Origin of the sequence: Pseudoalteromonas sp. P1-26, assembly GCF_001401795.1 — a bacterium.
Lineage (GTDB): Bacteria > Pseudomonadota > Gammaproteobacteria > Enterobacterales > Alteromonadaceae > Pseudoalteromonas.
Genome location: NZ_LKDX01000004.1, coordinates 1 through 57,671, shown reverse-complemented (window position 1 = coordinate 57,671; position 57,671 = coordinate 1). Strand labels below are relative to the sequence as shown.

The following is a 57,671-nucleotide window of genomic DNA, read 5'->3' as shown; positions in this document are numbered from 1 at the left end:
TAATGTAGATAACTACACCAACAGCAAGAAAACGCAGAGTTTGATCTGTTTTTATTACTGTTTCTTGCGCTTCACTTTTAATCTTTTGCAATTTTGCTAGGGATTGCTCTCTTAGTTTATCTGCAAGGGTACTGAACTCTATAGCATCGCCAGCCATAACAACATTAACCAAGCTTAAATAGTTTCGGTTAGCCTGCACGCCTCTCGAAAAAGCCTGTTTATATGTTTTAGCATGTTCACGGTTATTACTTAGATCAGTGTTGGTTTGTGACTGATTTGATAAAATAGCCAGCGCCTTATTAACCGCTGCTCTTTTAGAATAATCTTTTTTGGCAAGAAACAAAGAGGCATCACGATGTAATTCATGCCATACATTGAGATGTTCAGTGATAGCCAATTTGTTTTCATTGGTAGTCGCAGTTAATTTGAGGTTGGTTAATTCATTAATAGCTGCTAAATAGATTTGCGGTAACTCAACGTCAGTGAGCTCTGTTTTTATTTCATAACGCTTGGCAAGCACATCTAGATTTTCACCGTACCGAGAAATCAGCTGTGTCATTGAATTTAAATAAACTTGGCTTTCAAGTTCATCACTTTTCAAATCAACACTTTCTAAACGTGCTTTTATACTTTCAAAGTTCTCTATTATTTTACTAAATACGGTTTTACTACCTGAGAATCCATAAACTGAAATATCACGCTGCATTTCAACAATATCTTTATTTATACGAAGTATACCCACGGCATAATTACTAATGCGGCTTATATCGTTAAAAGATGTTTCAATTCTTTGTAATCGCTTGTTCAGGACAAAATAACTCGCCCCCATTACAAGTAAAACGAGTGTCAATGCCAATAACACTTTGGCTGCTAAAGACCTAGAAAAAATGGTTAGCAATGTAGCTCCTTATGAGTTCAACAACTCATACCATTTATCTAAACTATAATCATAATTCGGCATTACCGTATTCCAGACCGCTATATTCGAAAAACGCTTGATATAGCTTCCTCCATCACGAGCTTGACCCGCTAGAACAGATATTTTGCCGTCTGTTCCGCGTAAATCCATGGATGCTTCTTGCCCTTCATACCAATATTGCCATTCTGCTTTTGACATAAGAGGCTGACTCCGCTCAGGATTAGAAATGTAATAACCTTGTCTTGCGATAAATGCGCCTGGATAGCCAGAAAGCCACCAATTCATGTATTCATAAGCAGCATCTTTAACATGTCCCTGTGCATTAGCTGATAAGCACATAACCCCGTGCCAAGCACGATAACCTTCTTTGGGTGAAGCATAAACAACCGGGATACCTTGCCCTTTGCAGGCACTGACTCCGGGCGAAAACATACTTTGAATAGTGACGCGTTTCATTTTCATAAAGTCGACCGACTGCGGTACCGAAGTCCAAAAGCCAGCAAAATGACCTTGCCTTTTCTTTTGCAGTAAAATTGCAAATAGCTGGTCAATTTCGCTAATACTCATATTGCCCATATCTTTAAACTTCATCAGCCCCTGCGCTTCGGCAGCCAGAGCAGAATCAAAAATACCGATTGTTGGCGCATTAACAAGCGCAACCTTACCTTTATTCTTTTCATCGAGTAACCAAGACCAAGACTCAGTTTGATAAGGAATCCCCTTTTCTATGAACTGAGTGTTGTAACCAAACGAGTCGACATTATGCACGTAAGGCAAGAAACTAATTGCATCGCTTGGTGTAGTCGCAAGCGTTCCATCTGCTTGCACGTAAAGAAGTTTGTTGGGTGAGTCACCAGCGCCTAACTTGGCTTCAGGCACAATTTTACCTGTTTTAGAGAGTGGATTGATTTCATGCCAATAGGTTAACCGCTCAGTTTCTATAGGTTGAATGGCACCTGCTTGCCAAAGAATATTAATTGAATCTGACCATTGCTCGTATAAGTCAAAACTACTTGGGTCTGATGCTGCCTTTTGCAACACCGCAGCACTGCCCATTGGGGTAAATTCAATATTAATACCCAGCTCAAGCATGGCTTTTTGTCTGAGCTCTTCTTGTAAAGTTACGTGGGTCCCCATAACCCTAATTGTGGGAGTATTCTTAGCGAATACATAGGGAGCTTTAAAGGCAACTGTTGATGCTATGGCACCAACACCTAATGTTTTTAAAAAGTCTCGGCGGTTATCTGAGTAGCCCATTTAGTATTTCCAACATATTAAACCCGTTAAAAGTATAGGTTAAATTTGAAAATTGCCTAAAATAACTACTCATTTACCCAGCAATGATTTTTCTAAGCCGAGTATTCACAAACTACAATTATTTAGATTAAAAAATGCTCTTTAGCTGTCACAATTGCTTGCTCAATAGCCGTATTTTTAACAGGCTTTGAAACAAATAAATCCATTCCAGCTCGTTTGCAAGCTGCTTTATCATCTGCAGAAGTATTTGCTGTTAAAGCAATAATATAAGTTGTATCAGTTGGGCAAATTTGCTCATCTCTTAAAATACGTGTTGCTTCAATGCCATCCATTTCTGGCATTACGCAATCCATAAAAATCAGATTGTATTTGTTTTGCTTGCATTTATTTATCGCATCAATACCATCGCAGGCATAATCGGCCGTTAAGCCTAACTTTTCTAGGTGTGCTTTTAACACAAAGCGGTTAATTTGGTTGTCATCAACAACCAGTATCGATAAAGGTAAGGCTGAAAAGTCGATATCAGAGGCATGCAGCGTATCATGTGATTGTGGCTGTCCTAGTTTTAGAGGTAATTGAATATCAAAACAACTGCCTTTTTGGAATTCGCTACTGACCTTTATTATGCCTCCCATATAATCGATAAGTTCCTTCACTATTGCAAGGCCAAGCCCTGTACCCCCCTTTTTTCGGTCCTTATTTAGCTCTTGGGTAAATGGTGAAAAAAGTGACTTCATAAAGGTTTCCGTCATGCCTATACCCGTATCAGAAACTTGCAAATTCAAGATGACATCGTCATTTTGAACTCTAGCAGATACGTATAACTTAATAGTGCCTTGCTCAGTAAACTTTAATGCATTACTCAATAAATTAGACGCAATTTGGGTGAGTCGGGTGTTATCACAGTAAGTCCAACATTCTTCACTAATATCAATTTCGACGTCAAAATAAAGATTCTTTTCTTGATATAAAGGTAAATATAACGACGCTAAATCAACAAAAATTGTTTTTAATAAAAAGTGACTAGGCTCTAATTTCAGTTCACCATGATTTATTTTAGAAAAGTCGAGCACTTCGTTAATTATATTTAACAAAATATCTGCACTTCGTAATGCAACTTTGAGTTTTTCTTCTCGTTTTTGCTCTGACTTTTCATAGAGTAAAGTCGTTAGCATGCCTGTAATGCCATTTAACGGCGTGCGCAGTTCATGGCTAATCTTAGCCAGCAAGATACTTCGGTCTTCAAGAGTTCGCACAGCATCCGCTTTTTGCTTTTTAAGCTCCTCACGAAGTAGCACCTCTTTCGTTACATCTTGAAAAGTACCTATTAAACGAACACATTGCCCGTTTTCAAATTCCGCTTCGCCATAGGTTGAAACCCATACAGGATTCCCTTTCGCTGTAATAAGCTGAATTTCAATATTCCAATCTTTACCATGCTCAATTGCTTCTTGGACTACTTGTTGTATTGCATCACGACTTTCACCTTCTTTATAAAATTCAATAGCCGTTTCAAGGTTTGGAGAATAATCTGAAGGGACTTCATGGATTGCTTTAGTTTGTTTACTCCAGTAGAGCTTATTTTCTAGCAAGTCGAGTTCCCAAGACCCTATACGAGCAACTTCTTCGACTTGCGCGAGCATATAGTTCTTTTTAACTAATCTCTCAGATGAGGCATTACGTGCTAATTCGTTACCTAACCATTGAGCAAATAACTCTACATAATCGTGAGACTCTTCACTAAAAGGTTTTGATACTTTAGGCGCTGAGAAGTTAACTGTGCCGAAAACATTTTTGCCAACAAAAATAGGTGCGCCAATGTAAGATTCTAGTTGAAAGTTTACATAACAAGGGTGCTGTGCAATCCGACTATTTGAGGCATGATGAAATGAAAGCGCTTTATTAGCTTCTAAAGTGTGAGCACAATAGGTACCTTCCAGATCGAATTGCGTACCAACCGGGATTGCATTATCAGGCGCCACCACATGAATGACCGTATAGAGCTTGTCATCAACTTGACTCACAATCGCAAATTCGAGATCAAATACCTCTAAACCAAATTCTAGTAACTTGATTACTTTGTCGGAAAAATCAATTTCTTGATTAGATACTATATCGTGGAATTGGCGCAGAAAGTTCAACCTAGCTCCCTAGTTATTCGAATTTTATTTGGCTCTAAAGAAGCATACCAAGAATTTCAAATAACAACAGCAGTAATCATAATTTAAGATTGAATTTGTATTATTAGTAATGATTTTCACCTATTAAAAAAGCCCCTTAAAAAGGGGCTTTTATTAGCTATTTTAGTGTCTGTTTACTCGCCTTCTATAAACGAAAGGTAACAGAGCAATTAGAAAGACAAAAACGCCACCGCTACTAGATTCAGCTTTATCACCATTACTACTAGTAGTTACATTTTTGACAGTTACATCTATTGATTGTTCTGCAGTTCCCTCTCCGTCAGAAACTGCTACTTTGAATTTAAGCAATGAATCCTCAGAAACAGTTGGAGATTTAAATTTTAACGTTTGAGAATTCGATTGAAGAATATCAGCTTGAAGACCTTGTGTTTGGATCCAATTGTAAGTTAACGGCTGTGATTCTTTATCTGTCGCAGAAACAGTAATCACACCTTCTACATTCTCATTAACTGTATAACTATTAGCAAGTTCAATTGTTGGCAATTGGTTTACATGCAAGAATAAAACAGATTGCTCATGAACAAATTCCTCATAGCCATCGTTAATGGTTAAAGAAATTGTTCCCTGCTTCGACTCTAAAAGCTCAGACACTTTCAAGATTGCTATACTTTCATTCTGGTTTTCGATAGTAACTTCGGGTATTGATACAGACCAGTTATACGTTAACTCATCTGCATCGCTATCTGATGTTCCTGACGCATCTAAAACGAAGGTATGCAGCTCGTCTATTGTCTCAGGAATAATAAGAGATAATGTTGGTGCGCTATTAAGACTTTCTTGTGCCAGTTTAGCGACAACCTCAACAAAACCATTTTTCTCGCCGTCTAAGTCAAATTCACTACCATCCACAACCGTAAAGGCTGAACAATTACTGCACTCAGAACTAAAGTCGCTGCTTGCAATTATCTCTACCGATTTCCAACCACTTAAAGTTAGTACGCGTGCTTGTAACTCATCACTCAATAGAGAGTTTTCAAGTATTGGTAAAGCAAGGTCTACTGATTCTGTGCGCTGAGCAAGCTCTACATTGATGTTTATCAAATCACTTTTCAATTGGAAATGAGGATCTTCAACGTCCATATCCGTGAAGGCATCAAGCAACATCTCTTCAGAGATATTCATGTTTTCTATGAAATTATCACTTTGAGTGCGAATAACATCACCCGCGCTAATAACATGATAATCATTGTTCGTAAAAACATATGCTCCTGAAGCTAGAACTCCTTTCGAAGTGTTAGAAGAACTATCTAAGAAATCAACAATCCCATCACCATCGCTATCGCCTATCCACTCTGTACTATCAGGAATATTGTCACCATCTGTGTCCGCAGTTTCATTATCAAAGGTAACATTATCAATTAGTGACACAGTCTCAGTTTTCGTCATAACTGACTCACCATCTTTTAAGATGTCATAATTAAAGGTAATCTCTCCTTGCCAGTCATCTGCAAAATTAAAATCACCTCTCCATATAATTGAGTCATACGTATACACATAAACTTCATTTATGACTTGGTCATCAGATAATAATGTCATTTTAAGCTCTAAATCTTCATAATTTGAGAAGCCATACGCTTGTATTTCAACATGAGTACCATACCCTTTGACCAAACTCGCCATTCGCTTACCATTTTGTTTATAAGTGGCCGTGATACTGCGCGGTGCATCTTCATCTAAATGAATTATTTCAGATTTATTAAACTCTTCTGTGTAACCGCCGTCATATACTTCAAGCTCAATTGAATCAACTAACGAGTCAAGTATATTTCCTAATACTACATTTTTAGTCCCTTCATAGCTGTAGTCACTAATAGATTGAATATAATTGCCAGCAATCAAATTCAAACTAAAGTTATCATATAACGGTTTACCTCTCACATTAAGCGCAACAACGGGCAGAGCATCCCGATAAACATAGGTATAGGGTTGAATATCAATACGTGGATTTATATGCAGGTTAATAGTTCCAGCTGTAGTATTACCAGCATTATCGCTTGCCGTAATATCTAAAGAGTAACGTCCAGACTCAAATGCTATATCAATGTCTGATTCAATAGTTATTTCATTTATGCCTGATACTGCATCATAAACAACTGATCGGCTTAACAACTCCTCGAACAATTGCTCTTCTGTAAATCCACCATTCATAGCTACAGCATAGTCTTGAATGATAGGAGGGGTCGTATCAGTGACAAAGAATGTTTGCACAGCTCTTGCACTATTCCCTGCAATGTCTTCAGCTACCCAAGTTATTTGATTCTCGCCATAAACAAGCGTTCTAGACGAAGGGTATACATCGACAGCAACTCTATTGTTATCTGTTACCTCAGGATAAAGGCTTCTAGAAATGTATGTGTTTTCATAAATCCCTTCTATTGTCACAGGTGACAAATCTGAGAATACTGGCGGTAAATTTTCTCCTAAATTAGGATCATCTGGATGACTATCCTCACTATCAACCACACCATCTGAATCTGTATCTTCAACTGTTGGGTTAGAACCTATTTCAAATTCAGTTAAGTTAGCCAAACCATCTCTGTCTAAATCTTGACTTGCATCGAATGAGTCAAGAACATTCAGACCAAATTGATACTCCCAGAAATCAGCCATGCCGTCACTGTCGGTATCTAAACTAGTATCAACCTCTGAAGTCCACACAACTCTATCAATGAAAAATGAGTCGTAACGGTAAAAATCAGCACCATCTAGATTAAATTTAATTGTATTGAAGCCACTAGCTATAGGAATTAATAGTCGAGATTTTTCGTACTGAATTTCAATATCTTCATTATTAACTTGAACTTGTAAAAGCCTATATTTATTAATGTTGTAGTCAACAGTGATAAAGCCCTGCTCAAACAAACCAGCAATAGCAAAGCCTGCATTCACTTGTGTATAAGTTTCGCCACTAAAGTTAGGGTTAAAAGAAAGGCTATTCACTCCGTTAGAAGACCAACTATCACTTGAAATCCAGTCAACATTATTTGCTGCTAACACCGTGAAGCGGTTTGGTAACCCACCAGTTTCAAAGCTTTCGAAAAGGTTATTTATTGCTGAAGGCGTTGAAGCGTATTCTGTTGGCGAGCTTTGCGCATAATATTCTTGTACGTCTGTAAAACCATCTTCATCTCGATCAGAACCAGTAGCATTTGCGTTAATCGGTGAGGTCATAAGTACATTTACTTCGTAACCGTCAGGAAGTTCATCCCCATCACTATCCGAATGCCTAGGATCTGTCCCAAGAGCATACTCTTGCAGAGCAGTTAGTTCGTCATTATCGTAGTCAGAAGAAGCATCATTAGCATCAGTTAAATTAAGCCCATTTTCAACTTCCCAAAAATCTGGCAGGCCATCACTATCAGTATCAACATCGCTCGTATTAGGAATAAATTTAAAATTATCTAACCAAACAGCATCCTCTTCAGTAGAGATTGATCCATCTTTTGTATATGAGAACTCAATAACGTTAACACCTTCAGGGATTTTAACAGTTACCGACCCTTCTTTTGTTCCAGCAATCGACTTATTGTCACTATTTGAACCATTAATTTTTAGAACGAAAGAGTCGCAACATTCTTCAGACTCTATTTTATAGTCAAATATAAGGTATGCTTCCACGAAGACACCTGTAGCACTGAATGAGCTCATTTGACTATCTGAGATTTTACCAGAGCGAATGCTTTGCGAACCATCGGTAGCAAAACTATTATCAATGTACCAATCAGCATTGTTTTCTGATGAATGATTAAACCATTGAGGAAGTTGAGAATCTTCAAATGAACTAGTTAGATTCAATTGCTCTGGAAATGAATCTGCATCTTGTGGGTCTGTTTGTAACTGAAACTCGGTGTAGTTACTAAATCCATCATTATCACTATCAAGCATTGCATCAGTAGAGTCTGTTAAATTTAGACCATGCTCATATTCCCAGCCGTCTGGAATTTGGTCTCCATCTGTATCAAGGTTATTAGGATCGCCCTGATTTAAAAACTCATTAAGATTACTCAAACCGTCATTATCATTATCTAATGATGCATCATCTGGATTCGAAGGATCTAAGCCGTGCGCAACTTCCCAAGAATCTGGTATCGAATCACCGTCAGTATCAGCAAATTCATTACTGATGAAAATGTTATCAATGAAGACTGAATCTAAGCCTGATGATACAGAACTATCTTTTATGTAAGCGAATTTAAGTGTATTTAAGCCTGTAGGAATGACTTGCTCGAAAGAGCGCCAATCGGTAATACCAGAATCAATTACAACTAATTGCTCGTTTAGATACACATATAAATGATCAAAATCAGCTTCTGTAGATAATTTATAAACGAAGCTGAGGTACTTAGTCTGGTCTGTTACAAAGCTGTATTCAAAGCTCGTTGTTTGATTATCATCGATATCATTGTTAGTTAGAGAAAAGTTGTAGCTTTCATCTATTTGATATGTTTCCCATGGCATTGAGGGGTCTGTAAAATCAAAGCTTTCAGGAACAAGATTATCATTAAAATTAATAGCGATTGTTTCAGGAATTGAAGGTGTAGAATCTGCATCACTTGGGTCTGAGCCTAGTAAAAATTCAATTAGGTTTGTGAAGCTATCATTGTCTAAGTCACTCTCTGCATCTGCACTATCTAGAGGATCTAATGCGAAATTAACTTCCCAACCATCAGTCATTTTGTCGTTATCAGAATCAGGATTAGTTAAGCTTGTTTGATACTCATGATGTTCTTGATAATCAGTTAGGCTATCGCCATCAGTATCAGAATTATTTGGCAATGAATTTAATCTGTATTCTTCTAAGTTGGTCAATCCATCATCATCAAGATCACCTGCTGCATCTGTAGGGTCTGATGAGTCCAGTGAATATAACAACTCCCAATTGTCATCCATTCCATCGTTATCATTATCAATGAATTGGATGTTATTACATACAACACCTACCGTATTGAATGCATCGACAACATCATTTGTTTTATAGCCTAAATCAATGGCACTGTTGATTGCGCCACATGCTCCATCAATAAAGTCAGTTGAATTTACCCAATAATTTTGGTTTGCGTAAAGCATAATTTGAAAAGCTTTACGTGGGTCCCACTCTGGCTTATTTGCTAGTAAATAAAATGCTCTATTAAACACACCACTGCTGTAATGAACATCAATACCAGAATAAAACTCAGATGCATGGTCTATTGAAATACCATCATTAGACGGGGTTTCAAAATAACGCAATGCTGCTCTATTTTTTGTAATATCAGCACCTGTCAACCAATCTGTAGAACCTCTGACAAAGTATTCAGCGGTTTCACCAGCCATGTCTGAAAATGACTCGTTAATTCCTCCAGATTGGTCGTAATAAAATAAGTTGGAATTTTGCTCTGTAACACCATGACTCACTTCATGAGATACAATATCTAAAGATACTAGCGGGTAAAAACTATCGGCACCATCACCAAAACTCATCGCAGAGCCGTTCCATGTTGCGTTCTCCCAACCATCACCTTGGTGAACACGTAGCAATAACTTAAAGGTCAGTGGTGCCGTGTTATACCATTGCTCATACATATCAAACACCGAGGTTCCAAATGCATGTGCATCATTTAAAGGCGAATAGGCACCATTAACCTCTTTGTGAGTATTTCGATCACACGGAAATGAAAACGCAGATGAGGGTTCACTGCCTGACTCCATCGAAACAGTTTTTACTTTATCATTTTCTAGAAAGCATGTTTCTCCTACTTGAGAAACAGCAAATGCTGGATAATCTTCGCCATATTCATAACGGCCAACTTTCTCATTACCACCTGGCCCCATCGCCTGTGTGTGCTTGATATTATTCCACGCTTTAAACACTTCATAAGTTTTTTCATTGATGATAGCTGAAGGCTTTGACTCATGTTCAGCATTCAAAATTTCAAGCTCAATTAAATATGCGTAATGAGCTTGATCGTTTTTAACATAAATGTAACGTTCTGATTTTACGAGCTTATAAGAAGAATCTAGTGACAGTTTAGAAGCTTTAAGCACAGCTAAAACTGCAGCTTCTAAATCAAATTGACTGTTTGCTCTTAATTGTAATTTTGCATCATCGATATCGGTCGCAAAAAAGCCACTCATATGCTGTGACTTATCTTGAATACGAACTTGCTGCCCCCAGATAGGAACCCCAGAATAATATTGCTGTAGAATTTTGTTTGATGAATTTTTTCTTAGTACACCTTTAGAGTTATGGTGAGGCAAAATAACCTCTTCAAAATAAGAACCTTTTGTTTGATTTTTTTGAAGAGACTGATTTGTTAATAGCAGGTTTTGAAGTTGTGGCTTGTTAGAGGGACTTACCCTTTCTACTGTTGCAGCTTGAAGAGAGTATGCGCTGAACATACTAAAAACTGCAGCACCTGCAATTAATCCCTTATGCATAATAGTTCCTTAAATACTTTATTTACTTATTATCGGAACTAAAATACCAAAAATAAACACAATCTGCACCAATTTGTTAAGCCCACATTAATTATTTAACTAAAATTTCGAGTTCATATTTTAAAACCCAAACTGGAAAAACACCCAATATCAGTTAATACTTTATAACTAACAACTTAATTGGTCCCCCTACTCACCCTATGTCGCTGAGAGCTAAATTTATCCTTCTACTTTCCTCTATTTTTTTAGTGGTGGTAGCCAATACCTTCATTATCTATGTATTAGATAAGCAAGGTCAGGCTAAGCTTGAGGCGGTGATCCATACTCATGATGCTCTCGATGAATCTGAAAAGCTCTACAATCAAATAACGAACGCAGAAACTGGGCAACGTGGTTATTTATTAACTCAAGACCTCAACTATTTAGAACCCTACTACACAGCACTTGAACAAGTTAAACAACATTTTTTGACTATCAATAAGCTAACGCTAAATAACCCCGAACAACAAGACACTCTTACTGAAATTGATGAGCTGGTCGACAAAAAATTAGCAGAGTTAGCATTAACTGTCACACTTGTAATGCAAGGCACGCCATATGCCCTCGAAGAAGCTAAAGCGATTGTGTTAACGAATGAGGGTAAAAAGTATATGGACCAGATCCGCGAGCATATTTTACTGTTTCAAAATACTGAGCTTGCCAAGTTAGAACAGCAAAATGCTGACTACCAAAAAAACAGACTATTTATAACTCACTTCGTAACTTTGCAAATACCATTAATGCTCATCTTGTTAGTTTTTTGCGCTTTTTATATCAATGCAAAGCTTTTTAAACCTCTAAAGTTATTAATTCAAAACACTGATCAACTAGAAAAAGGCGAAAAACCAAAAACGTTGACGATTAGTAGCCATGATGAAATTGGCTATGTGTTAAAACGCTTTGCACGCATGAGTGACATCGTTTATGAGCGAACGAGTAAGTTAAATTTTCAAGCTAGTCATGATCATCTAACAGGCGTTTTAAATCGCACAGAGTTAAAGCCAGCATTGAAGCAAGCCATTACTACTTGCTCTGAAGACAATAAACTGGCTGTTATATTTATAGATATAAATAAATTTAAACAACTCAATGATGAATACGGCCATTTAATTGGTGACCAAGTTCTTATTGAAACCGCAAAACGGATTACGTCATCAGTTAGAGCCGATGATGATGTGTATCGTTATGGGGGAGATGAATTCGTCATAATTACACATAATATCGCTAAATACAGACACATTAATGCCATGATCACGCATCTATTGGCACGTTTTGATAACCCATTTGTATTTGAACAGCTCACATTAAATATTTCATTAAGTATTGGGGTAGCCCTTGCTCCAGATCACAGCCTAGATCACCAAGAATTGCTGAGATTAGCTGACCAAGCAATGTATCACGCTAAACATGAGTTAAAAAATAGCTATCATATTTACAACAACTACAACCAAGAAGACTAATCTAAATTACTGCTTTATACGTATATATTTGCAAAAATCACCATCACTATGTATAAAAAATACACACAGATATTAATTAAGGCAGCACTATGCATATTTTATTAACAGGTGGAACGGGCCTTATTGGTAGACATTTGTGCCCTTTTTTATTGAATCACCACAAGGTTACTGTGCTAACACGCAACCCTATTCAAGCCGCGGTCATACTGACTCATCAAGTACACACTGTTAAGTCACTCGATGAAGTCAACTTTGAAGAGGTTGACGCTGTCATTAATCTAGCTGGAGAGCCAATCGTCAACAAGCGCTGGAGCGAGTCGCAAAAACGAACTTTGCTGAATAGCCGGATCATTCTTACTTTACAGATATCTAAAGCAATTAGCCGTTGTGAATCGCCGCCTCATACCTTTATTTCTGGCAGTGCGATTGGCTTTTATGGCCGCCAAGAAAACCAGCCAATTGATGAAAGCTTTAATGATATTTACCCTGAGTTTAGCCATGTTCTTTGCCGTGATTGGGAGCATGCAGCGACGAAAGCACAATCTGACCAAACTCGAGTATGCCTACTTCGTACAGGTATCGTATTAGCTAAGCAAGGTGGTGCTTTAGGTAAAATGCTGCCTGCTTTTAAATTTGGCTTGGGTGGACCAGTAGGTCATGGTCAACAAGGAATGTCGTGGATCCACATTGACGACATGATCCAACTCATCCTTTTTGTGCTTTCACATCAAGAGATACACGGGCCTGTCAATGCCACTGCGCCAAACCCTGTTGATAATAATGAATTTAGTCAAACACTCGCGAGTGTGATTTCGCGACCTGCCATGCTACGTATGCCTAGCTGGGTTTTAAAATTGATGATGGGAGAAATGTCTGATCTTCTGCTTCATGGTCAATTTGTGCTTCCGAATAAACTACTTAGTCACAATTACCGCTTCCACTATCCAACATTGCAGCCGGCATTAGAAAGCCTGAAATTATAGTTACAATGTACGGGTTGCTAATACTCAACTAATACATAATAATTAAATAGATTTTAGTCGAGTGATTCTTCAGGGAAAGTCATGATGCATTTACCCACCATAATCAGCATATCAATTTTATTGAATGTGATTATTGGGTCGTTCTTATTGTCTTTGTATTTTTTAAGACAACAATCAAGTTATTTATATTGGGGTAGCTCGTGTCTCATATTTGTAGGCGCACAAATAGCAGCTTCTCTGCGTATTTTTATCAACCTTACTCTAATTACACATTATCTAGCTGATTTACTGATAATTTCAGCTCCCTTAGCAGCCATACTAGGTATTCATGCTTACAGTCAATCAGACAAAAAATGTCAAAATAAATGTGCATATGTGTTAGTTGCTGCTGCAGTAATATTACTCCTTGTTTATGATTCACCATGTAGCCAGTTATTCACAACAGCCATAATTGCAGCATGTTTTAGCTATGCAGCTTTCGCGCTAAGGAAGTTGCATGTTAAACGCATCATGCATTTAGTATTACTCAAGTTGTGTTTCGTCATTCACGCTTTGATTATGGTAACCCAGTTTTCACTACTACTTAGTGATTACCTAGGTTTGTTGCAAACAGACTTGAAACAAATATTAGCTGTTATTCTCATAAGCCATATTGTTATTACCACACTAACCGCCATGATCTGGCCATTAATGATGTTCTTAGAGCATGAGCAGGTACTGAGTGACCTTGCTAATCGTGATTCGCTAACAGGTCTATTGAATCGTCGAGCGTTTATTAGCGTTAGTAACAATTATTTAGAACAAGCAAACAACAACCTAACAAAACTTTGCGCTTTGATGATAGATATCGATTTTTTCAAGAGAGTTAATGATCAGCATGGCCACGAAACGGGTGATGAAGCACTTAAGTGGGTTGCTAAAAAGATTAAAAGCCAGCTACGTGAGCACGATCTAGTAGCTAGGATTGGCGGTGAAGAGTTTGCAGTAATACTACCCAATACTAGCCAAGCTCAAGGAGAAATCTTATCAGAGCGAATTCGTTTAGCCATTCATAATGATAGCTTTGTACACAATGACCATGAAATAAACCTGTCTATCAGTATCGGTATCATCACCCATAAGTCGGGCACCAATAATGTTAACGAATTACTGGCTGAGGCCGACAAAGGCTTATACAAAGCAAAATTAAATGGTCGTAATCAGGTTGTGACCATGGCATTTTAACGCAACAACTTGTTAGTTTAATTTAAGCTCTCATTTAGCTGGCTTAGCTCATTGGTCACCCACTGTTTATCTAAGCATTGTTCTAAGTTCAGTTGGGCAAATTTTAAAAAGTTGCGCGCCGCATGTGATAAATGGCGATCAGTGCGCACCACAAAATACCAATGGCTGGCCAAATTCACATCTTCAACATTTAGCATGCAAAAACTCGTATCGTGAGGTGGCAGTACATGGCGCGAAACCACCCCCAGCCCCATTCCTGAGCCAACAGCAACACGAATAGCCTCGTTACTCGCCATTTGCACTGTGTTGCTAAGGACAAAACCTCTGCTTTGCAGCTCGCTTTCAAATAGCATTCGCGTAGCTGAACCTGGCTCGCGAAGTAAAAAACGTTCACTCACTAAGTCATGTAAAGTTACATGACTTTTACTCGCAAGCTTATGGTTATTTGCCGCAATAAATACAAGAGGATTTTGTAAAAACCGGCCCGCTTTTGCGTGTTCTAACGAAGGGGGGTGACTAAATACATAAATATCGTCTTCGCCTCTTTCAAACCGGGCAAGCACCTCAGCACGATTACCAATTTCTAGTGGCAATTCAACATGCGGATGTAAATTACTATACGGGCCGAGTAACTTAGGCAAAATATATTGTGCGGTGTTAACCATGGCTATTTTACAGCGCCCGCGCTCCCCACCTCTAAGCTCAGCTAAGTAATCTTGATAATCATCAAAATGACCAAACACCTGCTGACATGTTTGAAACAACGCAAAACCTGCTTCTGTAACATGTATACGCTGCTGGTTAACCATCACTAATGGCTCATTAACTGTTTCTTGTAAGCGTTTAATTTGTTGCGAAACCGTTGGTTGCGTTAAGTGTAACTGCCTTGCTGTTTCACTGATAGAGCGCGTTTTTACCACACACATAAACACTTCTAGTAAGCGAAAAGAAATATGTCTTAAGTCCATAAAACCCAACCTATAGATTATTATCTATAAGATACTATCACTTATTTAATTATTTACTATGTGAATTTTTATCTAGAATAGCGGCGCTTTTAACCAAGAGGAGAACAAAGTGCCTGATATTGTTGTAATGTTTTTTGTTTTAGGACTCACAGCCGGATTACTTCGCTCTGACCTAAAAATTCCGCAAGCAACCTATGAAACTCTTAGCCTATTGTTGATGCTCACCATTGGCTTAAAAGGCGGCATGGTGCTACATGGCAATTTACATTGGCAACTCTTACCCGAAATGGGCGCTGTGTTACTGCTTGGCGGCTTAATACCTTTAATGCTTTACCCAGTTTTAAACAAACTGCTAAACCTCTCTGTTGCTAATAGCGCAAGTATTGCCGCCCACTATGGTTCAGTAAGTGCAGGTACATTCGCCGTTGCTTTAGCATATGCCGAATCGAACTCACTTAATGTGGGTGCTGAAGTCACGCTTTACTTAGTAATGCTTGAGTTACCTGCCATCATCGTTGGTTTGTTACTATTCCGCCGTCTGGGAAATGGGTCTGGGCAAAACCTATCACTCAAAGCGCTATGGCATGAAACACTGACTAACAAAAGCGTGATTCTGCTTGTAGGTGGTGTAATTATTGGCATGATGTACGGCACACAACAAGGCAGCCAAGTAACTAGCCTTTTAACAAACAGCTTTAAAGTTGTATTAGCGTTATTCTTGCTCGAAATGGGTTTAATGGCTGCACAAACACTGCGCCCTATTCCATGGCATCATTGGCGTTTAGCATTATTTGCACTTATAACACCTAACCTATTGGGTGCTATCGGCGTCTGTGTTGGTACTGCCCTTCAACTCGAACTGGGCTCGGTAGTAATATTAGCAAGCCTAGTTGCTAGTGCCTCTTATATTGCTGCTCCAGCGGCTATTAAAGCAGCGATTCCTGATGCTGATATAGGCTTAGCCATGTTATGTTCTTTAGGTATTACCTTTCCTTTCAATGTATTACTAGGAATTGGCTTGTATCATCAAATAGCATTGTATATGAATTAAAAGATTCGCTAACTATCACTTTATGCATGAGATTTTTTAAAAAGTCGTTTAATATAAATAAAAAAGCAGTGCAAGGACATGCTATGTTCAATCAAACGCTTAGCACTGAGCAACAGCATGTAAGTGATATTTTTATGCGCTTATGTACGCTTTGCCAGGTGCAAAATAATTTAGAATTAGAGCAACATTTATCATTACAACGTGGCTTTTGTGAGCAAAGCATAGAGCTTGCAACTGTTCCTTATGAGTTAATTGATAAAGTGACTAAAGCTTCTGAGGTTAGCTTTGATTCACTACTTAATGGTAATAACCAAACCACAGCTACACTCGATGGGCCGGTATTAGAAGCAGTGAGTAACGGTATTATCAAGAGTATAAAAAAGCTATCAATGGCGGGGTTAATTAAGGGTGAAAATCAAACGCAAGAAGCACTTAGTCAACTTGCAGATATTCAGCTAAAACAAATAGCAAAAGAGCTCAAAATACAAAGCCAGGTTAAATAACCTGGCTTTTTTACTAATTCTTACCTTTGTACATTTTCTCGTAAATGTCAGATATGTTGTTTTGCTTATCGTAGTATCGCTGCAGCTCTCCAAGCGATAACTCCTTTATTTTATCGCTATCAAGCCCAGTCGGTTCTGCTAATTTAAAATGTGCAGCGTGCGGTGAATTGCCCATTAAGGTTGCAATTTCGCTCTTTAGTTGTTCAGCTTTATTGAATAGTTTAATTGCTTTGCTGATATCTGTTTCATGCTCGGCTTGTAACGTGCACCAAACCACCTCAACAGACTTAGACCTTATTTGATCTTCAAAGATATTTTTGCGCGCAATCAACCATGTACTTGCAATCAGCAAGATGGCTAAAACGGCAATGGCTATGTAAATTAGTTCAAGCATTACGATCCCTCGGTAAACTAAATGTTACTATACACCCAAACTTGGTCCGTAATACATCAGGAAAAAGCATTATAAATGATAGTACAAGGCTGATATACAACACAATAAAGCTGTAAACGTAATGTATCTGCGGAAATTCTTGCTGCAAATCCAGAACAACAAATTTCACCCAAATTACAAAGTGGAATGCACTCAAGATTATGAACAGCTTAACTACAGCGAAAAAGAGTTTGGAAAAAACAAAACTAAAAACTAGGTGGGCCTTGTACATAAAATAGAGAGTAGCGAGATTTATTATAGTAACAACAAGATAAATATTTTGTGCACTTGCAGCCGAACTATGATTACTGACGTATGCTAATACATATTCCATTAGTAAAGCAGTAATCAAATAATTTGCACAAACAAAAGCAATGGTTACGAAATTACTAAAAAGCTCTTTGTTAGCTAAGGCTTTTCTCAGTGAGTTTATCAGAGCGATAATAAAAGCTGTTGCAATTACAGCTTGAGAGGAAAAAGCTGTTGTGTATGGTTGAATTACCATCCACTTTTCATACAGGTTTTCAAAAAATTCCACTTGGTCTAACCGTTTTTTTAGATTCTATGCTAAACCCAAAAAGGAAAAAAAACCAGCTTAAAGCTGGTTTCTTTAGATTAAATCAATTTTCTTTTTTCTTTGGATTCAAGATGATGATACCACCAGTATTATTTATAGTTTTCTTTTTTGGGTTTAGGATAATGATACCACCAGTATTTTTAAGCTGCTCAACTGAGTTAGTTGAAACTGGTGCTGCGTCGAATGCTAAAGTAGATAGTAATAAAGCTGATAAAGTCATTTTTTTGTTCCTTCATTGTTAAAGATAGTTTTCGTTAGCAAATACCGAGCCACTAAAATACAAATTTGGGTAAAAACTAACGACTAGACCCTATATAAGCATAAAATTAAACCGTTAGGCCATTTTTTATACTAACCGTGTATGCAAAACGTACGCTGAACGGCATCAAACCGTTTAGCTCTATAAACTAGCTAGGCTCTATGCCATAATTCTGTTAATTCAAAAAATAAGTCAAAGCGGTCCTACGCTTAGCAAGGTTTAATGCATGGCATATCCAGAACAACAGCAACCAACAATTTATTGGCACGACTACGAAACATTTGGCGCAAGCCCGCAAAAGGACCGCCCGAGTCAATTTGCAGGTATTCGTACCGATCTCGATTTGAATATTATTGGTGAGCCGTTAATTGAGTATTGCAAGCCAGCTGCCGATTACTTGCCCCACCCTGAAGCGTGTTTAATAACGGGTATTACCCCACAAGTTGCGATGCAAAAAGGCTTAGTCGAAGCTGAGTTTATGGCAAAGATCCATGCTGAATTTAGCCAACCTAATACCTGTGTTGCGGGCTATAACAGTATCCGTTTTGATGATGAAGTCACACGTTACAGCTTATATCGTAACTTTTATGACCCATACGAGCGTGAATACAAAAACAATAATAGCCGCTGGGATATTATTGATTTAGTGCGTGCCTGTTATGCACTACGCCCAGAAGGCATTGAGTGGCCGCTCAAAGAAGACGGGTCACCGAGCTTTAAGCTCGAGCATTTAACCGTTGCCAATGGCATTGAGCACGCTGCTGCTCACGATGCATTAAGTGATGTAACGGCAACCATAGCGTTGGCAAAATTAATAAAAGAAAAACAACCTAAGTTGTATCAGTTTTTCTTTAGCTTACGTTCTAAAAAAGCACTGGCTGATTTAGTTGATGTGTTTAACATGACACCATTGGTGCACACCTCATCACGAATTCCAGCAAGCCAAGGCTGCACCAGCTGGATTGCACCAATGAGCTTTCACCCAGTCAATAAAAACGCCATTATTTGCTTTAATTTAACTGAAGATCCGCAAGTCTTATTAGATTTATCAGTTGAAGAGCTACGAACGCGTCTTTACACAAAACACAGCGACCTTGGCGAAGACGAAGTACCGGTAGGCTTAAAACTCGTGCATTTAAATAAGTGCCCTATTCTCGCACCAGCAAAAACCTTGTTACCAGAGAACGCAGCCCGATTAGGTATTGACCGCGAAAAATGCTTACAAAATCTCGCTGTTTTAAAAGCCAATACTGAGCTTCGCGACAAAGTAACCGAAGTGTTTAACGAACAATGTGATTATGGCGAAACCACTAACCCTGACTATCAACTTTATGATGGTTTTACCAGCCATGCTGATAAAGCAAAATTTGCTATGATACGTGATGCAAGCCCTGAGCAATTAGCCTCAATGCAGCTTGATTTCGATGATAAAAAGTTTGCTACCTTGTTATTTAGATACCGCGCGCGAAACTGGCCACACACCCTTAGCCAAGATGAATTAGCCAGTTGGCGCCAATATTGCCAAAACAAGCTAATGCATGGTGAAGATAGCCCGTCAATCAGTGGGCAAGATTTCATGATCACCCTGGAAAATCTGGCTCATGAAAATGATGATAACGAGAAAAATCTGCATATTTTAAAAGCGTTGTACAATTACGCACAAAGCATGTAATAAAAAACGCGACAATAATTGTCGCGTTTTTTATGAATATTACTTTTTATGTAACGCTTCGATGCGCGCTAATAAACTAGAGGTGTCGAAACGGCCGCCGCCTAAAGCTTGTACATCGGCGTAATATTGATCAACTGTTGCCGTCATCGGCAAAGTTGCGCCGTTTGCCTTTGCCTCATCCAAAGCGATGCCTAAATCTTTGCGCATCCAATCAACAGCGAAACCAAACTCGTATTCGCCAGCCCACATTGTTTTGTAGCGGTTTTCCATTTGCCATGAGCCTGCAGCGCCTTTAGAGATAGTTTCAATTACTTTTTCACCATCAAGGCCAGCTTGTTTTGCAAAGTGTAAACCCTCAGCCAAGCCTTGTACCACACCAGCAATACAAATTTGATTTACCATTTTACAAAGTTGACCAGAACCTACTTCACCTAATAATTGGCTAAAACGGCTAAAAGCAGCCATGACAGGTTGAACAATATTAAAGTCAGCTTCGTCGCCACCAACCATCACAGTTAATACACCATTTTCTGCACCGGCTTGGCCGCCAGAAACTGGCGCATCTAAAAATGCGATGCCTTGTAATTTCGCTTGAGCACCCACTTCACGCGCCACTTCAGCTGATGTTGTAGTGTGGTCAACTAAATAGCTGCCCTCATGCATGCTTGCCAGCACACCATTTTCACCATAAACAACTGAACGTAAATCATCATCATTGCCTACACACATGAAAACGATATCAGCCCCTTTTGCGGCTTCACTTGGCGTTTCAGAGTATTCACCTTGATACTCTGATACCCACTTTTGCGCTTTAGCCGTTGTGCGGTTGTAAACTGTCACACTGTGACCTGCGTTGGCAAGGTGACCCGCCATTGGGTAACCCATTACACCTAATCCGATGAAGGCGACTTTCATTGACATAAAACTGACCTATTTGAGTGATAAATTAGTAACAATTGCATTATCTCAACCGAATAACTAAAAAGCGAATGAAAAAAAGTTCATTTAAACCGTTTAAAAACACACAGGTAAAACATGGATAGTATATATCGTTTCAATGCCCAGCTTGCATCTGGTGAAAACTTTAGCCTTGAATCGTTACAAGGAAAAACAGCGCTTATCGTCAATATTGCCAGCAAATGTAATTTTTCAGTTCAAATGGCAAGCCTTGAAAAGTTGTATCAAGAATATAAACAGCAAGGTTTTACCGTACTGGGTTTTGCCTGCAATCAATTTGGCCACAATGAGCCACTTGATGGCAATGAGCTTAAAGCCTTTTATCAGCAGCACTTTAATGTCAGTTTTCCTATTTTTAACAAGGTGTTAGTCAACGGCCCAGACGCCCACCCGTTATTTAATTATTTAAAGTGTCATACCCGTGGAATTGCACAAAACCGCGCAATTAAATGGAATTTCACCAAATTTCTTATAAACTCAGAGGGTCAACTCGTTGCGCGATATGCCCCGCGCACCAAACCCGAAACCCTCAAAATGGTGATAGAGAGTAATTTAAATGATGAAACTGGCCTTATTCAGTGCGCAAAAGTATGAGCAACCGTTTTTTGAAAGGAATCTAACTGAATACGCTGAGTCTGTTTCGCTCAGTTATTTTGAGCAATCCTTAAACAGCAATACCACGCCCCTCTGCCAAGGTTTCGATGCAGTGTGCGTGTTTGTAAACGATACGGTCGATAAACACGTCATTGCAGATATGGCGGCTGTTGGCATTAAAGCAATCTTATTGCGCTGTGCAGGCTTCAATAATGTAGACCTTGATGCTGCCAAAGAGCATAACATCAAGGTTTGCCGCGTCCCTGCATATAGCCCAGAAGCAGTAGCAGAGCATTGTATTGCCCTTATGCTAACGCTCAATCGAAAAACCCATAAAGCCTTTAACCGCGTACGTGAAGGTAACTTTGATTTAAACGGTTTACTTGGTTTTAATCTGTTTAAAAAAACTATTGGGATTATAGGCTGCGGCAAAATCGGTTTAGCGCTGGTAAATATATTAAATGGCTTTGGAGCTAAGGTACTCGTTTGCGACCCAATGGCTGGTGAAGGCCCTTATACCCTGTGCGATTTAGACACTTTACTCACACAAAGTGATGTCATCTCATTGCACTGCCCGCTCAACGAGCATACTCATCATTTAATTGATGCTAGCGCATTTGAGAAAATGAAAGATGGTGTCATGCTGATTAACACCTCTCGTGGTGCACTTCTTGATAGCCAAGCATGTATTCAGGCGCTTAAGTCTAAAAAGCTCGGACACCTAGGGCTTGATGTGTATGAGCAAGAGTCAGAGTTATTCTTTAAAGATCATCGTGAAGAAATCATGCAAGACGATATTTTTTCACGCCTTATTAGCTTTCCAAATGTGTTAGTGACAGGCCACCAAGGCTTCTTCACCCAAGAAGCACTTAGCGAAATAGCCTGCACCACATTACAAAGTGCTAATGAAATAAGCCAAGACTTACCACTAACTAACGAAGTTATTTAAAGCAAACGCACCTTAAATTAAAAAAAGGCGTGAGGTTTAAACCCCACGCCTTTTACTTTTTTCTTTCACCTTGAAACTAGAAACTTGTAACTCGCAACTCAAATCTCTATTTCAACAACGCCACATTGACAAATACCGCCGTCATTAATAACGGGCATACAAAGCGAATATACTGGGCAAACCAATAATGAGGACCGCTCGATACTTGATGCAATTTATTACCACGCTGCCATAACCAGCCAACAGTAATGAAATAGAACAGTCCCATTAAAGGTAATTGGTACTGTGTAAGCACCATAATGACTAAACCAAATAACCAGTCAAAGTTTAAGATAATCAGTGATGAGGCAATAAAAACGATTAACGTTACAAATAAGGTTGCTTTTTTACGCTCTACACTGTGGTTCTCAACTAAAAATGCTACTGGAATTTCGGTCGATGAGATGGTTGATGTCACTGAGGCAATCGACATTAAAACAAAGAATAATAAGCCAACGAGTAAACCCACTTGGCCCATAGTGCTAAACAGTTCAGGTAAAATCGCAAAAATTAACTGCCCTTCACCAACCAATTTACCGCCGCTAAATACCTCTACACCGTTATGTTGGGCAACAAAAATAGCCGGAATAATCAATAAACCCGCTAAAAAGGCTACACCGGTATCAAGCAGTGCCACAGTGCCGGTTAATTTAGGCAGGTTGGCATCTGGCTTTAAATAAGAGCCGTAAACCATCATACAACCTACACCTAACGACAGCGAAAAGAACGCTTGTCCCATTGCCGCAATAATTAAGTTTGCATCAAGAATTTGACTAAAATCTGGCACTAAATAGGCTGCAAAGCCATCCATAGCACCATCTAAGGTGGCGATATAAGCAATTAACGCCACTAATAACACTAGCAATAATGGCATTAAGCGGCGTGACCAAGTTTCGATACCTGATTTAACGCCTTTTAAAATAATACTCGCTGTAAGAATAAGCATCAGTGGCGTAAACACAAAATTACGTGCCATAGAGTCACTGTGTAAAAAGTTACTTAACTCAGTAAAACCAAAGAAGCTTGCGACTGGCTCGAGCGCATAAGCGAGCATCCACCCGGCAACTATCGAATAAAAGCTCAGCATTACAACCGCACCAAACAGGCCAATATAACCAGCTGCTGCCCCCACTTTAGGCGCTGTGTCTTGCCATGCGTTAGATAATGCTTTTACTGGATTCGCTTGCGCTTGGTGGCCTAAATACAGCTCAGTATAAAGAGCCGGAAGCGCCAATAAGAAGATAACAATGAAGTAAACAAGTAAAAATGCACCGCCGCCATGGTTTGCCGCTTGTGTTGGAAAGCCCCAAATATTACCTAAACCTACCGCCGCACCAGAAGCTGCTAAAACGAAACCTAATCGACTTTGAAAGCCGTCACGAACTTGTGCCATACATCTACAAATCTGTTATTATTTTTCATCATTAAACCATAATTACAGTCAACTGCGTAAACTATTTGCGTTTGTTCATGCCTATAAATGTGCATCTGCTGTAAAAATAAACAAAACTAAATACGAGCCTTCGTGTAAGCGTTAAACCATGAGCTGTGACTACTTTTCGAATACTCTTATCATCGAGCAACAAAGCCAAATAACGGTCAAAAAAATTATGCTGATGGATGCAACACATATTGATGTTGAAAGATTACCCCTTGATAAATTACTCAGTGAGTTTGAATTAAGCGTGCTTGAAAAACGCAAAGTTCCTAGCGCTAAGCAAGAGTACTTAGCGACTCGCCTAACGTTAAAGTATTTGTATCAACATGCTTACCCTAGTGATGATTTAGCTCTCAATGAAATATCAAGCCAGTTTAATGACAAAGACAGTAAGCTCAAATTACATACAAAACGCAGAGAACCTGTGTGGGCCTGTTTATCACATTCAAATGGTTTAATTGGCGCAGCCCTTAACCCCGAACAGCAGCGATTTGGTTTTGATATTGAACAAAGCAGTAAGCCTCGCCCTTTTATCAAACTCGCAAAGCATTTTTATCATCAAGATGAAGTTGACTTAATTAGCCGTTTTGACGCTCCCGATGAACAGGCACAGTGCTTTTTTAGAATTTGGACATTAAAAGAGTCGCTTGCCAAAGCAAGTGCTCAGCCAATTGCGAAACTACTTGCTCCTAATGTATTTGAAGAATTGAGCAAACATAATTTCAGCGCGAGTAGTAACTCTGTTGAAGGCTTTGATATAAGTGTTGTGGCACAAAAAAGCACTGACTGGCAGTGCTCTTTTATTAATTTTAACGACTTACGCCGCGACTTGGCTTTCTAATAGTCGGCTGTGAATAGCCTGCACGACTTCATCTGACTCACTTTGCTCAACTAAGAAGCACAGGTTATGTTTACTTGCACCGTGGCAAATTAAACGAATATTAAAATCACTCAATACCTGCATTAAGTTCATTTCTTGCTGACGTAATTGAATTTCAGAACCAATTAAAGCCACCAGCGTTAAGTTATTCTCAACCGACACATGACAAAACTCAGAAAGCTTATCTAAACAAGCTTGATCAAGCTCAGGGCGTGATGCATTTGGTGCGTTATCTAAAGTGATTGCAACACTGATCTCGGAGGTAGTAACCAAATCAACCGAAATATTAAACTCACTTAAAATGGTGAAAACACGCGCTAAGAAACCACTCGCTAGGAGCATTTCAGGGCTTTTAACCGTTAACAGAATTTGGTTTTTACGCTGTGTTACGGCACGAATACCTGGTTGCTGAGATTTTTCTTTTTCAATCCATGTACCACCTAACTGCGGTTCACGGCTTGAACCAACAAACACACTAATATGGCTACGGCTTGCAGGTAAAATGGTTGCCGGGTGCAGTACTTTTGCACCAAACGTTGCCATTTCTGCCGCTTCATCAAAGCTTAAGCGTGCAATTGGGCTTGCTTTAGCGCATAAACGCGGATCAGTACTGAAAATACCCACAACATCGGTCCAAATATGCACGCTTTTTGCGTTAATTGCTTCAGCGAGTAATGCAGCACTGTAATCTGAACCACCACGCCCTAAAGTGGTCGTTTGATTGTGCTCATTGCTTCCAATAAAACCTTGAGTTACCACAACATGGTCATCAAGTAATGGCACTAAATGCTCTTTAGCAGCCGCAGCGGTTGCTGCAACATTTGGGGTAGCTTTAGCAAATTGGCTATCTGTTTTTAGCACTTTACGTACATCAAAACGAACCGCATCAAGACCTTGCCCACGTAATACTTGAGTAAATAAATACGATGACAAACGCTCGCCAAAGCTCAGTAGTTCATCTTGATCTGCTACTGACTTAGCCCCGTCTGATGCTAGCTTTTGAAAAGCCTTAAGCGTTTCATTAAAGCCATGTGCTAAATCAGCATCCAGTGACAGCTCTGCCAAGATTGCTTCTTGAATGGCGACAACGCCAGTAATATGCTCATCACGTTCAGCCGCACTCAAATCAGCTTTACACAATGCAACTAAATGATTGGTCACGCCTGCACTGGCACTCACAGCAACAATACGTACTTGATTATCAGCACAAATAATTTCTGCACAGCGGCTCATAGCATCAAAGTTAGCTACACTGGTGCCACCAAATTTTGCAACAACGTAATCTGATTTTGTGTTGGCGGCTAATTGGGTATTCATGTCGTCTCCTTTTGTGGAAAACTATCCACAGTAATTCAAGAAGAACTCGGCAAGGGGGTGCTTTGAAAATAAAGAGTAGTCCATGCCAGAAGCTCTCCACCTAGTTTGGTGACAGTTTTGAGGATTCAGCCCCATAAACCGAAAAATAACCGTGACGTCCGGTTAATTTTCTCGGCGAGTACTTCCCTCATTAATGGTCATCGGCGTTCGTCACCTCACATTAATTACCTAAGTATCGCACCTCTTCTGAATGTTAAGTTAACACCTGGTTAAAATAACAAAGCCTGCTGTTAAAAGCAGGCTTCGAAAGTTAACGTTTAGACGTCTAGCTGTCAAGTTGTTTTATGAAATTAAACTGCCCGCTAAGTGCGAACCGTAATAACCAACGGTATAAGCAATTAATAAATAAACCGACATTTTAAGATAGCTCATAAAGGTCAGTGCCTTAACCTTACTCATGGCAATAATACCTGCCGCAGAGCCGATAATAAGCATTGAGCCACCTACCCCAGTTGCGTAAGTAAACGACAGCCATTGCTGAGGACTCATCACAATATCAGCTTTTAAAAGTGCTGCAGTTAGAGGTACGTTATCTACCGCCGCTGATAATAGCCCCATCAAGTAGTTGGCATATTCCGGTGCCATCAACTCATATAAGTGAGTAAATTTAGCAAGCATACCAACTTCTTTTAATGCGCCAACCAGCAATAACACACCAACGAAGAACAATAAGGTGTCGTATTCAATTTCACGAATATAATCGATGATTTTTTTGTTAACGTCTTTTTTGCGCATTAAGAATTGCGCAACCAAAAACATCAGAGATAAACCAAATAAAAAAGTTAATAACGGCGGCACACTATAAAGCACACTCAAAGTTAACGTAGCAATAATCGTCGAGAAGAAGATAACCGCAATGGTAATATCTGTCTTTTCGATACGACGGGCTGCTTGTTTTTCAAACACAACATTACCCGACATACCCACCGACAACATCGCCGCGAGCAGTGCAACACTTGTCAGTGCAGGGGCAATTAATAATAGTAGATTAGCAATCGTGACTTTTTCGTCTAAGAAAATCATCAGGGTTGTAACATCACCCGTGATCAACGACACCCCACCCGAATTAACACTAAATACAATTAAGGTCGCATATTTTATTAATTTTTTAGGATCTAACTTAAGTGACATCACCACCGCAAGCGAGATTAAAGTTGCAGTTATGTTGTCTGATATTGATGAAAATAGAAACGCAAACCCACCAATCAGAAACATCAGCTTTCGTTCACTGATTTGATTTGGCATAATTTTATGAACAATATTCTGGATAAAACCTTTAGAGTTTAAATACGCTACAAAGGTCATCGCAGCCATTAAGAACAGCCACAAAGTCGCGATTTCTAATATGTTGTGATCCAGTTGATGTTGTATTGTTTCTGGGCTTTGCCCATGAATTGGAGAGATAAATAAGATAATCCAGCATAAAGTGCCAAAAAAAAGCGTCGTTTTGGCCTTGTTTACATGGATAATATCCTCTATAACGATAAGCAAAAATGCCACCGCTATCAGGGTTAGGATAAGTGGGGTTACCATGGTGTTTGAACAACCTTTATAATAATGTAAAAATTGTAAGTCGAGTGTTTCGGCGCGGATTCTAGCAGCATAGAAAGCATAAAACTATTCTCAATTACATAATTTAATACTAATCGCTAACACCAAAGTCTGAATTTACTGGAGCCTTATGATCCCAGCTAAAAAGTTATTAAATACCCTTACTGAACATTGGGGGGTGTTAGAACTGCTATTTAAACGTTTTAAGATGGCTGATTTCAGCTTGAAAGACGTACAAAATGCGATAAAACAAAAACAACCTTCATGGTCAAATGAACGCATTTATAAAGAGACAAATCGTTTATTGAATCAAGATATTATCATTCCACTGGCAAAATCATCGCAGTTAGAAATCAACCGCGCGATCGCCGATTTTGCGACTTTCTTGCTACAAGAAGAACACTTAGGTCTTGCCCAAGAAATTAGTGTGCTTGTTGATGATTTAGCTCGCCTTGGTAATCGCCTTGCTAAAGCCGGTGAAATTGAAGATTACGACGAGCTTCGCCGCTTCAGCCGTATTATGGATGATCGGGTACGCAAAATAATGAAATTATTTGCCCACAATGAAAACGCAATTTTAAATATTGTTGAGCAAGCGAAAGCTGATAACGCGGTGCAATCACTGCAAAAACGCTATCAGGCTGTAATTGAAGCGTTCGATGAATACATCGAGCCTATGCTTGAAATGGTGGATATTCGAGGTGACTTCCACGCTTGCTTTAATACCATCGAAGCACAAATTAGCGCGCAAATAGAGCAAATTGACCGCCTTGGTAAGTCATATCAAGACAAGCGCATGCTTGAACAATTACGTACCCGTATTTTAGAAATGCATTTAGTTGGCCGTGAAAGCTTACGTAAAAGCGCCGATATGCTGATGCCGCTACGTGAAGAGTTACGTCGCAACAACCTAATTACTCGCCAAGCGGCTAAAGTGCTTGGTTTAGTGCGTAAAAATGGCGTCGATAACATGTTAAGTGCAGTACAGCCTAACTTTGTCTCAGACGCACAACGTTTTTCACTTGGTCAGCAACGTCATATCGTGGCTTATATGGCAGGCTTAGTTGACTTTGAGCACGATGAATATCAGCTTCCTGAACATGATGATGTGCCCGCCTATCAAAGCCCGCATATTCCTGATTACAACGACGTTAAAACACAATTTAGAAAACGCTTTAAAAAAGCCAGCAAAAAAGCTCAGCCGCTGCTTAGTTTCTTAGATGAAAGCTACCCAGACTTAGAAGCTGACGAAATGCTGTTCTTGTATCAAAAATTGATTAGCGATGGCGAGCTTGAAATCAGCCAAAGCCAAGAGAAAGTAAAAATAAAAATTGCCCAGCAACACTTCTCTCTTTACCCATTTAACTCATCGATTGCTGACGATAAAAAAGCAACAGAGCAATAACCATGACAGATATTAATTTAGATGATTTAACGCATCTGCAAGCTATTAATAAAAAGCTCACATCAGGCTACCACATTAGCGAACAAGACACGCTGATGTGGCAAGAGCTTGACCAACACATTGATGCTTATCGCGCGTTATTTAACGCCCTTGGCCATGACCTACAACATGATAGCCGTGGCTTTTACTATTTTGGCAGCGACGAAAGCACCCCAAACATGGGGAAAATTTCGCGTGCCATCGCACTGACTATCTACATCTTAATTGAGCACTATGCCAATACCGGTAAAGATCCAATGCGTGCTTTGTTTGACGAAGTAAACGACCTTGAACTGATGCAAACCTTAGTGCAAATCAACAAGCACCTGTTTGATCAATTAGAAATCTTCTCAGGCTCAGATTTACGTAAAGACGTTTATCTACGTATGGTACGTTTAGGTCTTGCTCGCGAAGTAGAAAACGGCTTTATGCTGCAAGCACCTATTTATCGTTATATCGATGCATTAATGGAAGTAAACGAAGAAACCTACCTAGGAGATGACGACTAATGCAAAGCCAAAGCCTATACGGACTCAGCAAACTTGCGCTTTTAAATACCGCAGGCTATGCAAAATGCGTGATCCCACTGGATAAAAGTAGCTCTATTTGTGCACCGAATAATACCGGTAAAAGCTCGGTAATTAATGCCCTGCAATTTCCACTGATTAATGATTTGCGCTTAACAGAATGGGATGGCCACGATTTAGACGAAACCCGAAAATTCTACTTTTCGTCAGATCAATCCTATATTTTACTCGAAGCTGACCTGCCTAATGGCCCTGTGGTGATTGGTGTTGCCGGCCTTGGTAAAATTGCCGGTTACGCGCATCAGTTTTTTTGCTACCAAGGTAAGTTGAACCTTGATCACTACACTCAAGGCAAAACCATTGTAAAATTCACCAAGCTTTTTAATCACTTAAAAGAGCAAGGTTTTAATCCAATTGAATTAAAAGCGCAGGAGCTAAACGCCCTACTCACTGGCGGCGCAACACCGTTTGATGGCGATATCAACTTAAAGATGATCCCCCTCAATAACGTGCAAGACTCCGCGATTTACAAAGAAATTTTCCGCCGTATTCTTAACTTGCATAAGTTAGGTGCCAGTGATGTTAAACGCTTTATGCTACGTGTATTTGAGCGTCATATGTCAAACTCACGGGTCGACTTTTATGAAGTGTGGCGACGTTCATTCGATAAAGTGAATCGCGCTAAACGTGAATTAAAAGCCCTTGAGTCAATGCAAGAGCCTATCGCAGCCCTTGAATCTATGCTTGAAAACCAAACGGTTTTAAAAGGCAAACTTGCTGCCTATGCGCCAAAAATTGACCAAGCACTGATTGACTTTGAAACCTATCAACAAGAGCAACTCGCTGAGCTAAATATTGCACTTGAGGATATCGAACACGAAAAGCACGAGTTCGACCAAAAGCAGCAGCTGTATATTCAGCAATCCCGTGATATTGAACGTAAACAAACTCAAATTGAACAGTGGTTTTTAGACTATCGAGCGCTTAAATCTGAGTTTGAACTAGTTAACAAAGCCACTTTAAAAGTAAGCCTTACTCAGCTTAAACAAGATTATGAATCGTTATCGCATTCATTAAGCAGTGCTCAAGGTCAAAGCTTACACACACTAGATTACCGTATCAGCGAAACACAAAAGCAAATTAAGAGCTTAAAACTGCAGTTAAAGAACCTCGAGTTTAATTTGTTCACTCGTATGCGTGAAGATTTGTCTTTAAAAGAAGTTGAAGAAATTTCGCGTATTTTAAACCCAGATATCTTATCGTTTGCCACCACCAGCAATGGTGATGTTGATATAACAGACGAAGATGCTTTTGGTGAGTTTTTAGAGCAGTTATCAGCTAACGTGAAAGGCGGTGTACTGACTCTTCCTGGCGCAACTATTAAACTTAAAAAGCTAAGCCCAGTGCAAATGCAAACGGGCGAAAATAAAGAGCAATTAACCGCGCAACTCGCTGCTCTTGAAAACTCACTGAAAGAGTTTAAACAACAGCGCGAAGTCGCTGCTAATGTGGCCGAAAAGCAAAAAGAAAAAGATGCCTTATATGATGAGCTAATGGCTTCAGAAGAAGCATTAAAACGCTTTGAACAATTTGAAGTGATGCAGCAATCTGTCGATGCACAAACTCTGCTAAAAGAGCAGTTAAATGCAGAACGCGAACAAGTTGACGACTATCTGCAAGACATTCAAAAAAATAGTGGCTCAATCAGCGATCGTCGCTCAATTATCAAGTCGAAAAAAGATCTGCTTGCCCGCCAAGCTGACCGTTTGCGTCAAGTTAAATCTGAACGTATCGATCACACCCTTGATTTTTACTCAGGCAAAGTCACTCCATACATGATTGAAATCAATATTGATTTTGATAACTTAAGTGACCTCATTCATCACTTTAACAAAGACTGCCAAGAGCTACGTAACTTTGATATCAACGTACGTAACACCTACATGCATATTTACAATGCGGGTATTACTAAATTTGATAACGAAAACGATGAGTTTACTAAATACGAAAAGCTCATCAGCGCGTTTCATAACATCGATAACGAGCGCGATGCGGTTGAACGTCAAGGCCGAGTTGCGTTAACCGAAGTAGCCGCCACTATTAAGGGCTTGCGTGAAGACTTAGACCGCCTACGCCGCGAAATGAACAGCTTTAATAAAGGCATTAGTCAGCACCGTATCTCTAACCTTCAAGCATTCAAAATTAATGTTATTCCGCGCAAGATGTTGGTTGATAGCATTGATACCATTATTAGTACCTCAAATCAGTTTGAGCAAGGCGATACCCTAGACCTATTAAGCCAAGAGCCTTATAGCGAATCTGCGGTAAACGAAGCGAAAGATCATTTGATTAAGCTTGCCTCAGAAAAAGCCGGTTTAACACTGACCGACTTATTTGATATTCGTTTTGAAGTAGTAAACCGTGCTGGTGAAACTGAGCACTTCGAAAAAATTGACTCAGCTGGTTCTAACGGTACGCGTATTACCATTAAGTTACTTTGCGGCATGCTGTTTATTCGTTACTTATTAAGCGACCAAGAACAAAACTTGTATCGTATTCCGATTTATATCGATGAAGCTGCCGATATCGACCCACAAAACCAAAAAGCAATTATCGAAACCGCTCTTAGCTTTGGCTTTGTGCCGATTTTTGCCTCAGTTAAACCACAAGTTAGCTGTGATTACATCGTCCCTATTCGTACTGTTAAAGATGGTGCACAAAACTGGGTGGATGAAAAAGACTGGATAGATGTGGAACACACTGTTTAATTACAAAAATTAATCATTGATTCAGTCAAGGATGACTATGTTTACAAACTATTACAGTACTTTTTTGTAAATGTGCCATAGTTTTTAAATAATCATTCAGTTGAGTATTATTTGTGTTATGTTATCAATCAAGTAGTGGAAATTTTGCCAAGGAGCAAACAATATGAAGAACTTATTAATCGCAACGGCTGTATTATTTTTAGCGGCTTGTGCTAAAACGCCTGATTGGGATTACGACAAATCAGCAGATTTTAGTAATTATAAAACCTTCTCTTGGGTACCTAATGCCAGCTTGACTAAAAACGTAGCGAACTACCAAATTAGCCCTTTAATGGAAAAACGTGTTCGTGACGCTGTAAATGCTGAACTTGAAAAAAGCGGTATGAAGCTAGTTGATTTAGCACAAGCAGATGTACTGATTAACTATCATGCCTCTGTTGATACTAAAATTGATGTAGATACCTTCAACGTAGGTTACGGCGCACGCTGGAATTACTGGGGTATGGGTTATAACACGCAAACAACCACTCGCGAATATGAAGTGGGTACGTTAATTCTAGACGTGGTAGACCGTGCTTCTAACCAATTAGTTTGGCGTGGTGCTAAAGAAGGTCGTTTGCAAAAGAACCAATCACCTGAAAAGCGCACTGAAGTTATCAAAGAGACTGTTGCTAACATTCTAAGTAACTTCCCACCGCAATCAATTAATCAAAACTAAACACTGTTTTAGTTAAAAGACCGCGCAATTAGCGCGGTTTTTTATTGCCTGCTGAAATCTGGTTGGAGTGGTATAACTCAGTGATTCAGATACAATACCCGCAATTTTCAGTGCGCCTAACTAGCCCACTACCCCAGATTAAACAAAATCAAGAGAGTTTTAGATGGTACGCGCAGTACAGCTTACACTTCCCGCATTATTCGTCACTTGCTCAGTGCTAGCAGAAGACACCAACAATATTGAACAAATCACCGTTGAAGTTTCAGCAACCGCAAATAAAGAACCTGTAGGTACTTTTGATGCGCCAGTATCAAACTTAGAATATGACCCGCGTGTCGATTTGCAATCGCGCAATATGGCTGAAGCACAAGCTGATGTAACCATTCGTGGTGGTATTTTCGAAAATACTGGCTTTCGTGTTGGTAGCAGTACATTATTTGACCCTCAATCTGGTCACTACTTTGCTGAAATTCCAATTGCGCCGCAGATGCTAACAGGCCCTTCAGTGCTTACAGGTGCTGATAATGCCCTTTATGGTATGAATAGCTCGGTTGGTACGGTTTCATTTGGCTGGCGCCCTATCACAAGTACTGGCAGCGTTTCTCTTGGCACAGGTACGAATGGCTTTAATTTACAAAGCATTCATGCTGCCCATAGCCAAAAGCTTGATAGCAAACCTGATTGGCGATTAGGTTTTGAAGGGGAATACTCTCACTCAAAAAGTGATGGCTCAATTGATAATGGCGACCACGACTTCGAACGTGCCTCAGCGCGTATTCAACTCGCAAGCTCTACCTCACAAACTGATTTAATGTTCGGACGCCAAGAGAAGTTTTTTGGTTGGCCAAACCTTTATACGCCATTTAACTTTAACGAAACAGAAGATCTTGAAACCAAGCTTTTCATGCTCAATCACAAGCAAATGTATGGTAAGAGCAATAGCCTTGAAGTGACTGGTTATTATCGTAAACATAACGACCATTACGTTTTGTCTCGTGAAAACCCAGCTATTTTTGAAGCGTTTCACGAAACCACGGTTAAGTCATTGGCACTCTCTGGACGCCACCGTTTAAATGACCACTATGCAATTAATTATGCTGGCCAATTTATTGCTGATGAAATTGAATCAACGTCTCTTGAAAACAACTTTACATCACGCAATTACACCAAGCTAAGTATCTTGCCTGAGTACAAGACAGCTCTTACAGCGAACAAAGAGCTTACTTTACGTGTTGGTGCTGCATTTGATGATACGGACCGTGATAGCTCAGATACCTCATTTATTGCCGATGCCAGCCTTAAAGTAGCTAATCAAAATGGCAGTGAACATACTTGGTATGCGTCATACGCAGAAGCATCACAAGTTCCCGGTTATACCGCCATCGGCGGCAGTGAAACGGGCGGATTATTCAGAAGTAACTACAGCCTTGAGCGCGAAACCACCGATAACCTTGAATTAGGTTTACTGATTGAACAGTCTTCATGGCGTTTAGATTCAGCTATTTTCTACCGTAAAGATAAAAACCTTACGGATTGGACATATCGCTTTGATGCAACCTCTGCACGTTTTGCAAACCCGGTTGATATAGACACCTTAGGCGTTGAGTTTTTAGCGAATAAAACGTTCGAAAGCACTGAGTTAATTGCCAGCTATACCTATTTAGAAAAATCAGAAGACTATGGCACGGCAGATATTGATGCGAGCTTTTATGCGCTTAACTACCCTGATCACCGTGTAACACTGGGTGCAATATGGCAACCAATGGATGTGCTTGAGCTGCGTATCGATAACGAATGGCGTAAGCAACATAGTAACCGCTTACGTAACTCTGATGATGAAGCCTTCTTCACGCAGTTAACGCTAAAATTCACCCCTGCTCAGCTTGATAATGTGTTTGTTACCTTTGCAGCTGACAACATTTGGGATGAATCTTTCGAAGAAGTACCGGGTACCCCAGGCCGCGGCGAACAATATACGCTTAGCGCTACCTATACGTGGTAAGTAAAACAATAATGCCAGTCACTTGACTGGCATTGTTGTGTCACGTTACTTTCCGAGATATCTATCAAACCATAACCAAAATTATATTAAACGCCATAAAGAAAACTTAAGCTATAAAACACAACTGATCCCAGCAACCGTTAAAAAGTGTTAATGGTTTAATCTTTTTAAGTCATCTGCTCAAGTTCAGTAATTAAATACAGTGCTTGTTCGTTAGTGGTGCCACACACATCAATCGTGGCAGAAAAGTCACTACACACCTTAGGCCTTGATTCATCACCAAATAATTTACATAGGTTATTATCATCAAGTTGAATACAGCGCTCTCCCGCTGCTTTGCCGTTGGGCATTCCTGGGATCGGTGAGCTAATACTGGGTGCAATACAACAGGCGCCACAGCCTAATCTACATGCCATTTTATCTGTCATTGAGTACCTCTTATAGAACCTTTGTAGCGCCTTTGTAATATGTGTAATGGTTTGTTACATCTTCAAACGCCTTGTAAACACTTTATTGCGTATGCTTAGCCTATCAAATTTATTTTTAATTACCGTCAACCGTGAGGGACTATCCCGTGGCTAGTAAAAAACAAATCATTCTCCCTATCGCCGTATTAGTCGGCGGACTTGGAATGGCATTCGCATTTGCCTCTATGAAGCAACCGCCAGTCGAAAAACCAGAACAAGATCTGCGCCCGCTTGTATCAATTAAACCGTTAAGCTTTGACGCCATTACCCTTGATGTAAAATCATACGGTATTGTTAAACCTAAAAACCAAACTGAACTTGTTGCGCAAGTGAGTGGTCAGGTTGTGTCGTTATCAGATCAATTTGTACAAGGTGGATTTGTTAAGCAAGGCGACATTCTAGCACGTATTGACCCAAATGATTACGAAGCGGCACTCATTGAAGCTGAAGCCGGTTTGGCACAAGCAAGCTCTGCACTCGAGATTGAACGTGCACAGGTGTCAGTTGCGCAAGCTGAGTGGGACCGCATCAAAGGTGACTCAAACCAAGTTATTCCATCTGAGCTTTATTTACGTAAACCACAACTTGCTGAAAAACTTGCAAGTTACCGTGCAGCGCAAGCGAGTGTAAAACGAGCTAAACGTAATCTTGAACGTACATATATTAAAGCACCATACGACGCGATTATTGACGAGCGTCTAATTAGTTTAGGCAGTGTAGTAAACCCTGGTAACAGCTTTGGTAGTCTGAGCTCAACGTCACTGGCCGAAATTCGTTTACCTGTTGCTGATAAAGATCTGCAATACCTAAATAACCAAGGAATTGGTGCAAGCGTATCAATTAATGCTGAATTTGCAGGTAAACAAACAACCTGGCAAGCAACTATCGTACGTAGCGAAGGAGTTGTAGACCAACGTAGCCGCATGAATTACTTAGTAGCACAAGTAGCAACGCCTTATGAACAAAAGCAGCCATTACGTTTTGGCTCATACATTAATGCCACTATCGAAGGCCGTGCGCTGGATAATGCGATTGTTGTTCCGCACCATTTAGTTAAAGACAAAAAAGTCGCTGTTTTACAAGATGGCGAAACGCTTACCTTTAAAACACTTAACATCGTTCGCGAACAAAATGGCATGGTGATCGCCGATAATGGCCTTGCTAATGGTGAGCAACTTATTACCTCGGCACTTGAATACCCAACTGAAGGCATGGCGGTCAAGCTAGATGACGCAAAACTAAGTGTGCCAACAACGCAGTTAGCGTTAAAAGAGGAATAAGCCATGACCACGCACAGAGAAAAAGGGCTTATTGCCTGGTTTGCTCGCAACCCAGTAGCAGCAAACTTACTTATGATTTTCATTTTAGTGGGAGGCTTATTGACAGCAATGTCGGTGCGTAAGCAAATGTTCCCACAATTTGAAAGTAACTGGATCAGTATTCAAGCTGTTTATCCGGGGGCTGCGCCGCAAGAGGTAGAAGAAGGCATCACCATTAAGGTCGAAGAGTCATTAGAAGGTCTCGAAGGCATTAAACGTTTAATTACCTATTCGAACCGTGGTTTTTCACAAGCTTGGATAGAAATCGAAGAAAAGTACGATCCACAAGAAGTACTCGATGAAATCAAGATGCAGGTTGATTCAATCAATACCTTCCCTGCAGAGATGGAACGCCCAATTGTTCGCCGTGAAAAGTTTGAGCAAGAAGTGATGATACTCGCGCTGTATGGCGATATGAGTAACTACCAGCTCAAAGAACTTGGTAACGATATAAAAGATGAGCTACAAGCTTTACCACAAATTAACTTGGTCAACTTTTACAGTGGCTTAAACTACGAAATTGGCATTGAAATCAGCCCAGATAAACTACGTGAGTATGGTTTAACTTTCCGTGATATTGCCACAGCCGTTCGCAGCTTTTCTGCCAATATGTCTGCAGGTCAAATTCGCTCTGAAAATGGCTACATTTCGATGCGTGTTGAAAATCAAGCGTATCGTGGTAAAGAGTTCGAAAATCTGCCTTTATTACACTTACCAGATGGTGCACAAGTTTTCTTAGGTGATGTAGCAACAATTAATGACGGCTTTGAAGAAGGCTTACAATACTCTAAGTACAACGGTAAAAACTCACTAACTTTTGAAGTAAATGCTTCGAAAGATCAAGACATCACTAAAGTTGCTGCGGTATTAAAAAAATATCTAGCAGATAAAGCACCACAGTTACCAGCAGGCGTAAAGCTATCACCGATTGTTGATTTAACTTACTACCTTGAAGGTCGTCTAAACATGATGATCGACAACATGATTTGGGGTGGTATTTTAGTGATGGTGGTACTGGCGCTATTTTTACCACTACGCTTAGCGTTTTGGGTAATGATGGGCTTACCTGTGTCATTCCTAGGTGCATTTTTAATGATGCCACTGGGCTTTATTGATATCACTGTTAACTTAGCTTCTTTATTCGCATTTATACTGGTGCTCGGGATAGTCGTTGATGATGCTATCGTCGTCGGTGAGTCTGCCAGTGCTGAAATTGAAAAACACGGTCACAGCCTAGATAACGTAGTGCGCGGCGTAAAACGCGTTGCTATTCCTGCAACCTTTGGGGTGTTAACCACAATTGCCGCATTCTTACCACAAACATTGGCATCAGGACCTGGCTCTGCGTTTTCTAAAGCCATTGGTGGTGTAATTATCCTATGTTTAATTTTTTCATTAATTGAGTCAAAACTAATTTTACCGGCTCACTTAGCAGCCATGAAAAATAAACCTGCGAACCCTAAAAATCCATTACATCGCTTACGTTTAGGTATGGATAAAGGCCTCAAGAACTTTGTTGATAATTACTACACACCATTTATTGGTCGCTGTATTCATTACCGTTACACCGTGATTGTTGGCTTTATCTGTGTGCTTATTGTTAGTGGCGGTATGTTCGCTGGTGGCTTAGTGAAATTTGTTGCGAATCCTAAAATTCCACATGATTTCCCGCGTATCTCAGTCGAAATGAATTTATCTTCTTCTGAGCAAGCAACCCTTGAGACAGCGCAAACCATTGAAAAGCTGATTTTAGATGTCGATAAACAACTTGAAGAGCAATATGGTCAAGCGATGATCCGCGACTTATCGGTTAGTTTACGTGGTCGTACAAGTGCACGCATTATGGCGATTTTGGTCGAACCGGACTTACGCCCTATTGATACTTTCCAGTTAAGTGCAATGTGGCGCGAACAAATGCCACCACTGCCAGGTGTGAAAACGCTGAATATTGAAGACAGTATCATGAATGGCGGCCGTGATGACGGTGATGTTAGCTTTCGCTTAGAAGGCAAAGATATCAATAAGCTCAAAGAAGTGGCTGCAAAGTTAAAAGAAAAGCTAAATAGCATGCAAGGCGTAGGTGATGTAAATGACTCGCTCCAATCTGCAACTGACGAGGTTCAACTTGAACTTAAACCGCTTGCTTACAGCTTAGGGTTAACCCTTTCAGATGTGGCATCACAAGTTAGCTTTAGCTACTACGGTTTAGAAGCACAACGTATTTTACGTGACGGTGAAGAGATTAAAGTGATGATCCGCTACCCTCGTGAATCGCGAAACGCAGTAAGTGACATCACAGATGCACGTATCATTACACCAACGGGTGTTGAAGTACCGCTTGCTGAAGTTGCTAAAGTCAACATTGTAGATGGTGTAAACCGTATTCGTCGTGAAAACGCTAAACGTACTGTAAACGTTTGGGCTGCGGTTAACACAGACCAAGCTGAACCATTTGCCATTGCAAAAGAAATTCGTGACGAATACTTACCTAGCCTACTGAAAAGCTACCCTGGTGTAGAAAGTAATGTGGCAGGTCGTATTCAAGAAGAAATGGACAGTGTGGCAGAACAAGTACGTGATTTTGCTTTATCAATGATGATTATCTTTGCGTTACTTGCTATTCCACTACGTTCGTACTCACAGCCATTTATCATCATGTCGGTTATTCCATTTGGTGTCATTGGTGCAATGTTCGGTCATATGATTTTAGGTATGACAATGAGCAGCTTGTCAGTATTTGGTATTATCGCGGTTGCAGGTGTGGTCGTAAACGACTCGCTAGTGATGGTCGACTTTGTCAATAAAGCTCGCGCCGAAGGTGTAGCAATCAAAGAGGCTGTAATGCAAGCCGGTGCGCGTCGTTTTAGAGCGATATTACTGACCTCAATAACGACCTTTATTGGTGTATTACCAATCATTATGGAAACAAGCTTACAAGCAAAAATCGTTATCCCAATGGCTGTATCTCTAGCATTCGGGGTGTTATTTGCAACGGTCATTACGCTTATTTTAATCCCTTGTCAGTACGTCGCCTTAGAAGACTTTAAACGCTTAATTGGCAAGCTAAGAGGTAAAAAAGCAGAGCCAGAAGCAAAATTACAAACAACCAGTAATTAAACCCCTCTCAAAATCCCAACCGAACGCTTGGCAATAAATTTGCCAAGCGTTTTTTATTTAAAAAGATGTTCCTATAAATCGTATTGTTTTGCTAAGCTTAAATGAGCAAAAAAGAAACAATTCATCAAATTACTAAATACGTTATAAGGACATAGCTATGAAAATTCTACGCTACACAGCTTTGGTTAGTTGTTTATCCATTTGTATGCCTGTGCTGGCCGAAAACCAATACTTACAACAACAGCTTGAGCCTATTCTGATTGGTGAGTCTCACAGTATAGAAGGACAACAAATCCACTCCCCAGAAATGACCGTTGCTACTTATAAAGCAAATAGTTTTGAACGAGTGTGGGACAACGTAAAATATGCCAAGCAAGCGCTCAACTTAATTGCGCAAGCAGAACTTGAAGGGCTATCTCCTAACGACTATCACTTTGATACATTAATGGCGCTGGCCAGCGAAATAGATAAACGCGGAGCGGATGCCGTCGAAGCCCAGTTTGATGTACTAATGACAGATGCCGTCATGACCTATGCAAAACACTTAATTCGCGGAAAAGTAAACCCTAAACAACTAGCAGCCACATGGAACTATGAACAGTTTGATGTCAGCCCAGATGCTGCAGCGGCCTCATTACTTAAACATGTAAAATCCAAAAGCCTTGATAAGGGACTTGAAAACCTCAAGCCTGTTTTACCTCATTATAAGCGTTTAAAAGACGCCCTTGTGTTTTATCGAGAGCTTGATGCCACTGGCGAGTTACCTGACTTCGCACTGCAAAATAAAGTATTAAAACCCGGGCAATCAGACCCAGCAGTGCCGCTTTTAAGACAAAAGTTAAAACGACTAAAGTATTTTGACGGCAGTAACAGTGATGCTACTGATTATAACGATGAGCTAGTCGCAGCAGTTAAACGTTTTCAAAATGCCCATCAAGTTGCTGATGACGGTATAATTGGTAACGCCACTTTAAAACTACTCAACAAAGATTACAGTGAGTACGTTAATGATATTTTAGTAAACCTAGAGCGCATTCGTTGGGTTGATAACACGCTAACAGAGCGCTTCTTAGTGGTAAATATCGCAGGCTATTTGCTGTATTTGTTTGAAGACAACAAATTGAAATGGCAAACCAATGTAGTTGTAGGCAGAAACTACACCAAAACCCCAATATTTAAAGGGCAAATGAGCTATATCGTGATGAATCCAACGTGGACAGTACCGCGGAGTATTTCAGGTGGCATCATCAAAAAAATGAAAGAAAACCCAAACTACTTAAAAGAGAAAGATTTTGTAGTAGTTGATAGTCGCCGTAACCCAGTTGATAGCGAGAGTATTGATTGGCCGAATGCTAGCCGAAAAAACTTCCCGTATTGGTTTGTACAACAGCCTTCAGAGAATAATTCATTAGGGCAAATCAAGTTTATGTTCCCAAATAAATACTCAATCTATTTGCACGATACCCCTGCAAAAAGTTTATTCCAGCAAGACCAACGTGCATTTAGCCACGGCTGTGTAAGAGTTGATGATCCATTCACCTTAGCTGAGAAAATCTTAGAAACCTCGGATAATTGGAGCCGTAGTGAAATTGATGACGCCATTGCTGCAAAAGAAACTAAAAAAGTCAGCTTATCAAAACCGCTAGACGTACTTTTAATGTATTGGACCGTTGCGGGTAACGACGAAGGCCTACAATTTTATACCGACGTTTATAATCGCGATGGCGCGTTATTAAAAGCACTCACCACACCATTAGCAAACAATACAATTTAGAGGTCACTATGTATTTCAGCCGTATTATATTTAGTGTGTGCTTAGCGTTAACTACATGCTCTGTTGCTGCTATTGAATTAACTGATTCGCTGCACAGCCTTGTACTTGATGCAAAACAAGTTCTAACACTTGATAACACGGCTGATTTTGCTCCAACTGCAGTATCAGATGTTGAGACTGAGCGATTAGGGCCAAATAGCATTGCCGTTTATGCCCCAGAAAATGCAGGGTTTTATAGCCTAGTACTGAGTAACAACAAAACGAGCAAACGCTTACTCGTTATAGTGAAAAAACCATTCAATGCTAACAATAAGCAATTGAATAATTATCAAATAGGCCTCTACCCTGCCCCTTATAAAGGCTATACACAATACAGTGCGCCAAACGGGTTTATAGAAATTTTTGAGAAAGACTTATCGCGCCAGCTGACTCCTCATGTGCAAGTTAAAAACGTAATTTGTAAGCAATTGAGTGGCTTTCCAAAGTATCTTTATGTCAACAACGATGGCTTGATGATGCTCGAAGATCTGCTCAGGTTTGTACAAAATGAAGGGATTAAAGTCAGTAAATTTGCCTTTATCAGCGGCTATAGAACACCCCATTACAATCGCTCAATTGGTAATGGCAAACACAGCCGACACCAATACGGCGATGCCTTTGACCTATATATAGACGAAGATGGTGATGGCCGAATGGACGATTTAAACGGCGATGGCAAACTAACGGTTGCTGATGTTGATGTGCTTTATAAAGTGTTTGAAAAGTTCCAAAAACAGAGCCGCTATAATGGCGGTATTGGCCGCTATAAACCCGCCTCCCACCACGGTGGATTTGTTCACATAGATAACCGTGGATTTACCGCTAGGTGGTAATTGCAAGCTTCATATAACCCTTGAATAAATATTATCCAATTGCATTATTACTGCTTGATTGGTAAGTTGTTGTGATTAATGGAAATACTACAATAACAACAAAGGGAATTATGCGCTTTATCCTCTGCATTTTTTATATTTCAGTCCTTAGTGGTTGTCAGAGTTTTATTGCTTATCAAATCACTCAACCTGTAGAAGAAATATCTTACGGTGGCCCTGACGACCCAATGTTAAATACCGTTTACGAAGGTATACCTCACAAAACATGTAACACTACGCATAACTGTATAGCAGTTAGAATATTTTCCCATAATGATTTAATAGAATATTTTGAGCAAGGTGAACAATTTGGCATAACTTTTCAACTTAAATCAAAAGAGGAATTAGAAACATTTGAAACAGCTTTGACCTCTATAAATGGCGCCAAACGGAAAAACGATTCAGCGATTATAGTATTCCCAGGTTATGGTGTGAGTAGTTTGATTTATAGTTTTCAAGCCCGTTGGCTAAGTCATTTTACTGGCAAAGATGTCATCCTTATGCCTGCGAGCAATCAGTATAGTGAATTCAAGTTTGGTCTAAATAGTCTTGATGTATTAAAGCATTTTTTAAATACCAACCAATACCAACAAATTGATATTTTAAGTTATTCAATGGGCAGTATTGCCGCTATGCAACTTGCAAAGCAGATGCCTAATGTAAATCAACAAATTATGGTTGCACCAATGGTGCATTTTGACACCGCATTAATGTCCGTAGCTAAAAATTACCACCCAACCATAAGCTACTTTTTCAAAGATGATGATTTTAAAACCGCAGCAAAAAATGTGATTCACGACAGTGGTATTGATGAAACACAGCTTGATTTAATCGCACAACTGAACGACAAACAATCAGCTAATAGAACCACACTCTATGTTAGTAACGCAGACCCTATAAGCCCTGCTGATTATTGGCAAGCACTTCAAAATAAGAGTGTATCCATAGTGCATTACAGTAATTTAGATCACACCAGAATGGTAAGCCTTATCAACCAAGCCATGCGCAATGAGGTTTTACACCGACTAATGTAACCAACAAATAACAAGGACAGCAATGAACATACTCTTTAATAAGCTAAGGTTGCTCGTAGTTTTTTATTTACTGGCAATTTCAAGCCTCGCACATAGCCAAAACATGCAAGCAGAGATGGCTGACTTTATTAGTGGCTTTCATAACTTTAAGCAGTTTAATGGTAATGTATTAGTTGCTAAGGATGGAAAAGTACTGTTTGAACAAAGCGTTGGCTATGCCAACTTTGAATGGGATATAAGACATAGTAATAAAAGTAAATTTAGAATTGGTTCAATTACCAAACAATTTACCGCCATGTTAATTCTGCAATTGGCACAAGATGGAAAACTTAAACTCGATGATCACCTTGCAACATACCTCCCTGATTACAGAAAAGATATAGCCACTAAAATTACCCTTCGCCAAATACTTAATCACACCTCTGGTCTTGGAAATTATACTCAGGCAAAATCTTTTCGTGATGAGTACAGCCGAAACCCATACAGTGTTGATGAATTTATTCGCTTGCTATGTAGTGATGATCTAGTGTTCGAGCCTGGCACTGAATTTCGTTATAGCAACTCTGGCTATTTTATTTTGGGTGCGGTAATCGAAAAGGTAACAGGTCAAAAATATCAAGATGTATTACAGAAGAATATTTTAGATCCACTCGATATGAAGGATACAGGCTATGATTCTCACAATAAAATCATTAAATTTCGCGTATCGGGTTACGACAATGGCCTAGGAGGTTATAGCAATACTGATTATTTAGATATGTCTATCCCATATGCAGCAGGATCAATGTACTCAACAGCACGGGATTTACTAAAATGGGATCAAGCTCTCTACACGGATAAGTTATTGAACAAAGAGTATAAGAAACAGATGTATCAAGTTTCTGAGCAAAGAAATTATGCGCTTGGTTGGGAAGTTACAAACCTTGATAAAAGCACCTACGGAAAACCGCTAACCCGTATTCAACATGGCGGTGGCATCAATGGTTTTAATGCATTTATAAGTAGAATAATCGAAGACAAATTACTGGTTATTATTTTAAATAACACCGGTGGTGCGCCACTCACACCCATGACTAATGGCTTACTTGCAATCTACTATGGCAAACCCTACGAAAAAGCGACAGAGCATGTAGATAGTAAACTTTATAACGTATTTAAACGTGAAGGTATTGCAGGGTTAAAGAATACCTATCAGCAAATGGTGAGTGAGGGTAATACGCCTAGAGAAAGGTCGCTAAACTACTTTGGCTATGAATTAATGCAAATGGGTGAGCTAGGCGCCGCAATCACGGTGTTTGAACTCAATAATCAATCTTATCCAGAATCAGCAAATACATTTGACAGTTTAGGTGAAGCATATTTAGCAGAAGGTGATAAACAAAAAGCATTAGCAAGTTACAAAAGTGCGTTAAAACTTAATCCTGACAGTGAAAGTGCTAAACAAGCGATTGAGAAATTACAATAAATATAGGCCACAAAAGTGGCCTCACTTTTTGACTTACAGCTCAAAGCATAAAGCTTTTAACAAGCCTGTTTTTGCGTTGCTTGGATATAAGCAACTAAATCTTCAATCGATACAACGGGCATATTGTGCTCACAGGCAAACTTGCTAACTTCAGGCAAGCGAGCCATTGAACCATCTGGATTCGTTAATTCGCAAATAACACCAAACGGTGTTAAACCCGCTAACTGCATTAAATCAACCGATGCCTCAGTATGACCACGACGGACTAATACACCACCCGTTTGTGCACGCAGTCCAAACACATGCCCTGGGCGAGATAAATCTTCAGGCTTTGCATTGTCTGCTGTTGCCGCTTTAATGGTGGTTACACGATCAGCCGCAGAAACGCCAGTTGTCACGCCCGTTTTAGCTTCAATAGTCACTGTATAAGCTGTTTTGTTCTGGCTGGTGTTATGCTCAACCATTTGTGGTAAATCAAGCTGTTTAACACGCTCATCGCCCATGCAAAGACACACAATACCGCTGCCTTCACGGATCATCATGGCCATTTGCTCTGTGGTCAGGTGCTGTGCTGAGTACACAAAATCACCTTCGTTTTCACGGTTTTCGTCATCTACTACAAGCACGCCTTCACCCTGCTGCAAAGCAGCAATAGCACGTTCAACGCGTTCAAGTGGTTCGCCAAATTGGCTGAGTAAAGAAGACTGAATCATCATTTTTAATACCTATTAAATTAAATATGAAAAGATTCAGGACATTGAAAGGCACAGCAAAAAAGACCACCCGCAGGCAGCCAATTACTGTTTTATAGATTTTCTACATCATCTTTCTCTTTCATCCGGACTATCACCGTCGGCTCTGGCCTCTCACCAGATCTGCTGACCTTCAACCAAAGTTAAAGCGCTCGCGGGCTCACTTTATTTCAAAGTATACCGCCGGTGGGGAATTTCACCCCGCCCTGAGAATGTTGCTTAATCAATAAGATGAATAAGCCAAGCTATTCTATACCTAAAATAATTAGTTATCGAGTACCCGCTTATCTAATATGCCTTTTTCAATCAGTTGATTGAGTATCGCCTTGGTTTTTTCTCGGCATATATCACGCACTAGACGAACCGCGGGTGTAATAGATTGTCGACTTGGGCATATTAGCCAAAGCTCTGCACATAAGTGAGGATAATTTTGCATCACGGGCACTACCCGCCCACTTAGTAAATCATCACTGATATCAATGCAAGATTTAACCGCTAGGCCTTTACCAGCCACACACCAACGCCTTACCAAATCGCCATCATTAGATGCTCTACGGCCTTGCATTTTCACCTTAAAACGCTCGGTTCCATCGGTAAATTCCCAGACATTATTGATGATATCTTGCAGTTGATAAAATAGGCCTTGATGCTGATTTAATTCATCGGGATGTGTCGGCGCGCCATGTTCGGCAATGTACTCTGGGGTTGCACATAACAGCCGCGGAACATTACAAATTTTAAAGCCATATAAATTTGAGTCGGATGGCGAGCCATACCTAAGTGCAAAATCAACGGAGTCTCGGTAAAAGTCGACATTACTATCGCTAATATGCGGGCGCATACTCAGCTTTGGATACTCATCAAGTAACTCATCTAACCATGGGATAATGATGTTGCGGCCTAAGTCTGAAGATAATGCGACTCTTAGCTCCCCATCAATTTCATCATGCTCACCTTTTAAGGCAAGTGTGGCTTGGTCTAGCATGAGCACTGCTTGCTGACACAGAGGTAAAAAGCGCTCCCCAGCCGCAGATAACCGCAAATGACGAGTTGTACGAACAAATAACTCAGCACCCAGCGCTGCTTCAACACGCTTAATAGCAGCGCTGGCGGTAGCGGCTCGCATGTCTAATTTGGCTGCTGCGGTTGTAATACTACGAAACTCAGCAACCTTGAGGATTAATTTGAGATCTTCAACCAACATATTAACTAAAAATTTTTGATAATGTTTATTCGATTATGCGCTTTATCGTATAGTATGCAAGGCGTAAACTGCACCTAAATGTTATACATGCGGGAGCAAATCATGACACACCCAATCATTTCAGACTTACAACGCCGTTATACAAGTAAACGTTACGACGCTTCAAAACAAATTAGCCAAGCAGACTTAGCTGTAATTTTAGAAGCATTACGCCTGTCGCCATCGTCTATTAATTCTCAACCATGGAAATTTGTGGTAATTGAATCAGAGCAAGGTAAACAGCGTCTGCATGATAGTTTTGCAAATAAGTTTCAATTTAACCAAGTTCATGCAAAAGCGGCATCACACACCATTTTATTTGCTTATAACCCAAGCTATAAACGTGCTGATTATGAAAAAGTAATTGATGCCGATATTGCTAATGGCCGTACAAAAGCTGAAAACAAAGAGCAGGCTTTTGGTGCCTTCGCCTTTGTTGATTTAAATACAGATGAGCAAGGTGATAACGCCGCTTGGACTAAAGCTCAAACCTACATTGCATTAGGTAATACCATGCACACAGTGGCTCGTTTAGATTTAGATTCAACACCGATGGAAGGTGTCGATAAAGACTTACTCGGTGAGCTATTCGCTGATGAGTTAGATGGTTATGTATGTGAAGTGGCACTCGCTATTGGTTATCACGAGCCAGAGCAAGATTATAATGCTGCATTACCAAAATCGCGTTTAGATAAAGATGCGGTAATTACTGTAGTTTAAAGCCTAAAGATTATGCAGGCTTGGCCTGCATAATTGTTATTTAAGGTCAGTCTTCACAACCACATTACTCGCCATACCTTCACACAAATCTGCAGTAATTGTGGCAACAGCACCATTAATTAATGCTAAATTTGGGGCTACGTGGCCAATGTCGGCATCAACGATAACTGGGAACAAATTGCCTTTAAATGCAAGTTCTATTGCTTGGTATTCATCGAAGTAGCAGTCGTTATTAATTGCAGGGCTGCGGCCAAATACCACAGCATTTACATCAGTAAAAACATCATTCAACTTTAACGATAACAAACAACGTGCAAGGGCCATCGGACTAAGCTCTGCATTTTCTAGGTATAAAATTAACCCCTCTGGTGCATACTGTTTTTTAAACTCATGCAATGCATAGTAATTTGAGGGTAGCAACAGACCTAACGTATCTAAACAACCGCCAATTAATCGCCCAGACACTTCAATTTGGCGTTTATCTTTATAGTTAATACATCGCCATTGGCTAGGAGCAGTATAGTCAAATTGAGCCTCTGGCTTAGCTTTATAATCAATTGGTTTTTGCTGATAAAATGGCGACGCGACTTGATGGAGTTGCTGTTTTTCTTCAAGCGACATGGCACTGAATATATTTGCTAAATAAACATCGGGATCGTCAGGGTGAATTTGCATTAAATTTGCAGCGTGCAAAGTTGCCCAGCCACAACGAGTTGTTAATGCACATGCAAACGTGCTGATATCAGAAAAGCCAACCAACCACTTAGGCCTTGCTTTACTTATCGCATTGAAATCCAGAAGAGGTAAAATTTCCATGGTGAGATCGCCCCCCCATGGCGGCATGATGGCTGCGATTGAATCATCAGTTAAATACTGCATTAGCTCATCAGCACGTTGCTTTGCACTGTTGTGTGACTGACGTAAGCAGGCACCTTCAATAACAGTAAAACCTTTGGCTGTTAAGCCATTAAGTACTATGTCTAAGCGCCCATAAAAGGCTTTATCAACACCAGATGAAAAAGCACATATGGCTATTTTATCACCTTGCTCAAGCGGTTTAGGATACTGAATTTTCGCCATTATTACTCCTTCATTACGACTGTCTTGTAGCCAACGTACCGAATAAATTCACGCCTGTAAACAGGCATAAAAAAACCGCAGTATGAACTGCGGTTTTTCTCAATGCTTGGTTAAGCTACTAAATATACTCAACTTCAATGATTTCGTACTCTACTTCACCGTTTGGTGTTTTAATGATAACGGCATCATCTACCTCTTTACCAATTAAACCACGCGCGATTGGTGAGTTAACAGAAATCAGGTTATTTTTGATATCTGCTTCGTCATCGCCTACGATTCGGTATTTTACTTCAGCATCGGTTTCAACATTAACGATAGTAACCGTTGTGCCAAAAATAACTTTACCTGTGTTAGGCATTTTAGTTACATCAATGATTTGCACATTTGAAAGCTTCGCTTCAATTTCTTGAATACGGCCTTCGCAGAAACCTTGTTGCTCACGAGCAGCATGGTATTCAGCGTTTTCTTTCAAATCACCGTGCTCACGTGCTTCAGCGATATCAGCAACGATTTTTGGACGGGTAACTGTTTTTAATTCGTTAAGTTCTTCGCGCAGTAATGCTGCACCACGAACTGTCATCGGAATTGATTGCATATTATTCTCACTTAATCCCAAGGGCGATTGCCTCGCCCTTGGCACATTTCCTTAGTTCATTCGCTGATGTAGTTCCTGAACTGACGTCACCTTGCTACGGTCGTCTGCTTGGTTTGCAGTACAGTTAGCAAATGCCGCGTTCAGAGTCGTTGTGTAGTTAGTCTTATGCTGTAACGCACCACGACGTAACACCTTCGAATCTTCAATCGCTTGGCGGCCTTCAGTAGTGTTTACAATGTAGCTGTATTCACCATTTTTAATTCTATCAAGAATATGAGGACGACCTTCGTATACTTTATTCACGCGACGAACTGCAATGCCTGCTTCTTCAAGTGCTTTTGCAGTGCCACCTGTCGCATCTAGCTCGAAACCAAGATCAGTCATGGTTTTAGCTAGTTCAACGATACGTGGTTTGTCACTGTTGCGTACCGATAGTAACGCGCGACCACCGCGTGGTAAAGTGTTGCTTGCACCTAATTGTGCTTTTGCGAATGCTTCGGCGAAAGTTTCACCAACACCCATTACCTCACCCGTTGAGCGCATTTCTGGGCCACGGATTGGGTCAACACCTTGGAACTTAGCAAATGGCAGTACCACTTCTTTTACGCTGTAGTAAGGAGGGATTACTTCTTTTGTAATACCTTGGCTTGCTAGCGACTGACCCGCCATACAACGTGCCGCTACTTTAGCAAGTGCGATACCTGTCGCTTTAGAAACAAACGGTACTGTACGCGCAGCACGTGGGTTTACTTCGATTAAGTAAACTTTACCGTCTTTCACAGCAAACTGAGTATTCATCAGACCTACTACGCCAAGCTCTAGTGCCATATCAGTCACTTGCTTACGCATTACGTCTTGTACTTCAGCAGTTAGTGAGTGAGCTGGTAATGAACACGCTGAGTCACCTGAGTGAACACCTGCTTGCTCAATGTGCTCCATGATACCACCGATGATTACTTGCTCACCGTCACAGATAGCATCAACGTCAACTTCGATTGCGTTATCTAAGAAGTGGTCAAGTAGTACTGGCGCTTCATTTGACGCTGATACTGCTTCTGTCATGTAACGACGTAAATCGTCTTCATCATAAACTACTTCCATTGCGCGACCACCTAATACATATGAAGGACGTACAACAAGTGGGAAGCCGATTTCAGCAGACTTAACAATCGCTTCTTCTAAAGAAGTAACCGTTGCATTCTCTGGTTGAAGAAGATCTAGACGCTCAACAAGCTGTTGGAAACGCTCACGGTCTTCTGCACGGTCGATTGCATCTGGTGAAGTACCAATAACTGGCACACCATTCGCTTCAAGTTCACGAGCAAGTTTCAGTGGTGTTTGACCACCGTACTGAACGATAACACCTTTTGGCTTTTCAACGCGTACGATTTCTAATACATCTTCAAGCGTGATTGGCTCGAAGAATAAGCGATCTGATGTGTCGTAGTCAGTTGAAACAGTTTCAGGGTTACAGTTAACCATAATTGTTTCATAGCCGTCTTCACGTAAAGCTAATGCTGCGTGAACACAACAGTAATCGAATTCGATACCTTGACCGATACGGTTAGGACCACCACCGATTACCATGATTTTATCTTTTTCAGATGGATTCGCTTCACATTCTTCATCATAAGATGAGTACATGTAAGCTGTGTCTGAGCTGAACTCTGCAGCACACGTATCAACGCGCTTATATACAGGCACGATATCTAACTGGTGACGCTTCTTACGAATTTCTGCTTCAGAAACACCGGCAATTTCAGCGATACGCGCATCAGCAAAACCTTTACGCTTAAGCTTGCGTAAAAACTCAGCATTTAAACCAGCCATACCTACTTCGCTGATTGTTGCTTCGTCTTTTAAGATGTCTTCGATTTGTACTAAGTACCAAGGGTCAATCTTAGTTAATTCGAATACGTCTTCTACGCTCATACCGTGACGCATTGCATCAGCAACGTACCAAATACGCTCAGCACCTGGCTCACGTAATTCACGGATGATTTTTTCTTTTGCTTTCGGATCATCAAGGGCAACAATTGGGTTAAAGCCCGTTGCGCCTACTTCAAGACCACGTAATGCTTTATGCAGTGACTCTTGTTGGTTACGACCAATTGCCATCACTTCACCCACAGATTTCATCTGTGTTGTTAGACGGTCGTTTGAACCTGCGAATTTTTCGAAGTTAAAACGTGGGATCTTAGTAACAACGTAGTCAATTGACGGCTCGAAAGACGCTGGTGTTTTACCGCCAGTGATGTCGTTTTGTAGCTCATCAAGGGTGTAACCTACTGCTAGTTTTGCAGCGATTTTCGCAATTGGGAAACCCGTTGCTTTTGATGCTAGTGCTGAAGAACGCGATACACGTGGGTTCATCTCGATGATAACCATACGGCCATCAACTGGATTCACACCAAACTGTACGTTTGAACCACCTGTTTCCACACCGATTTCACGAAGTACCGCCATCGATGCATTACGCATGATTTGGTATTCTTTATCAGTTAGTGTTTGCGCAGGAGCAACCGTGATTGAGTCACCAGTGTGAACACCCATAGGGTCAAAGTTTTCGATAGAACATACGATGATACAGTTGTCGTTTTTGTCACGAACAACTTCCATTTCGTACTCTTTCCAACCGATTAATGATTCATCGATTAAAAGTTCATTTGTTGGTGATAAATCTAAACCACGCTCACAAATTTCATCAAATTCTTCTTGGTTATATGCAACACCACCACCGGTACCACCCATAGTGAATGATGGACGAATGATACATGGGAAACCGATACGGCTAAGTACATCGTGTGCTTCTTCCATTGAGTGAGCGATTTCTGCACGCGGACACTCAAGGCCAATGTTCTTCATTGCTACGTCAAAACGCTCACGGTTTTCAGCTTTATCGATTGCATCAGCAGTTGCACCGATTAACTCAACACCGTGTTTTGCCAGTACGCCGTGCTTATCTAAATCAAGTGCACAGTTTAATGCTGTTTGACCACCCATAGTAGGCAGTACTGCATCTGGCTTTTCTTTTTCAATGATTTTCTCTACCACTTCCCAGTGAATTGGCTCGATGTACGTCGCATCCGCCATTTCAGGGTCAGTCATGATAGTTGCAGGGTTCGAGTTTACAAGAATTACTCGAAAGCCTTCTTCTCGTAGTGCTTTACACGCTTGTGCACCAGAGTAGTCAAATTCACAAGCTTGACCGATTACGATCGGGCCTGCGCCTAAGATAAGAATGCTTTTTATGTCGGTACGTTTTGGCATTGTTACTCCGGTTAAATTAGTTAGAACGTGCTTGCATCAAATCGATGAAGTGGTCAAATAATGGCGCCGCATCATGTGGACCTGGGCTTGCTTCAGGGTGACCTTGGAAGCTAAATGCAGGCTTATCTGTGCGGTGAATACCTTGTAGCGTGCCATCGAATAAAGAAACGTGAGTTGCACGTAAATTCGCTGGTAATGTTGCTTCGTCAGCTGCGAAACCGTGGTTTTGCGCTGTGATCATTACAACATTGCGGTCAAGGTCTTTAACTGGGTGGTTACCACCGTGGTGACCAAACTTCATTTTCACCGTTTGTGCACCTGAAGCAAGTGCAAGTAATTGGTGACCTAAACAGATACCAAAAATTGGCGTGTCTGTTTCTAGGAAAGTTTTAATTGCTTCAATCGCGTATGTACACGGCTCAGGGTCGCCTGGGCCATTTGATAAGAAGATACCGTCTGGGTTTAATGCCAGTACGTCTTCTGCAGATGTTTGTGCAGGAACAACGGTTAATTTACAACCGCGGTCAACTAACATACGTAAGATATTACGTTTAACACCGAAGTCATAAGCAACAACGTGGAACTTCTCGTCTGCTGCTTCTAGCGTTTTAAAGCCTGAACCTAACGTCCAGCTTGATTCGCGCCACTCAAAATTTTCCTTGGTTGAGACAACTTTTGCTAAATCCATGCCTTTTAAGCCTGGGAAGGCTTGCGCAGCTTCAAGCGCTTTATTCTCATCTAACTCGTCGCCTGCAATGATACAACCATTTTGAGCGCCTTTATCACGTAAGATACGTGTTAATTTACGAGTGTCGATGTCAGCAATACCTAAGATATTGCGTTCTTTTAAGTAATCACTTAACGATTGCTCGTTACGGAAATTACTTGCTAGCAGTGGCAAATCACGGATCACTAGGCCTTTAGCCCAGATTTGACCCGCTTCTTCGTCTTCGCTGTTAGTACCCGTATTACCGATATGTGGGTACGTCAAAGTTACGATTTGTTCCGCGTATGAAGGGTCAGTCAAAATTTCTTGATAACCAGTCATAGACGTATTGAATACTACTTCACCGACTGACATGCCGTCAGCGCCGATTGCAGTACCGCGAAACACTGTGCCGTCTTCTAGGACTAACAGAGCGGATTTAGTCAAGTTAACCTCCTAACAGTAAAAAACGGGAGTAAAGTCATTTGCTCTACTGCCCGTTTATAGCGATTGGAAACACGCATTTATGAATTTTTGGCAAATTGGCGCTATTCTACAGTAAATTAGCATTCAGATCTAATCTTAATTAATAAAATAGTAAAAATAAGCGTTATTAACTAAAAATTCACTGAAACTGCCAAAAAAGAAACTAAACTACTTCAAGTCAAGCACATCTTGCATGTCATAAAGTCCAGCTGGTTTATTTTTCAACCAGCCCGCAGCTCTTACAGCACCTAATGCGAAGGTCATTCTTGAACTTGCTTTATGACTTAATTCTAGCCTTTCGCCAGAAGTTGCGAAATATGCGGTGTGTTCACCTACTATATCTCCGCCTCTCATGACTGAATAACCGATTTCATTTTGCAATTTTGCGTGTTCGTCATTGCTTCTATCAAAACGCGCGACTTCATCATGCTGCCAACCTTTTGCCTCGGCAATAGCTTCACCAATTGCCAATGCAGTTCCTGATGGCGCATCGATTTTGTGACGATGGTGGGCCTCAAATATTTCGATATCCATATCATCGCCAAACTTCACAGCCGCAGTCTGCACTAAGTTAAGCAGTAAATTCACACCTACGCTATAGTTGCGGGCAAAAACAATCGGAATGTGTTTCGCCGCTTCATGAAGCGCATCAAGATCATCTTGGTTAAGGCCCGTAGTACCAATAACCATGGCGATATTTTTTTCGACCGCTGTTTTTAAATGGTTGCGCATTCCTGCCGGTAAAGTGAAATCAATCAATACATCTGCATCTTTTACGTCTGTTTCTTTACTAAATGATACATCTGCTGATGCAGCGCTGTTTAATTGATTAACCGCAATATCTAAAAGTGGCGAGTTATCACGCACGTACGCGCCCGTTAATGTTGCGTCATCTTTTTTTGAGACAGCTTCTAAAAGTGCAAGTCCCATGCGGCCGTTTGCGCCAAATACACCTATGCGGTTCATATAGTTACCTTATCTATTCTTCTTAGCTGGCTGGATTTTATCGAAAACTCATGTAATAGTCAGGTTAGCTTATAAAAAATACAGAGCTAATTTTAGATTTATTAATAGAACAACAATAATAACAGATAGTCTTTGCATTTAGCCATCTATACATTTAAACTTCTTCCTTTGCGCCGATTTGGTCTTTGGCTTGCGGGCGCTGTTGTTGTCTTTTAGACACAACTAAATACAGCTAAAAGAAGTGTTTGGCTGTGTTATTGGTTATCTAACGAGGAATATGATGCAGCCATCATTTAATAAAACAAAAGCAAAACTTTCTTTGCTGCCGCTTTTGGTGTTTGTCGGCTTATTTTTAGGCGCTGGCTTATACTTACAGTCTCAAGGTGTCGATTACGCCTTCTATCAATTGCCTGCTCCTGTTGCAATTTTGCCAGCCATCATGCTGGCGTTTATCTTAAATAAAAATACCATCAACCACAGTGTTGAAACCTTTATTAAAGGTGCTGGCCATAGCAACATTATCACTATGTGTTTGATTTATCTGCTGGCAGGTGCGTTTTCTGCGGTTGCTGGTGCGACCGGTGGTGTTGATGCCGTAGTTAATGCCGGTTTATCACTTATTCCACCTGCTCTGTTACTACCAGGGTTATTTTTAATTGCTGCGGTAGTGTCGACTGCGATGGGTACTTCAATGGGTACTATCGGTGCGATTGGCCCGATTGCTTATGCCGTCGCCCAAAAAACAGGCATTGATCCATCTCTGATGGCAGGCACGATTGTATCAGGTGCCATGTTTGGTGATAACTTATCAATCATCTCTGACACAACTATTGCTGCAACCCGCACGCAAGGCTGTGAAATGAAAGATAAATTTCGTGAGAACTTAAAAATCGCCTTACCTGCTGCGGCATTAACTATCGGCTTGTTATTCTTCTTAACGCCTGCAGCAGAAGCTGTAGAGACACAAGACTTCGATATCTTACTAGTATTACCTTATGCCTTTATCTTAGTGCTCGCGGTAATGGGCTTTAACGTATTCGTGGTGCTGTTTAGCGGTATAATCTTCGCTGCACTTATGGGCTTTACTGGCAGCTATGAAGGTGCAAGCTTTGTAAAAGATGTTTATAAAGGCTTTACTGATATGCAGGAAATTTTCTTGCTATCGATGTTTATTGGCGGTCTTTCAGAGTTTATCCGTATTAATGGTGGTCTTGATTATATTGCTAACAAAATTCAGGCAATTACAAAAATCATTGCAAAATGGCACCGTAAAGTAGCAGATCAATTAGGTATTGCTGCACTGGTTATGACTAGTAACTTATGTATTGCCAATAATACAGTATCTATTATTGTTGCAGGCCCAATTGCTAAAAAATTAGCAGATGATGGCGAAATTACAGGCAAGCGTTCAGCAAGCTTACTTGATATTTTTGCTTGTGTTACGCAAGGCTCATTGCCGTATGGCGCACAAGCACTTCTACTCGGCGCAACATTCAAAATTAGCCCATGGGAAGTCTCTACCTCTTCTTACTACTGCTTTATTCTTGCCTTTACTGCCGTTGCAGTAATTTGCTTACGCAGAAATAAAGCATAAGTTAAATAATTTTTCTCAAGATACGCCCAAATATGGGCGTATCTGCTATAATCCAACCTTTGTATCCCCCTTTACACCATCAATATTGAGATATGAACTTGAAAAAGATCCTTTCTGTTGCTGCGCTTTGTGCAGTAAGTACTTCGAGCTATGCCGCTAATTGGAGCTCTACGCAATTACACGTTAATAACGGTGAACACAAAAACCCGTTTTCATTAACTAAGTCAAATACCACGGTTGTATCACTACAGCATGCCTCTGGTTATGACTATGGCGACAATTTCTTTTTTATTGATTACAGCAATGACGACCGTCAAGATGGCTATCAAGATAAAGACTTTTACGGCGAGTGGTATTCAACATTTAGCTTATCAAAAATCTCTGGCAGTGATTTTTCATACGGCGCAATTGCTGATGTGGGTTTAACGGCAGGTTTTAATGCCGCAGGTGACTCGAAAGTTCTTAAGTATTTACCTGGTGTAAAGCTTAGCTGGCAAGCACCGGGCTTTAGCTTTTTATCTACTTTATTTACCGCTTACATCGATGACAGTGAAGGCGTAGCACGCGGTGGTGCACCAACTGAAACAAACAGCTGGATGATTGATGTTGCTTGGGGCTACCCATTCACTATTGGCTCACAAAAGTTCAACGTAACAGGCCATGTTGAATATATTGCAGAGCGTGAAAATGAATTTGGTGAAGACGTTAAAGCATGGATTTTAGCGCAGCCAATCATCACCTGGGATTTAGGTCACGCAATGAGCATGAAAGAAAATACGCTACTGCTAGGCCTTGAATGGCAATATTGGCACAACAAGCTAGGTACAGACACAACTGAGTCAGTACCCCAACTTCACGTTGAGTGGACGTTCTAATAAGCTGAAAGCTGAAAGCTGAAAGCTGAAAGCTGAAAGCTGAAAGCTGAAAGCTGAAAGCTGAAAGCTGAAAGCTGAAAGCTGAAAGCT

At 40.3% G+C, this 57,671-nt stretch carries 43 protein-coding genes and 2 riboswitches (1 of these 45 running past the window's edge); of the genes, 23 read left to right on the top strand and 20 right to left on the bottom strand.

The genetic code is table 11. The features are described from left to right. The 4 genes from AN394_RS03775 to AN394_RS03760 all read right to left on the bottom strand — a co-directional run. Nucleotides 1-898, bottom strand: the start of a protein-coding gene (locus AN394_RS03775; protein ID WP_055020828.1) for an ATP-binding protein. It extends 1,406 nt beyond the left edge of the window; the window shows 898 of its 2,304 coding nt (coding positions 1-898); the start codon lies at nt 896-898; the stop codon falls past the left edge of the window. Between the two features lie 9 nt (nt 899-907). Further along, nucleotides 908-2,176: a PotD/PotF family extracellular solute-binding protein gene (locus tag AN394_RS03770; protein WP_055020827.1), complete on the bottom strand. Its 1,269-nt coding sequence runs from the start codon at nt 2,174-2,176 to the stop codon at nt 908-910. A gap of 122 nt (nt 2,177-2,298) precedes the next feature. After that, nucleotides 2,299-4,317: a hybrid sensor histidine kinase/response regulator gene (locus AN394_RS03765; RefSeq protein ID WP_054561669.1), complete on the bottom strand. Its 2,019-nt coding sequence runs from the start codon at nt 4,315-4,317 to the stop codon at nt 2,299-2,301. A gap of 162 nt (nt 4,318-4,479) precedes the next feature. Then, the gene (locus tag AN394_RS03760; RefSeq protein WP_055020826.1) at nt 4,480-10,794 is read right to left on the bottom strand and encodes a M4 family metallopeptidase; all 6,315 of its coding nucleotides are present in this window, start codon (nt 10,792-10,794) and stop codon (nt 4,480-4,482) included. Between the two features lie 248 nt (nt 10,795-11,042). On the opposite strand from AN394_RS03760, the gene AN394_RS03755 reads away from it, so the two are divergent. The 3 genes from AN394_RS03755 to AN394_RS22010 all read left to right on the top strand — a co-directional run bounded on the left by AN394_RS03755 (nt 11,043) and on the right by AN394_RS22010 (nt 14,500). Continuing rightward, nucleotides 11,043-12,293, top strand: coding sequence for a diguanylate cyclase domain-containing protein (locus AN394_RS03755; protein ID WP_161805747.1), 1,251 nt, complete (start codon nt 11,043-11,045; stop codon nt 12,291-12,293). Nucleotides 12,294-12,382: 89 nt separating this feature from the next. After that, nucleotides 12,383-13,276: a TIGR01777 family oxidoreductase gene (locus AN394_RS03750; protein ID WP_054561672.1), complete on the top strand. Its 894-nt coding sequence runs from the start codon at nt 12,383-12,385 to the stop codon at nt 13,274-13,276. A gap of 558 nt (nt 13,277-13,834) precedes the next feature. After that, a complete protein-coding gene (locus AN394_RS22010; protein ID WP_161805746.1) occupies nt 13,835-14,500 on the top strand; it encodes a GGDEF domain-containing protein in 666 nt (221 codons plus the stop codon). A 17-nt stretch (nt 14,501-14,517) separates the two neighbouring features. Here AN394_RS22010 and AN394_RS03740 read toward each other — a convergent pair whose 3' ends face one another. Next, nucleotides 14,518-15,468, bottom strand: coding sequence for a LysR family transcriptional regulator (locus AN394_RS03740; protein WP_054561674.1), 951 nt, complete (start codon nt 15,466-15,468; stop codon nt 14,518-14,520). Between the two features lie 109 nt (nt 15,469-15,577). On the opposite strand from AN394_RS03740, the gene AN394_RS03735 reads away from it, so the two are divergent. Continuing rightward, complete coding sequence (locus tag AN394_RS03735; protein ID WP_054561675.1) at nt 15,578-16,519, top strand: sodium-dependent bicarbonate transport family permease; 942 nt, start codon at nt 15,578-15,580, stop codon at nt 16,517-16,519. An 83-nt stretch (nt 16,520-16,602) separates the two neighbouring features. Then, a complete protein-coding gene (locus tag AN394_RS03730) occupies nt 16,603-17,022 on the top strand; it encodes a hypothetical protein (RefSeq protein WP_054561676.1) in 420 nt (139 codons plus the stop codon). Between the two features lie 13 nt (nt 17,023-17,035). Here the strand turns inward: AN394_RS03730 and AN394_RS03725 are convergent, their stop codons facing one another. The 3 genes from AN394_RS03725 to AN394_RS22005 form a co-directional block, all read right to left on the bottom strand. Beyond that, nucleotides 17,036-17,416, bottom strand: a complete 381-nt coding sequence (locus AN394_RS03725; RefSeq protein ID WP_055020824.1) for a hypothetical protein — start codon at nt 17,414-17,416, stop codon at nt 17,036-17,038. Then, entirely contained in the window at nt 17,409-17,993 is a 585-nt protein-coding gene (locus AN394_RS03720; protein ID WP_055020823.1) for a hypothetical protein, read from the bottom strand. Before AN394_RS03720 ends, AN394_RS03725 begins: the two co-directional genes overlap by 8 nt. Before the next feature lie 82 nt (nt 17,994-18,075). Beyond that, nucleotides 18,076-18,252 carry a hypothetical protein gene (locus AN394_RS22005; protein WP_161805745.1) on the bottom strand — a complete coding sequence of 59 codons (177 nt, stop codon included), beginning with the start codon at nt 18,250-18,252 and terminating at the stop codon, nt 18,076-18,078. 265 nt (nt 18,253-18,517) lie between these two features. On the opposite strand from AN394_RS22005, the gene sbcB reads away from it, so the two are divergent. Further along, complete coding sequence (gene sbcB, locus AN394_RS03715; RefSeq protein WP_055020822.1) at nt 18,518-19,963, top strand: exodeoxyribonuclease I; 1,446 nt, start codon at nt 18,518-18,520, stop codon at nt 19,961-19,963. Between the two features lie 39 nt (nt 19,964-20,002). Here sbcB and AN394_RS03710 read toward each other — a convergent pair whose 3' ends face one another. Continuing rightward, entirely contained in the window at nt 20,003-20,884 is an 882-nt protein-coding gene (locus tag AN394_RS03710; protein ID WP_055020821.1) for an NAD(P)-dependent oxidoreductase, read from the bottom strand. Between the two features lie 114 nt (nt 20,885-20,998). Here AN394_RS03710 and AN394_RS03705 point away from each other — a divergent pair, with 114 nt between their 5' ends. Beyond that, complete coding sequence (locus AN394_RS03705; protein WP_055020820.1) at nt 20,999-21,514, top strand: glutathione peroxidase; 516 nt, start codon at nt 20,999-21,001, stop codon at nt 21,512-21,514. Further along, complete coding sequence (locus AN394_RS03700) at nt 21,480-22,463, top strand: 2-hydroxyacid dehydrogenase (RefSeq protein ID WP_055020869.1); 984 nt, start codon at nt 21,480-21,482, stop codon at nt 22,461-22,463. The genes AN394_RS03705 and AN394_RS03700 overlap by 35 nt, the downstream gene beginning before the upstream one ends. A gap of 106 nt (nt 22,464-22,569) precedes the next feature. Here AN394_RS03700 and AN394_RS03695 read toward each other — a convergent pair whose 3' ends face one another. Further along, nucleotides 22,570-23,895, bottom strand: coding sequence for a sodium-dependent transporter (locus AN394_RS03695; protein WP_055020819.1), 1,326 nt, complete (start codon nt 23,893-23,895; stop codon nt 22,570-22,572). Nucleotides 23,896-24,043: 148 nt separating this feature from the next. Here AN394_RS03695 and AN394_RS03690 point away from each other — a divergent pair, with 148 nt between their 5' ends. Continuing rightward, the gene (locus tag AN394_RS03690) at nt 24,044-24,781 is read left to right on the top strand and encodes a 4'-phosphopantetheinyl transferase superfamily protein (RefSeq protein ID WP_055020818.1); all 738 of its coding nucleotides are present in this window, start codon (nt 24,044-24,046) and stop codon (nt 24,779-24,781) included. On the opposite strand, the gene lysC is transcribed toward AN394_RS03690, so the two are convergent. Then, complete coding sequence (gene lysC / locus AN394_RS03685; protein ID WP_055020817.1) at nt 24,758-26,137, bottom strand: lysine-sensitive aspartokinase 3; 1,380 nt, start codon at nt 26,135-26,137, stop codon at nt 24,758-24,760. The two genes, AN394_RS03690 and lysC, sit on opposite strands and share 24 nt — an antisense overlap. A gap of 81 nt (nt 26,138-26,218) precedes the next feature. Then, a riboswitch (Lysine riboswitch) is annotated at nt 26,219-26,391 on the bottom strand. Between the two features lie 88 nt (nt 26,392-26,479). Next, complete coding sequence (gene nhaD, locus AN394_RS03680; protein ID WP_054551492.1) at nt 26,480-27,730, bottom strand: sodium:proton antiporter NhaD; 1,251 nt, start codon at nt 27,728-27,730, stop codon at nt 26,480-26,482. 148 nt (nt 27,731-27,878) lie between these two features. Between nhaD and AN394_RS03675 the strand changes: the two genes are divergently transcribed. From AN394_RS03675 to AN394_RS03655, 5 genes are all read left to right on the top strand, one after another. After that, complete coding sequence (locus AN394_RS03675; protein ID WP_055020816.1) at nt 27,879-29,153, top strand: hypothetical protein; 1,275 nt, start codon at nt 27,879-27,881, stop codon at nt 29,151-29,153. A gap of 2 nt (nt 29,154-29,155) precedes the next feature. Next, complete coding sequence (locus AN394_RS03670; protein ID WP_054561687.1) at nt 29,156-29,701, top strand: condensin complex protein MksE; 546 nt, start codon at nt 29,156-29,158, stop codon at nt 29,699-29,701. After that, complete coding sequence (locus AN394_RS03665) at nt 29,701-32,487, top strand: hypothetical protein (RefSeq protein ID WP_054561688.1); 2,787 nt, start codon at nt 29,701-29,703, stop codon at nt 32,485-32,487. The genes AN394_RS03670 and AN394_RS03665 overlap by 1 nt, the downstream gene beginning before the upstream one ends. A 163-nt stretch (nt 32,488-32,650) precedes the next feature. Continuing rightward, complete coding sequence (locus AN394_RS03660) at nt 32,651-33,205, top strand: DUF4136 domain-containing protein (protein WP_054561689.1); 555 nt, start codon at nt 32,651-32,653, stop codon at nt 33,203-33,205. A gap of 163 nt (nt 33,206-33,368) precedes the next feature. Continuing rightward, on the top strand, nt 33,369-35,207 hold the full coding sequence (locus AN394_RS03655) for a TonB-dependent siderophore receptor (protein WP_055020815.1): 1,839 nt from the start codon (nt 33,369-33,371) through the stop codon (nt 35,205-35,207). A gap of 167 nt (nt 35,208-35,374) precedes the next feature. Here AN394_RS03655 and AN394_RS03650 read toward each other — a convergent pair whose 3' ends face one another. Continuing rightward, a complete protein-coding gene (locus tag AN394_RS03650; RefSeq protein WP_054562006.1) occupies nt 35,375-35,623 on the bottom strand; it encodes a YkgJ family cysteine cluster protein in 249 nt (82 codons plus the stop codon). Between the two features lie 158 nt (nt 35,624-35,781). Here AN394_RS03650 and AN394_RS03645 point away from each other — a divergent pair, with 158 nt between their 5' ends. The 6 genes from AN394_RS03645 (at nt 35,782) to AN394_RS03620 (ending at nt 45,294) form a co-directional block, all read left to right on the top strand. After that, complete coding sequence (locus AN394_RS03645) at nt 35,782-36,954, top strand: efflux RND transporter periplasmic adaptor subunit (RefSeq protein ID WP_055020814.1); 1,173 nt, start codon at nt 35,782-35,784, stop codon at nt 36,952-36,954. Nucleotides 36,955-36,957: 3 nt separating this feature from the next. Continuing rightward, complete coding sequence (locus AN394_RS03640; protein ID WP_055020813.1) at nt 36,958-40,110, top strand: efflux RND transporter permease subunit; 3,153 nt, start codon at nt 36,958-36,960, stop codon at nt 40,108-40,110. A 157-nt stretch (nt 40,111-40,267) separates the two neighbouring features. Continuing rightward, nucleotides 40,268-41,884 (top strand): murein L,D-transpeptidase, encoded by a 1,617-nt coding sequence (locus AN394_RS03635; protein ID WP_055020812.1) that lies wholly within the window; start codon nt 40,268-40,270, stop codon nt 41,882-41,884. An 8-nt stretch (nt 41,885-41,892) separates the two neighbouring features. Then, entirely contained in the window at nt 41,893-42,756 is an 864-nt protein-coding gene (locus tag AN394_RS03630; protein WP_055020811.1) for a D-Ala-D-Ala carboxypeptidase family metallohydrolase, read from the top strand. A 71-nt stretch (nt 42,757-42,827) separates the two neighbouring features. Then, nucleotides 42,828-43,829, top strand: coding sequence for an alpha/beta hydrolase (locus tag AN394_RS03625; RefSeq protein WP_152968913.1), 1,002 nt, complete (start codon nt 42,828-42,830; stop codon nt 43,827-43,829). A gap of 22 nt (nt 43,830-43,851) precedes the next feature. Further along, a complete protein-coding gene (locus tag AN394_RS03620) occupies nt 43,852-45,294 on the top strand; it encodes a serine hydrolase domain-containing protein (RefSeq protein WP_055020809.1) in 1,443 nt (480 codons plus the stop codon). A 56-nt stretch (nt 45,295-45,350) separates the two neighbouring features. Here AN394_RS03620 and ribB read toward each other — a convergent pair whose 3' ends face one another. Further along, complete coding sequence (gene ribB, locus AN394_RS03615; RefSeq protein ID WP_095209697.1) at nt 45,351-46,004, bottom strand: 3,4-dihydroxy-2-butanone-4-phosphate synthase; 654 nt, start codon at nt 46,002-46,004, stop codon at nt 45,351-45,353. A gap of 112 nt (nt 46,005-46,116) precedes the next feature. Beyond that, nucleotides 46,117-46,264, bottom strand: a riboswitch (FMN riboswitch). Between the two features lie 47 nt (nt 46,265-46,311). Continuing rightward, entirely contained in the window at nt 46,312-47,250 is a 939-nt protein-coding gene (locus AN394_RS03610) for a LysR family transcriptional regulator (protein ID WP_055020808.1), read from the bottom strand. Between the two features lie 102 nt (nt 47,251-47,352). Here AN394_RS03610 and AN394_RS03605 point away from each other — a divergent pair, with 102 nt between their 5' ends. After that, nucleotides 47,353-48,009: a nitroreductase family protein gene (locus AN394_RS03605; protein WP_055020867.1), complete on the top strand. Its 657-nt coding sequence runs from the start codon at nt 47,353-47,355 to the stop codon at nt 48,007-48,009. Nucleotides 48,010-48,045: 36 nt separating this feature from the next. Here the strand turns inward: AN394_RS03605 and AN394_RS03600 are convergent, their stop codons facing one another. From AN394_RS03600 to dapB, 5 genes are all read right to left on the bottom strand, one after another. Further along, entirely contained in the window at nt 48,046-49,089 is a 1,044-nt protein-coding gene (locus AN394_RS03600; protein ID WP_055020807.1) for a S66 peptidase family protein, read from the bottom strand. Between the two features lie 118 nt (nt 49,090-49,207). Further along, nucleotides 49,208-49,684, bottom strand: a complete 477-nt coding sequence (gene greA / locus AN394_RS03595; RefSeq protein WP_054561700.1) for a transcription elongation factor GreA — start codon at nt 49,682-49,684, stop codon at nt 49,208-49,210. A gap of 51 nt (nt 49,685-49,735) precedes the next feature. Next, nucleotides 49,736-52,954 (bottom strand): carbamoyl-phosphate synthase large subunit, encoded by a 3,219-nt coding sequence (carB, locus tag AN394_RS03590; protein WP_055020806.1) that lies wholly within the window; start codon nt 52,952-52,954, stop codon nt 49,736-49,738. A 16-nt stretch (nt 52,955-52,970) separates the two neighbouring features. After that, complete coding sequence (gene carA, locus AN394_RS03585; RefSeq protein WP_055020805.1) at nt 52,971-54,107, bottom strand: glutamine-hydrolyzing carbamoyl-phosphate synthase small subunit; 1,137 nt, start codon at nt 54,105-54,107, stop codon at nt 52,971-52,973. Between the two features lie 207 nt (nt 54,108-54,314). After that, nucleotides 54,315-55,112 carry a 4-hydroxy-tetrahydrodipicolinate reductase gene (dapB, locus tag AN394_RS03580; protein WP_055020804.1) on the bottom strand — a complete coding sequence of 266 codons (798 nt, stop codon included), beginning with the start codon at nt 55,110-55,112 and terminating at the stop codon, nt 54,315-54,317. 280 nt (nt 55,113-55,392) lie between these two features. On the opposite strand from dapB, the gene AN394_RS03575 reads away from it, so the two are divergent. Continuing rightward, the gene (locus AN394_RS03575) at nt 55,393-56,706 is read left to right on the top strand and encodes a Na+/H+ antiporter NhaC family protein (RefSeq protein ID WP_054561704.1); all 1,314 of its coding nucleotides are present in this window, start codon (nt 55,393-55,395) and stop codon (nt 56,704-56,706) included. A 92-nt stretch (nt 56,707-56,798) separates the two neighbouring features. Further along, on the top strand, nt 56,799-57,581 hold the full coding sequence (locus AN394_RS03570) for an outer membrane protein OmpK (RefSeq protein WP_054561705.1): 783 nt from the start codon (nt 56,799-56,801) through the stop codon (nt 57,579-57,581). Nucleotides 57,582-57,671 lie beyond the last annotated feature (90 nt).

Bases quoted from the DNA above. Each gene is read 5' to 3' on its own strand.
- AN394_RS03770 (WP_055020827.1), bottom strand. From the start codon at position 2,176: ATGGGCTACTCAGATAACCGCCGAGACTTTTTAAAAACATTAGGTGTT.
- AN394_RS03760 (WP_055020826.1), bottom strand. From the start codon at position 10,794: ATGCATAAGGGATTAATTGCAGGTGCTGCAGTTTTTAGTATGTTCAGC.
- AN394_RS03750 (WP_054561672.1), top strand. From the start codon at position 12,383: ATGCATATTTTATTAACAGGTGGAACGGGCCTTATTGGTAGACATTTG.
- AN394_RS22010 (WP_161805746.1), top strand. From the start codon at position 13,835: ATGGTAACCCAGTTTTCACTACTACTTAGTGATTACCTAGGTTTGTTG.
- AN394_RS03740 (WP_054561674.1), bottom strand. From the start codon at position 15,468: ATGGACTTAAGACATATTTCTTTTCGCTTACTAGAAGTGTTTATGTGT.
- AN394_RS03730 (WP_054561676.1), top strand. From the start codon at position 16,603: ATGTTCAATCAAACGCTTAGCACTGAGCAACAGCATGTAAGTGATATT.
- AN394_RS03725 (WP_055020824.1), bottom strand. From the start codon at position 17,416: ATGCTTGAACTAATTTACATAGCCATTGCCGTTTTAGCCATCTTGCTG.
- AN394_RS22005 (WP_161805745.1), bottom strand. From the start codon at position 18,252: ATGACTTTATCAGCTTTATTACTATCTACTTTAGCATTCGACGCAGCA.
- sbcB (WP_055020822.1), top strand. From the start codon at position 18,518: ATGGCATATCCAGAACAACAGCAACCAACAATTTATTGGCACGACTAC.
- AN394_RS03710 (WP_055020821.1), bottom strand. From the start codon at position 20,884: ATGTCAATGAAAGTCGCCTTCATCGGATTAGGTGTAATGGGTTACCCA.
- AN394_RS03705 (WP_055020820.1), top strand. From the start codon at position 20,999: ATGGATAGTATATATCGTTTCAATGCCCAGCTTGCATCTGGTGAAAAC.
- AN394_RS03700 (WP_055020869.1), top strand. From the start codon at position 21,480: ATGAAACTGGCCTTATTCAGTGCGCAAAAGTATGAGCAACCGTTTTTT.
- AN394_RS03695 (WP_055020819.1), bottom strand. From the start codon at position 23,895: ATGGCACAAGTTCGTGACGGCTTTCAAAGTCGATTAGGTTTCGTTTTA.
- AN394_RS03690 (WP_055020818.1), top strand. From the start codon at position 24,044: ATGAGCTGTGACTACTTTTCGAATACTCTTATCATCGAGCAACAAAGC.
- lysC (WP_055020817.1), bottom strand. From the start codon at position 26,137: ATGAATACCCAATTAGCCGCCAACACAAAATCAGATTACGTTGTTGCA.
- nhaD (WP_054551492.1), bottom strand. From the start codon at position 27,730: ATGGTAACCCCACTTATCCTAACCCTGATAGCGGTGGCATTTTTGCTT.
- AN394_RS03675 (WP_055020816.1), top strand. From the start codon at position 27,879: ATGATCCCAGCTAAAAAGTTATTAAATACCCTTACTGAACATTGGGGG.
- AN394_RS03670 (WP_054561687.1), top strand. From the start codon at position 29,156: ATGACAGATATTAATTTAGATGATTTAACGCATCTGCAAGCTATTAAT.
- AN394_RS03665 (WP_054561688.1), top strand. From the start codon at position 29,701: ATGCAAAGCCAAAGCCTATACGGACTCAGCAAACTTGCGCTTTTAAAT.
- AN394_RS03660 (WP_054561689.1), top strand. From the start codon at position 32,651: ATGAAGAACTTATTAATCGCAACGGCTGTATTATTTTTAGCGGCTTGT.
- AN394_RS03655 (WP_055020815.1), top strand. From the start codon at position 33,369: ATGGTACGCGCAGTACAGCTTACACTTCCCGCATTATTCGTCACTTGC.
- AN394_RS03650 (WP_054562006.1), bottom strand. From the start codon at position 35,623: ATGGCATGTAGATTAGGCTGTGGCGCCTGTTGTATTGCACCCAGTATT.
- AN394_RS03640 (WP_055020813.1), top strand. From the start codon at position 36,958: ATGACCACGCACAGAGAAAAAGGGCTTATTGCCTGGTTTGCTCGCAAC.
- AN394_RS03635 (WP_055020812.1), top strand. From the start codon at position 40,268: ATGAAAATTCTACGCTACACAGCTTTGGTTAGTTGTTTATCCATTTGT.
- AN394_RS03630 (WP_055020811.1), top strand. From the start codon at position 41,893: ATGTATTTCAGCCGTATTATATTTAGTGTGTGCTTAGCGTTAACTACA.
- AN394_RS03620 (WP_055020809.1), top strand. From the start codon at position 43,852: ATGAACATACTCTTTAATAAGCTAAGGTTGCTCGTAGTTTTTTATTTA.
- AN394_RS03610 (WP_055020808.1), bottom strand. From the start codon at position 47,250: ATGTTGGTTGAAGATCTCAAATTAATCCTCAAGGTTGCTGAGTTTCGT.
- AN394_RS03605 (WP_055020867.1), top strand. From the start codon at position 47,353: ATGACACACCCAATCATTTCAGACTTACAACGCCGTTATACAAGTAAA.
- AN394_RS03600 (WP_055020807.1), bottom strand. From the start codon at position 49,089: ATGGCGAAAATTCAGTATCCTAAACCGCTTGAGCAAGGTGATAAAATA.
- greA (WP_054561700.1), bottom strand. From the start codon at position 49,684: ATGCAATCAATTCCGATGACAGTTCGTGGTGCAGCATTACTGCGCGAA.
- carB (WP_055020806.1), bottom strand. From the start codon at position 52,954: ATGCCAAAACGTACCGACATAAAAAGCATTCTTATCTTAGGCGCAGGC.
- dapB (WP_055020804.1), bottom strand. From the start codon at position 55,112: ATGAACCGCATAGGTGTATTTGGCGCAAACGGCCGCATGGGACTTGCA.
- AN394_RS03575 (WP_054561704.1), top strand. From the start codon at position 55,393: ATGCAGCCATCATTTAATAAAACAAAAGCAAAACTTTCTTTGCTGCCG.
- AN394_RS03570 (WP_054561705.1), top strand. From the start codon at position 56,799: ATGAACTTGAAAAAGATCCTTTCTGTTGCTGCGCTTTGTGCAGTAAGT.